Source organism: Pseudomonas kielensis (genome assembly GCF_030505375.1).
Taxonomy (GTDB): domain Bacteria; phylum Pseudomonadota; class Gammaproteobacteria; order Pseudomonadales; family Pseudomonadaceae; genus Aquipseudomonas; species Aquipseudomonas kielensis.
The window spans coordinates 1,417,501-1,472,292 of sequence record NZ_CP130043.1 but is presented as its reverse complement, the minus strand read 5'-3'; the positions used below and the strand labels follow the sequence as shown (position 1 = coordinate 1,472,292).

Here is a 54,792-nt window from a genome sequence, read left to right as displayed (position 1 = left end):
CTGGATAAACCGGCCTATGCCGATGGCGACACGGCCACGGTCACGGTGACGCCACCGGCGGCCGGCAATGGCTACCTGCTGGTGGAATCGGCCGATGGCCCGCTGTGGTGGCAGGCAATCGAGGTGCCGGCCGAGGGCAAAAGTTTTGCCGTGAAGCTTGATCCGAAATGGTCGCGGCACGATCTGTATGTCAGTGCGCTGGTGATTCGTCCCGGCGAGCGCAAGGCCAATGTCACCCCCAAACGTGCGGTCGGCGTGCTGCACCTGCCGCTGGACCGGACCCAGCGCAAGCTCGGCCTGAGCCTGAGCGCACCGGAAAAAATGCGCCCCAAACAACCGCTGAACGTGAAGATCCAGGCCAGGAATGCCGACGGCAGCGTGCCCAAACAGGTCCACGTGCTGTTGGCGGCGGTGGATGTCGGCATCCTCAATATCACCGAATACCCGACCCCGGATCCCTACTCCAGCCTGTTTGGGCGCAAGGCCTACGGTGCTGACCAACTGGACGTCTACGGGCAGTTGATCGAAGCCGGCCAAGGCCGTCTGGCCAGCCTGGCCTTTGGGGGTGATGCGGCGCTGGCCAAGGGCGGCAAGCGCCCGGACACCAGCGTGACCATCGTCGCCCTGCAGAGTGCGCCAGTCACCTTGAACGAGCAGGGCGAAGGCCAGGTCAGTGTCGATATTCCGGACTTCAACGGCGAACTGCGCTTGATGGCCCAGGCCTGGACCGACGATCGTTACGGCATGGCTGAAGCCAAGACGGTCATCGCCGCGCCACTGATCGCCGAACTCTCGGCGCCACGCTTCCTCGCCGGCGGCGACCAGACCAGCCTGGCGCTGGACCTGTCGAACCTTTCGGGCAAGGCGCAGACGCTGCAAGTACAGCTGAGCACCGAGGGGCAACTGGCCCTGGTGGATACGGCTGCCCAGAGCGTGGCGTTGACCCCGGGCCAGCGCACCACCCTGCGGATTCCCCTGCGCGCCCTCGGTGGGCTTGGCCAGGGCAAGGTCAAGGTGCTGGTCAACGGCCTGGACTTGCCGGGCGAGAACCTGCCGCCGTTCACCCGGGAATGGACCCTGGGCGTGCGGCCGGCCTATCCGGCGCTGCTCAAGCACTATCGCGCGGTACTCAAGGAGCAACCCTGGAGCTTGCCTGACAGCGAGCTGGCCCTGTTCGAACCGGCGGGGCGCGAGGCCTTGCTCAGCCTCTCGAGTCGGCCACCGCTGAACCTGGGCGAGCAGATCCGAGCACTCAAGGCTTACCCCTACGGTTGTTCCGAACAAACCACCAGCGGCCTGTACCCGTCGCTGTATGCCGACGCGGCGAGCCTCAAGCGCCTGGGCCTGGAAGGCGAGCCGGAGGCCGAGCGCAAGCGCAAGATCGAGCTGGGTATCGAGCGTTTGCTGGGCATGCAGCGCTACAACGGCAGCTTCGGCCTGTGGGGTGCCGACGGGGAGGAGGAGTACTGGCTGACAGCCTACGTCACCGACTTCCTGCTGCGCGCCCGCGACCAGGGTTTCGGCGTGCCGGCCGATGCCCTGAAAAAAGCCAACGAGCGCCTGCTGCGTTACCTGCAGGAGCGCAACCTGATCGAAGTCGACTACAGCGAAAACGCCGAACACACGCGTTTTGCGGTGCAGGCCTATGCCGGCCTGGTATTGGCTCGCAGCCAACAGGCACCTTTGGGCGCGCTGCGCAGTCTGTTCGAGCGGCGCAGCGATGCCCGTTCCGGGTTGCCACTGGTGCAGTTGTCGGTGGCCCTGCAGTTAATGGGTGATCAACCGCGCGCGGGCCAGGCACTGGTTGCGGGACTTGCCGCGACACGCAAGGCCAACGACTGGCTGGCCGACTACGGCAGCCCGTTGCGTGACCAGGCGCTTATTCTGGCGCTGCTGCAGGAATACGACCTGGACAAGGGGCAGCGGGAAGAGCGGTTGTTCGAGCTGTCCGATCAGTTGGCTGCCAGCCCGTACCTGTCGACCCAGGAGCGCAACTCGCTGTTCCTCGCCGGCCGCAGTTTGCTGGGCAAGCCTGAAGCCAGCTGGACTGCGCAATTGAGCAGTGGCACGCAAACCCGTGAGCTCAACAACGCCCAGCCCGGGCTCAAGCTGCAAGGGCCGCTGCTGGCCTCGCCGCTGACGCTGAGCAATGCCGGCAGCGAGCCGGTCTACCAACAGCTGACCATTTCCGGTTATCCACAGCAGGCGCCGGCGCCAGGGGGCGAGAACCTGAGCATTCGGCGTGAGTACCTGGGCATGAATGGTGAGCCGCTGGACCTCAAGGCATTGGCCAGCGGTGACTTGGTGCTGGTGCACATCGCCGTCAGCGCCAAGCAGCGCGTGCCGGATGCCCTGGTGGTGGACTTGTTGCCGGCCGGCCTGGAATTGGAGAACCAGAATCTGGCCCAAAGCGCTGCCAGCCTGGAAAACGCCAGCAGCAAGGTCAAGCAATGGCGGGAATCGATGCAGAACGCCAGCCTCAAGCACCAGGAGTTCCGTGACGATCGTTACGTGGCAGCGTTGAACCTGGACGGCTATGGCACCACGCACCTGCTGTACCTGGCGCGGGCGGTCACGCCCGGCACCTATCGGGTACCGCCACCGCAAGTGGAGTCGATGTACCGGCCGAACTGGCAGGCGGTGGGTGAGACGGTGCCGGAGATGGTGATCAAGGGGCGGTGAATGCAGGCTCGGCAGCGGCTACCCCTGTAGCATTTGCCGAGCCCGCGAGGCTGCGGGGGCGCGCTGCGCAACCCAACGCAGCCTTCGGCAGCGGCTACAGGGTCGGGTTCAGTGAATCACCCAACTCAACACCCACAACCCCAGTACCAGCCAGATGATCCCGCCGATGATCGAGGCGCGCATGAACGCGCGGATCGCCGAGTACAGCAACAACAGGCCGACCACCAGCGCAAGGATACTGACGATCGAAGTGTCCATGCCCAACGCCTGTGACAGCCCCTCGACAAAGTTGCCGCCAGCGTGGCTCAAGGTGTTGAACAAGCCACTGAGGAGGTCGACGATGAAGCGGATGACCGACCCCAGCGCTTGGCCGAGCCATTCGAAAAAGCTTTCTACCTGCATGTGTGCATCCTGATGAAAGAGTGGGCGTGGGTGCCAGAGTTGAAGCTTTGGCTGTTGAATCTGTGGGTGAGTTCCCTTGAAGCATAGAGGTTTGCGGGTTTGATTTTTCCAATACTAACGCGGCGCCTGAGTTCGTGGAGCAAGCGGGTGTGGCGTGGGCTGCTGGGCAGCGTGGTGCTGCTGGTGGCCCTGGTGTGGCTGGCCGACCGGCTCTGGCCGTTGCCTCTGCCCCAGGACGACCTGGCGCGGGTGGTGCTGGCCGAAGACGGCACACCGCTGTGGCGCTTCGCCGATGCCAACGGCGTGTGGCGCTACCCGGTGCAGACGAGCGAAGTCTCGCCCTATTACCTCGACGCACTGCTGACCTACGAAGACCGCTGGTTCTACCAGCATCCGGGCGTCAACCCGCTGGCGCTGGGCCGGGCGGCGTGGCAGAACCTGAGCGGGGGGCGGGTGCTGTCCGGCGGCAGCACGTTGTCGATGCAAGTGGCGCGGCTGCTCGACCCCCATCCGCGGACGCTGTTGGGCAAGTTGCGGCAACTGTGGCGCACGGCCCAGTTGGAATGGCATTTGTCCAAGGAGCAGATTCTCAACCTGTACCTCAACCGCGCGCCGTTCGGTGGCACCTTGCAAGGCGTGGCCGCCGCCAGTTGGGCTTATCTGGGCAAGTCACCGCAGCACCTGACCCACGCCGAAGCAGCGTTGCTGGCGGTGTTGCCACAAGCGCCCAGTCGCTTGCGTCCGGATCGCCATCCGGCTCGCGCGCAAGTGGCGCGGGACAAGGTGCTGCGCCGGCTCGGCGAATTTGCCGTGTGGCCGCAGTCGGCGGTCGACGAAGCCCTGGAGGAACCCTTGCTGCTGGCGCCCCGCCTGGAGCCCAGCCTGGCGCCCTTGTTGGCGCGCCGCTTGAACCGTCCGCACAGCCCGCCGTTGATTCGCACCACCCTCGACGCCAATCTGCAACGGCGTCTCGAGGACCTGTTGCTGGGTTGGCGCGCGCGCTTGCCGGAGCACACCTCGGCGGCGATCCTGGTGGTCGAGGCGCAAAGCATGGCGGTGCGCGCCTATCTGGGCTCGGTGGACATCAACGATACCCGGCGCTTTGGTCATGTCGACATGATCAGCGCCCTGCGCTCGCCGGGTTCGACACTCAAGCCGTTCCTCTATGGCATGGCCATGGACGCCGGGCTGATCCATTCCGAGTCGCTGCTGCAGGATGTGCCCCGGCGTTACGGCGATTACCGCCCGGGCAACTTCTCCATGGGCTTCAGCGGCCCGGTACCGGCCAGCAGTGCGTTGTCCACTTCACTGAACCTGCCGGCCGTGCAGTTGCTCGAAGCCTACGGCCCGAAACGGTTTGCCGCCGAAATGCGCATCGGCGGCATGCCATTGGCCTTGCCGCCCCTGGCCGAGCCCAACCTGTCGCTGATCCTCGGCGGGGCGGGGAGCCGCCTGGAAGACCTGGTCAGCGGCTACAGCGCCTTTGCCCGGGGCGGCAAGAGCGCCCCTATCCGCTTGCAGCCCGATGACGAACTGCGTGAACGGCCGCTGCTGTCGCCGGGTTCGGCGTGGATCGTGCGGCGCATTCTCAGCGGGCAGGCACGCCCCGACCGAGATCCGCGAGCCGAGTTGGTGCAGCGCCCGCTGCTGGCCTGGAAAACCGGCACCAGCTATGGCTTTCGTGATGCCTGGGCGATTGGCGTCGGCCCGCGTTACCTGATCGGCATCTGGATCGGCCGCCCGGACGGCACCCCGGTACCCGGGCAGTTTGGCCTGGCCTCGGCGGCGCCGCTGATGCTCCAGGTACACGATGTACTGATCAACCGTGACAGCCAGCGCGGCATCAGCGCCCCGGTGCAGCCGGTGCCGTTGAACGTCGGGGTGGCTGCGATCTGCTGGCCCCTGGGACAGCCCATGAGCCGCACCGACCCCAACTGCCGCCGCCAGCGCTTCGCCTGGACCCTGGACGGCACCACGCCGCCGACCCTGCAAGCCATGGATCAGCCACTGGGTGTGGGCCTGGTGGAAAAAATCTGGGTTAACGCGCGTGGGCTGCGGGTCGACGCCAAGTGTCCTGGTGCGGTGGCTCGGGACATCGCGTTGTGGCCGGCACCGCTGGAGCCTTGGTTGCCACGGGTCGAACGGCGCGAAGCACGCTTGCCGGCCAATGACCCGGATTGCCCGGGGCCGCTGCTGGCGGCATCTTCACCGTTGTCCATCGTTGGCGTGCGTGAGGGTGATCAGCTACGGCGACCGGCCGCCAGCCAGGAGCTGCTGCGCCTGAAGCTGTCGGCATTGGGGGGCAGCGGTCGGCGCTGGTGGTTCGTCAACGGCGCCCCGCTGGGCGACAGCGCCAATCAGGAGAGCATCAACGCCACCTTCGAGCAGCTTGGACCTGTTGAATTGAGCGTGCTGGATGAGGGCGGGCAGACGGCGCGGGTCGAGTTCAATGTTGTCGATTAGTCCGTCATTGCGCTCCGCTTGCTCGCGATCTGTCGCGCAGCGACAGCTTGCTTCCTGCGGTCATCCGCTTGAAGCTATACGCCTTCAGGAGAGCCCGATGAACCTTGTTGAACTGACCGAACGCCTGCACAGCATCCGCGACCGCAATGACTGGCGGCAATTCCATAGCCCGAAAAACCTCGCCATGGCCGCCAGTGTGGAAATGGCCGAACTGGTGGAAATCTTCCAGTGGCTGAGCGAAGACCAGTCGCGCCAATTGCCGCCCGACGCCCTGGCCCACGCCGGGCAGGAAGTGGGGGATATCGTGCTGTATCTTCTGCTGCTGTGCAGCGAATTGGGGTTGGACATGGAGCAGGTGGTGCGCAGCAAGCTGGCCGACAGCGAACGGCGGTTCAGCTGATGAGCGACCGTCATTTCGATCAGTTGGCGACCCGCTTCGCGGAAAAAATCTACGGCGGTGCCAAAGGCGCGATCCGCCTCGCGGTGTTGCAGGCGGACCTGGCGGAAACCTTGCCGGACCGTCCGCTGCGGGTGCTGGACATCGGCGCGGGCCTGGGCCACATGTCGCTGTGGCTGGCCGAGCGCGGCCACCAGGTGACCCTGGCCGAGCCGGCCGAACCGATGCTCGAGGGGGCGCGCCAGCGTTTCGCCGAGGCCGGACAAACCGCGACCTTTATCCAGGCGCCCTGGCAGGAACTGCTCGGCCAGCTCACCGAGCCCTATGACCTGGTGCTGTGCCATGCGGTGCTGGAGTGGCTGGCCGAACCCCATGCGATTCTCCCCGTGCTGCATCAACTGACCGTGCCGGGCGGTTGGTTGTCGCTGGCGTTCTACAACCGCGACGCGCTGATTTACCGCAACCTGCTCAAGGGTCACTTCCGCAAGATGCGCAAGAACGACATGGCGGGCGAGAAGCAGAGCCTGACCCCGCAGATGCCCCTGGATCCACGCGAACTGGCGACGCAACTGCAGGGCCTGTGGACGGTCGAAACCCAGAGTGGGGTGCGGGTTTTCCATGACTACATGCCCGTGGAGTTCCAGGCCCGTGCCGAACTGCTCGACTTGCTGGAGATGGAACTGGCGCACCGTCGCCACCCGACGTTTGCCGGGTTGGGACGTTACCTGCACTGGATCTGCCGCCCGGTCTGATCCCGATACCTGTGGAGGGCATCATGAAACGCCGTCTTGGATTGATCGCCCTGTGCCTGGGGCTTGGTGCCTGCCAGGGCAGCAACCCGTATGTCGCCAGCTCCAGGCCTTTGCCGCCGGCGCCGCCACAAGCGGCCAAGACCTTTGACCGCAGCGCCTATCCCGCGGCACCGCGAGACTTCGCGCGTTACCGCAGTTGGGCCTGGCTCGACGGCCAGATGCCCAATGGCTCGGCCTGGGCGGACTCGGCGCAGATCGCTGAAATCGTGAGCAATGCCCTCGACCAGCGAGGCCTGCGCCCCTTGCACGACCAGCAAACGGCAGACCTGCTGGTCAGTGCCGACCTGCACCAGGAAACCCGCCTGCAGCAGGTGCAGGATGATTACGGTTATGGCGCCTACGGCGGCTACAACCGTTATGGCAACGGCTATGGCAGTGGTGTCGGCATGTACAACACGGTGCCCATTGTGCGCACCTACCAGATTCAGGTGCTGGTGGTGCGGGTCGATCTGTACGACGCGGGCAGCGGCCAGCCGGTGTGGAGTGCCAGCGCCGAAACCAGCGTCAACGGCAGTGAACGCGAACGCGGTGATGCATTAAGAGAAGCTGTCGAAAAGGCCGTAGCGGCGTATCCTCCGTCTTAATGACTCCCATTCGTGTGCGGGTCTGAACCGGAGATAAACCATGTTCCGCCGTCTCGCATTCGTGGCATGCGCTGTGTTGCTCAGTGCTTGCCAGTCCAATCAGGTCAACCACGACTTTGACGCCAGCCGCGACTTCGCCGCCTACCACAGCTGGACCTGGAAAGAGCCCGCCCTGCAATACCGCCCGGATGATCCGCGGATCAAGAGCGACCTCACCGAGCAACGCATTCGCCAGGCGGTGGCCGATCAGCTCGACCAACGCGGCCTGCGCCCGGCCACCGGGAGCAGCAAGGGTGACCTCGATGTGCAGACCTACCTGATCATCGAAGAGCGCCAGCAACAGATCACCACCAACTACGGCGGCGCCTGGGGCAACCCCTGGAACGGTTACTGGGGCGCACCGATGTACAACGAAACCCGCAATGTCAGCTACAAGGTCGCAACCATCCAGATCGACCTGCTGGACGGCAAGGACGGCAAGCTGGTGTGGCGCGGCAGTGACGAACAGATGCTCAGCAGCTCTCCCAATCCCAGCGATCGCAGCAATGCGATACGCGAGACGGTGACGCGGATTTTGAGTAACTATCCGCCTAGATAAGCACGCCTGACCGACCATCTGGCAGCGGCACTGGCAACTTGCCAGCGCCGCGCGCGCGCGTTGACTACACTGCGAACACTACTGGAGGTAGCAAGGAGTGCTCGATGTCTCCTCGTTCTTGCTTTCGCGGTCGAGATCGCCAGCGTGGGGCCATTGGCCTGGTCGCGGCGATGACCCTGGGCTTGGCGCTGTTGTTTGCGCTGTTGGTGGTCGACAGCGGTCGGCTGTACCTGGAACAGCGCAAGTTGCAGCGGGTGGTCGACACCGCAGCGCTGGAAGCGGTGACTCGCGGTGGGTATTGTCAGGCTGCCAATACGGCAATGACCTACGCGACGCAAAGTGCAGCGCGCAACGGGTTCAGTACCAACGCAGAGCGAACGCTCGCGATTGAATGCGGCACCCTCGTCACTGGCAACGATAACTTGCGGCGGTTCAGCGTTGATGCCAACAAGTCTGAAGCCATTCGAGTCGTCGCCCATCATTCCGTGCCCAGGAGCATCGCTTCCGGGGTGGCGGCGCTGTTTTCCACGGAACCTCTGCCATCGCGCATTTGGCTGACCGCCACCGCTGTTGCCTCGTCACCCTCACCGCTGGCGATGCTGACTATCCGCACCACCCTGGGCATCATCGACAGCACCAAATCGGAACTGCTCAACGCGCTGGTCGGCGGCATGCTGGGTGGCAAACTGCAGCTCACCGCCGGCGGTTGGGATGGGTTGGTCAATACCAACATCAAGTTGCTCAGTTATCTGGATCAGTTGGCGGTGGATGTGCTGCTGAAAGCCGGTGACTACGAAACGCTGCTCAATACGGCGGTGTCGCCCACGCAATTGATCGACGCGGCGATCAAGGTCCTGAGCAAAGGCGGTGCAACGGCCGAGGTTGCCGTGCAGGCGCTGCAGTCCATCAGCACCATCTCCAGTGCGGCGCAGACACTAAAGCTTGGGGATGTGTTGAACGTGCAGACGGGGGCATCCACGGCAGGCCTGGATTCCACAGTGCAGGTTTTCCAGTTGGTCCAGGCGGTCGCTCAACTGGCCAACAGCAAAAGTGCCGCCGCGGTCTCGACTGAGGTGAGTATTCCGTTGATCGGCACAGTGGGTGTGAAGCTCAAGGTGATCGAGCCGCCACAGTTGTCGACGATCGGCAATCCGGCGCTGGCCAAGGCTGGCCTGGCCACCGGCAAGGATCAGATTTTTGTTCGTACGGCCCAGGTCAGGGCCCTGGTTTCCATCGAGCTGCCGATACTCAAGACCATTTCCCAGTTGGTATCGGCGCTTCCCGACCTGCTGACGCCGGTTTCGGGGGTGGTGAACAACCTGCTGCATCTTAATCTGGTGGGCGTGGTGAATTCGCTTTTATGCCTGGTCATCGCGCCTTGCGATAACACCGTTCTGTCAATTGCTTCCAAGCTGGATATCAGCCTGGAGGCCGCCAGTGCCAAAAGCTATCTTTCCGATTACAACTGCGCCAGCGATGCCAGCAAGAGCGTGACGGTCCAGGCAACCACCTCCATCGCGAATCTGGGTATCGGCAAGATTGACCCGGTCCAGGCCTTTTCCTCATCCGCGGCCATTGCCGTTGAGCCCGTGCGACTGATTGATATCGGCGTCAGAACCTGCGCTGGGATTCTGGGCTGTGGCCCGGTCACGCTGGGTAAGGGCGGAGGACTGGGGCTCAAGGCGCAATCCACGATCGGCCAGCGCACGCAAAGCCTGGTCTATCCGTTGCCCCCCAATATCGGCCTGCCTGCGCAGTATCAAGCGATAGACTCGGTCAACATCCTGACGGGGCTGGGCGATACCTTGAGCGGTCTGCAGGTGACCTCCTATGTTCCGCCCAGCGGGAATATCACCGGTAATGCATTGGCGCTGGTGGCGGGATTGTTGAATCAAATCAGCGGCATACTGGTCAACGCCGTGCGGGGATTCATCGGGCCGTTGCTGGACCCGCTCGTCAACACCTTGCTCAAGGCCCTGGGGGTCAGCCTGGGGAACGCGGAGATTGGCGCCAACCTCAGTTGTCATGCCGGCGGCAGAGCGCAATTGGCTATCTAAGGCGCCTCGGCAATCGGCAGCTCAATGCAGAAGCACGCACCCTGCTCGGCGTTGTGCACGCTCAACTGGCCGCCCATGTTCTGCACGATGCCATAGCTCACCGACAACCCCAGGCCGGTGCCGACGCCCACTGGCTTGGTGGTGAAGAACGGTTCGAAGATGCGCTCCAGCAGGCGCGGGTCGATGCCGCCGCCGTTGTCTTCGACCCACAGGCGCACCGCGCGCGTATCGGCCTCGGCGCGCAGGGTGATCCAGGGTTCAAATGCCTGCTGCACTTCACGCTTGCTCAGCAGGGCATCGCGGGCATTGACCAGCAGGTTGATCAACACTTGCTCCAGTTGATCGACATGGCCGCGGACCTGCACCTCGATGTCGAGGTGATGGATGCGCAACTCCACGCCCTTGCCACGCATGCCTTCGGCCAGCAGGGCCAGGGTGCCTTCCACTGCCTGTGTCGGATTGAACGGCTGCTGCTCGATTTCCGAACGCCGGCCAAACACCCGCATGTGATCGACCACCCGCGCCGCGCGTTGGACCTGGGTGTCGATACGGCTGAGCTTGTCCTGCAGGTAGTCGGCCGCTACATCGCCGTTGCTCAAGCGCTTGAGCATATTGGCGACGGCCATGCGCATGACGTTCAGCGGCTGGTTGATTTCATGAGCCAGGCCCGTGGCCATTTCCCCGAGGGTGGCCATCTTGGCGCTCTGCATCAACTGTTGCTGGGAGCGCCGTACTTCAGTGTTGTCGCGGCCCACCGCCTGGACTTCCAGCAGTTGCCCCTGGTCATCGAAAACGCCGCGGTCCGACCACACCCACCAGGCGTGTTCGCGCCCGGGCAGTTGCAGGCTGATTTCGGCGGTGCTGACCGGGAACTCCGGGGTCAGTTGCTGGATGCGCAGCAGGAAGGCTGCGCGCTGCTCGGCTGACAACCAACTCCCCAGGTCGACGCCCGGCAGTTGCTCCGGCGGGTACTCCAGGTACTTGGCCAGTGGACGGTTGGCGAAGGTCAGGGTCAGGTCGGGACGGTAACGGCAGATCATCGCCGGCGAATCCTCAACCAGGATCCGGTAGCGCTCCTCGCTCTGGCGGACCTGCTCGGTGGCCAGGGTGGCTTCGGTATCGTCCAGCCACAGGCCGACCGCCTCGACCGGCAAACCCAGGTCATTGCGCAGCAACCGGGCCTCATCCAGTAACCAGTGGTAATCGCCAGCCCGGTCACGCATGCGGTAGCGCGCACGAACGCTGCCCTCGCGCAGCAGCTGGCGGGTGCGGACGAAGTACAGGTCGCGATCGTCGGGGTGGATCCGCTCGATCAGGCTGGTTTCCGTCAGTTCGCTCAGTTGCCAGCCGAGCAGCGGCAGCAGGCTGTCACTGAAAAAACACGGCTGCAGAGCACCTTCCTCATAGCGTTGCACGTAGATCACCGCGGGTGAGCTGGCGATCAGATTATCCAGCCGGGCATGGGCGGCGGCGGCCTGTTGCTGCTGATTCTTGATGTCGCTGATATCGAGCATGAAACCCACTGGCCGGCGCTGCTCGCCCAACTGCAACATCTGACCTTGCAGGCGATACCAGACCGGGGCCTGGCACTCGTCGCGAGCTTGCAGGCGCACGCTGAGTAGCAGGGGGCGGTCGCATTGCAGCAGGTCCTGCAGTCGACTCTGCAGCTCGGCGCGGTCGACCGGATGAAACACCGCCAGCCATTCGCTCAGAGGCAGGTGCGCGTGTTCCAGGTGCAGGTTACGGGCCAGTTGCGGGGCCAGTTGCACCCCCTCGTGCAGTTCCCACCAGCCGCTGCCGAGCAGCCCTTGCAGGGCGTCGAGGCGTTGCAGTTGCTGCTGTTGCTGCTGTTCACGCAAGCGCCCCAGTAGCGGCCCAGCCAGCGCGGCGAGCAGCAGCAACCAGTCACGCTCGCCGAGGGCTGGCGCAGGCTGCACCGCCGGATAAAAACCACAGAGCAGCCAGGCGCCGATCCCTTGGGCGTCGCAATACGGCACCAGCAAGCCTTCGGCATGGGCGAAGATGTCCCGCAGGCGCGGATCAAGACCGGCACTCTGAACGCCATGCAAAACGTGGGGACGGCTGCCGTCCAGACTGTCCAGCCCCGTGCCCAGCGACTGATCGGTGTGCCAGAGCCGGGGAGCATCGTGGGCGTGGTAATGGCTGTGGATCCGCCAGTCCTGTTGCGCCTCATCGAGCAGGGCAATGGCCACGCAGGGGATCCGCCAGTGCTGGGCCAGGTCCTGCAATTGTTCGCGCAAAACCTGCGGCAGGCGCGTCAGGCTGCACAGGCGCAGTTGCTCACTGCAGCGTGCGGCCAGCGCCTGGCAGGTGTCCCGGGTCTGGGCCTGTTGCCGCTCCTGCAGTAAATCACCGATGTCGAGCAATTGCAGGAGCCAGCCATCCTCAGCCGGCTGTGCCCAGCCGCGCAGGTGCAGGGTGGTTGCACCCAGACCTGTGAAGTCCAGGTCCAGGCTGTGTCCGTGCCATTCGCTGGGTGGGCCTTCGACGGCTAACCGGCTGCCCGGCACGAGGTATTCGCTCAGGTGCCGGGCAGTGCTGCCCGATAATGGGAGGGCGAGCGAATGGCGCACGGGGCCGCTGATCTGTAGCACGCGTCCTTGTGAATCCAGTTGCAATTGCAGCCCCACGCTGGGCACGACCGGGCGCGCACGGGTCTCGAGTGGCAGGGTGGGAGAACGCTGTAGCAGTAGCCCGAACAGCTTGCCAGCGGGACTCAAAATTGAATGCTCGACTGTGCACTCAGGCTGGTCGGCAGGCTGGGCACCGTGCCCACTCCCGGCAACACCAGGAACGGAATCACCTGGTTGAGCTTGCTGGTGGGGTAGCTGACGCTGGCGGTCAACTGGCCTGCGCTGTAGACCGCTTTCGCATCGCCGCCGGTGCCATAGGTGAGGTTGAAGGCTTTGGGCACCCAGGACAGTTGTTGCTGTAGAACGGAGTTGGCCAGGTTGACCACGGCGTTCGGATAGTCGCTGGTATTGGGGTCCAGGGCGACGCTACGACGCACTGCCTCGGCCGTGGCCTCATTGAAGGACTGCATCAGCAACAGCGGCACGCTGTAACTGACGATGGCGTAGAACACCGCAAAAAAAATCACGAACACCAAGGCGAACTCAATGGCGACAGCGCCTTTTTGTTTGTGTGGCAGGTCTGTTTTCATGAGTGCGTCTACCCTGACTGTTACAACGTGCTTTGAGCATAGAATCATTCAGCCAACGCGGACGATTTTTCCAGATGCAAAGTCTTGTCTTGATGATCTGGCTGGCGCTGTGCGCGGCACAGGATGTTCAGCAGCGACACATTTCCAATCGCCTGACGCTTGGCGCGGGTGCCGCGGCATTGGCCTACCTGCTCTGGAGCGGCACTACCTGGCTGGGCGCACCGGCCGAGCAGGGTGGCTGGGCTTTCCTTCTGGCAGTGGCGTTCACCTTGCCGGGATATGCGTTGGGACGGATGGGCGCCGGCGACGTGAAATTAATGGCGGCCATCGGCCTGGCCACCGAGCCGGTCCATTTGCTGGGCAGTTTTGTGGGTGCCGGTGTGCTGAGTGCCCTGTGGCTGTTACTGGCGCCAACGGTGTGGCCACTTATGGCTCAAGGACTTAGGAGGCGTGTTGAGTTTCTTGCGCCTGAGCTGTCAAAAAACCCACCTTTTGCCCCCTTCGTTTTCCTCGGCATGTTTCTGACAATCGCCTGGATTCAATAGGTTCCGCGCCGCCATCTTGCTATGTACATAGTCAGGAAGTACGTCTATTTTCAGGTCACAAGTTGTACGGTTCCCGGCTATTGGTACGGCAGTCATCAGCGCTTGGCCTGAACATGGAGTGGCGAGTGAACAAGTCCACATCGGCGGTAAAAGTATTGGTGGTCGACGACGAAACGTTGATTGTTGAAGAACTCTGCGAATTCCTGGAAAGCAGCGGTTACGTCTGCATTCCCTGTGGGTCCGGCCAACAGGCCATCGAGTGCTTCAGCGAGGACGCCGACATCGGCCTGGTGCTCTGTGACCTGCACATGCCGGACCTCGATGGCATCGAGCTGGTGCATGCGCTGCAGCGGGTGGCGGGCAAGCATCGAGCGTTCGAAGCGATCATGCTCACCGGGCGAGCCGACAAGCAGGATGTGATCAAGGCGCTGCGGGCCGGGATCGCGGACTATTACCAGAAACCGATCAACCTCAACGAACTGCTCGAAGGCCTGCAGCGCCAGGAAGCAGCCCTGCAGGAGCGGCAGAAGGACTTGCAACTGGGGCATTTGAACCAGAAGCTGCAGCATCTTTCCGAAACCATCAACGACCTCTACCAGGACATCGACAAAGTCCGCCGGACACCGTCAGTGGAGGCCTCGCACAACCCCGCCACCGACGCTGACAGTCATGCGGACCAGGCCCAGATCCCGGCCCTGTTCAACCAGCTCTCGCCCCGTCAGCTGGACGTCGCGCGCCTGGTCGGCAAGGGCCAGACCAACTACCAGATCGCCTGTGAGCTGGGCATCACCGAGAACACGGTGAAGCTGTATGTGTCCCAGGTCCTGCGCTTGACCCACATGCATAACCGCACGCAATTGGCGTTGGCGCTGTCGCCGAGCAATTCGGGAATGCGCCGGCAAGTGACTGCGCATTAGTCGAGGGCGGTCCGCCGGTCAGTTGCCGGACGACATCTCGCCGGCACTGTCCTGATCGTAGAAATCCGGAATGCTGTAGTTGTACTTCTTCAGCCAGCGCTGCAGCGCCAATTCGCGCTCGGTGGCGGTTGCGGTCTGTGGCGTAGCGGAGGCGGCCTGGTTGCTGCTTTGCAGCACCAGCCACCCTTCGGTTTCCTGTTGTTGCGCCGAAGCGGGCCCCGACTCAATCGCCACGGCGCTCAGGGGCAGGCCCAGCAGGACCAGACAGCCAACAGTCGTTAGTTTCATCTGCGGTTCTCCTGCGGGTTACTTGAGGCTGATCGATGGGGTGTCGGCCGCAGCAACCCGGTCGCTGGCAGCCGTCCTGACGGTGGCCGGAACCTTGAGTCGTTCCGCGTGGGCCCGGGCGTTGGTGAATTGTTCCGGGCTCAGCCCGGCACTGCTGACCACTTCGGCGGCTTGCTTCCAATTGTCCTGATAGATCAGCAGCGTCACCAGATTGACCGCCGGCAAGGGGTCACTCTGCTTCAGTTCAATGGCGGTGAGAAATTCGAAACGCGCCTCGTCCAGGCGTAACTGGTTGAGGTAGACCACACCCAGATCATTGCGGATTTTCTCATTGGTAGGCGCCAGGCGCGCAGCCCGTTGCAGATGCGCCTGGGCCTGGCCGTTATCACCGCGAGCCGCATACAACTGGCCCAGGCCATGTTCCGCTTCAGCCGATACACAACTGCCGATCAGGCTGCGGTACAGCGGCTCGGCTTCGCTGCGTCCCAGCAGGCGATAGGCCCGGGCTTTGCGCAAGCGCACTTCGTTGAGGTTGTCGGGGAGCTTTTCCAGATTGGCCAGGCTTGCGTGCAGCTTGCCGTCGCTGGCCATGTCGTCGGCCAGGTTGACCGCCAGCTCCTGCTCGGAATTGAGCCGAGCGCAACTGCCCGATGCAGTCAGCGCCGACCAGGGGGCAGCCCCTCCCGTAGCGCAACCGCCGAGCATCAACACACTTGCTGCAAGCATCATTATTCTCATCAGCTTCTCTCTAAGAGCCAAACGCGCGGGCAATGGCGGTGAAGCCTGGGCCACCCAGAACGATCAGCAAGGCCGGAAACAGAAACACCATCATCACCACCGACATTTTCGCGGACATTTTCGAGATGTATTCCTGCTGGTGTGTGAGGCGTCGATCGTCGAGCAGTTGCTTGAGCGCCAGCAGCGATTTCATTGCGCCGCCACCTTGCTGAATCAGTTGCTGGAGGATCACGCAGGTGTCGTTGAACTCATCCACGGCCAACAGTTTTGCACTCTGGTTCAACTCCTGGCCCAGCTCCAGGCCCGAGTCGACCCGAGCCAGGACCAGGCGCAGTTCGCTGGTCAGTTCCGGCAGCAGTTTTTGCGCTTGCGTGCTCAACACCCGAAGTGCCTGTTCCACGGCCATGCCTGATTCGAAGAGGATGCGCAGCAAGGGGATAAAGGTAGAGATTTCTCTGGCAATGATCTGTTGCCGGCGTTTGGCCGCGTAGGCCAATACCCGTTTTGGCAGCAGGTAGCCAACGCCCATCAGCAGCAATGGCACTAACCAGGGATGACTGGCGGCAGGGAAAAAAATCTCGCGCAAAAACACCGCCAGCCCCAGCACCAGCAAGGGCGTACCGACCTGGATCGCGGCAAATAACGAGCGATCACTAGCTCGACGCCAACCCAGGCGAGCGAGCAAGGCCAGGGTCTCGTTGTCGGTGCTTACCGAGCGCTGGCTGAGCCTGTTGTCGCCCAGTACGCGCAGGTAATTGCTCAGGCGGCTGTCGCGCACCATCTGGCCTTGCAGGCGTTGCGCTACCTGACGCTCACGCCGTCGTTGCTGCAGCACGCTGCCCAGAGCCAGGATGGCGGCGGCGAGCAACAAAAAAGCACTGGCCAGGATCGCCATCTCAAATACTCCGCAACATGCGCCACAGCGCCAGGGAACCGCAGCTCTGCAGCACTACCGCGCTGATCAACATGTGCTGGCCGCTGGGGTCGCGCCACATACTGAGCATGTAATTGGGGTTGGTAATCAGGAAATAACACGCCAGGCAAGTTGGCAGCAGTCCCAGTACCCAAGCGGTCAAGCGAGTCTCGCCCGTCATCGCGCGCAGTTGGCGCGCCCCCTGTTCGCGTTCGCGAATCAGCTTGATCAGGTTCTCCAGCAGTTCGCTGGCATTGCCGCCATAACGATGGTTGACCTTCAACCCCAGGGCGAACATGCGCAGTACATCCCGGTCGTAGAGCTCGGCAAAGTCGTGGACGGCATCGGGTAGATTGACCCCCAGTTGCACGTTGCGTTGCACGCGAGCCAAGGCGTTTTTCAGTGGGTCGGCGCTGGCTTCGATACTGCCCATTACCGCGTCCGCCAGGGTTCTCCCGGACTTGAGGCTGCGCACGGTGTGATCGAGCAGTTGCGGCAGTTGCTCGATCATCCGCCGTACACGGCGTTGATAGCGCCAGGCGATGTACAGTCGCAGTGCCAGCGGCGGCAGCAGTAACAAAGCCAGCAGCCCCGACCAGCCGGCCACTGCAAAGCCGATCAGTATCGACAGGCTCCAGAGCAGCAACCAGAGCCCCATGCGCTCGGTTGGGCGCCCCATGCCTGCCCGCAGGAAAGCGCGGTCCAGGCCACTCCAGCGGGTCTTTTGCAACTCAAGCTGTGGTTGCCCCTGGGCCAGGCGGTCCATCACACGCTCGATGCCGGTTTGGCGCACACCGCGAAAGAACAGGTGGATCGACAAGCCGAGCAATACCAGGCAAATCAGGCTCAGCAATAGCGGTGCAAGCATGGTGGTGGCCTCGCCAGGTCAGTTGAGTGTCAGGCCTGTTTCCCGGCGCAGCTTGTCGCCAGCGGGATTGACCGCCTCGCGCAGGAAGCCGAAGCCGGTGCGACGGTCGAGGCGAAACAGGGTGTTGGTGACGTAGATGTCGTCGCGAATGCCCACCACTTCCACCACCTCGCTGACGCAGCGTCGACCGTCGGGCATGCGCGTCAACTGGATCACCACATCGAGCGCGGCGCAGATCATCTGGCGCAGCGTGCGCTCGGCGATCTGGCGGCCTGTCAGGCCCACCAGGGTCTCCAGGCGCAACAGGGCGTCCTGGGCGTTGTTGGCGTGCACGGTGCTCATCGAGCCGTCGTGGCCGGTGTTCATCGCCGTCAGCACGTCGAGCACTTCGACGCCGCGAATCTCCCCGAGGATGATGCGGTCCGGGCGCATCCGCAGGGCGTTGCGGATCAGGTCGCTGGCCTTGACCTCGCCATGGCCCTCGGCATTCGGCGGGCGGGTTTCCAGGCGCACCACATGGGGGTGGCCCAACTGCAGTTCGGCAATATCTTCGATGGTGACCAGGCGTTCGTGGGGGTTGATCAACTGGCTGAGGATGTTCAGCAAGGTGGTCTTGCCGGTGCCGGTACCGCCACTGATGAGGATGTTGCAGCGGCGGCCGACGGCTTCCTGGATGAACTCGAAAATCGCCTGGTCGATGGTCTGCATGGTCATCAGGTCGCTGCTCTTGAGCATGTCCTTGCGGAATTTTCGAATCGACAGGCAGGGGCCATCCAGGGCAATCGGCGGGATGATCGCATTGACCCGGCTGCCGTCGGGCATGCGTGCATCGACCATTGGCGAGGACTCGTCCAGACGCCGACCCAGGGGCGCGAGGATGCGTTGCATGACCCGTTCGACGTGGTGCGCGTCGATGAAACGCAGGTCACTCTGGTGCAACACCCCATCGCGCTCGATGAATACCCGGTGTGGGCCGTTGACCAGAATCTCGGTCACGGTGGGGTCGCGCAGCAGCACTTCCAGGGGGCCGAAACCGGTCAGCTCATCGACGATTTCTTCCGCCAGGCGCTCCATTTCATAGCGCGATATGGCCAGGTGCAGGCGCGCGATGTAGTCGGCGACCTTGTCGGTGACAAACTGCGCCAGCAGTTGGCGGGAGCCTTCCAGCAGGTTTTTTCCGGACTCCTCGATGGCGTCGATGATGTAGCGATGCAGGACCGGTTTCAGGCCTTCGTGATCGCCGTTGCCGACCGTCGGCCGGGCCGTGGCGCCAAACAGTTTTTCGCTGCTCATTTGCTGCCTCGCAGACGGTTCAGCCAGCTGGACTTGGGTGTGTCCGGGTGTTCGGAGCGCCGGGCCAGCCGTTCTCCCAGGGTGCGCAGGGCTTGGGTAAGGCCTTCGCGGGGGGCCAGTTCGAACAGGGTGACCCCCTGGTTTTTCGCGTTGAGCCGCACCTCGGGGCTGTAGGCCAGCGTGGCCATGACTTCCAGGCCAAAGCTTTTACCCAGGGTTTGCGAGTCGGGCGCCACATTGCGCAGGTAGCGATCCACCAGCAGTTGGGCATGTTCCAGCTTCATACCTTTTTCACGCCACACGTTGAGCACGGCCAGGTTGCGTCGACAGTCGAGCACGCTTTGGTCGGTGTACCACAGCAACTTGTCGCAGTGGCTGACGAAGGTTCGCACTGCTTCGCTGTCAGGCTGGCCGGTGAGGTTCACCACGATGTGCTGGAAGTGTTGGCGCAAGGCGCTGAGCAGCATGTAGAGCTCGGCGGCACTGGTGTGCTCCAGGGGCTCATCATTGCTGGCGTAGGCGAGGATGCGCATACCGCTTGGCGTGCAGGTAAAGGCACTGTCGATCAAGGTTGCATCGATACGCCGCAGATGACGCAGCGCGTCACCGAAGTGGAACGAGCTTTCCAGCCCGAGCAAGGCCAGGCTGTCGCCGCGGGGTAATCCCAGGTCCAGCAGCAGGGTCTGCTGGCCGCTCTTTTGCACGACCAGCGCCAGGTGACTGGAGAGCAGTGCGCCGTCGGCGTCGCTTTGGGTGCCGAACAACACGCTCAATCCTCCCATTTGGGTGTTGGGCACCACCGGCGGCAGACGCTTGCTCAAGCGGCGCACCAGCCCGGCCACCTCACTGGCGCGTGAGCCATAGGCGACAAAATCCCGCGCCCCGGCGCGCATCGCGTTGAGCACCAGTTGATTGTCCATGCCGTCGCCCAGGGCGACGATCGCCAGCATCGGCTTGGCTTCCAGGGCGCCCTCGATCAGGGCGCTCTGGGCCACCACGTGTTCCCGGTCCAGGCCGACAAACACCAGGCTGGCGAAGGTCACGTCGACCAGTGCCAGCAACTCGTCAAGGCTACCGGCGCCAGCGCTGACCACCTGGCCCAGAGGCGCCAGCGCTCCTTGCAGCCACTCAAGGTCGGTGCTGTTGCGCGTGATGGCGACAAAGGTCTGGCTCAGGCTCTGGCTTTGGCTCATTGCGATAACCCGCTGCGTTTGTCGAAATTGCCGTTTTCCAGGAAGAACATGCGGTAGAAATTCGGGTCGTAGTTGCGCAGTTTTTCACCCGGCAGGGACGGCAGCTGGGCATCGGCCGCCAGTGGTTGCACCAGGTGCGGGGTGACGATCATCAGCAGCTCGCGCTCCTCGCGATTGATGTTCGTCTCGCGAAAGAACGCGCCGAGGATCGGGATGTCCCCCAGCCCGGGAAACTTGTTGACCTGGGAGCTGTTGCGGGTGCTGATCAGGCCGCTGATGACAAAGCTTTCACCGTCCGCCAGGGAAATGCTGGTGTCGGTACGCCGGATGGTCAGGGCTGGAACCAGGGTGCCGGCGATGTTCACGGCATTGCTGAAATCCAGTTCGCTGACTTCCGGTGCCACCTTGAGGGAAATCCGATTGCGCCCGACGATGGTCGGGGTCAGGGTCAGGCGAATCCCGAACTCCTTGTACTCGATGGACACGTTGTCGCTGCCGGAACTGGGAACCGGAATCGGGACTTCGCCGCCGGCCAGGAAACTCGCGCTCTGGCCACTGAGCGCCACCAGGCTTGGGCGGGCCAGGGTGTAGGCAAACCCGCTGCCTTCCAGGGCATTGATCATCACCATGGTCTTGCCGCCGATCCAGGAGAAGTTGAACTGGTCGTTGTTCACCGGCAGACGACCCTGGACCACGCCGTCGATGGTGGGAAGTGTTCTGGGGGAGCCAAACAGAAAGTTGCCACGGGTCCCGAAAATCGAGGCCGAAGCTTCCTTGAGCTTGGTTCGGCTGACTTCCACAAATCGAATGTCGGTCTGTACCTGGCTGGGCAGCAGGGTGTCTTCGGAGGGCAGCTCGGCGGCGCGGGTCATGGCCGCCGTGGCCTTGCCCTGGACGAACACCATGCTTTGCCGCGGAGCGCTCGAGCAGGCGGTCCAGACCATCAGGCTGGTAGCCCCCGGCGCCATTCCGGTGAGCAGGAAGGCATTGCTGCCGCTGGGATGAACGTCGGCAATTTTCGGATCGCCGATGGCCAGGCGAGTAATCGCCACGGGCGATTGCAGGACCTGTTGCAATCCTTCCCCCACCTCCAGCACGGCGGGCAATGAGTCCAGCGCGCTGCAATTGCCCGAAGAGGCCAGGGCGACATCGACCGGCAGCCCCGCCAGGAGCAAGGCACAGATCACGCGATGGTAGAGCAGCATGGAACGACTATGCATAGACATGCATCCTTGCTCGATCAGGGGGTTTGTTGGGTCACCTGGTTGCCACGTATCACCTCGATCGCACGCCGAGGCATCGTCGTTTGTTTACTGCTGGCCGGGAGGTTTACAGGCGCTTCACCCAGCGCCAGTTGGTTGAACTGGAATAGCTGGCGGTTGCTGGTCTGGAGGTTGGCCGCCGAGTCGGGTTCGCCGGCCCAGTACTTGGCCAGGCGCTGTTCTTCGTTGCTGCGTACGGCCAGGCGCAGGGTGCCGGCTTGCGTCGCCAGCATCAGGCGGCTTAGCAGTTGTTCGGGGACCGCCAGCACAATTGTGCGAGCGGCAAGCCGCCGTTGATCTTGCTTGAGCTTTTCCTCGGGGCTGGCGGCAGGGGTGGCGGGCTTGCCGTCATTGGTCAGGCCGAACTGTTCGCCGACACCCAGTACGCGCATCGCCGGCACCACGATTTGTGCCGACTGTTGCGCGTTGCTCTGGTCCTGGCGCAGGTACAGCAGGACATCGACATAGTCGCCTGGCAGCAGTTGCCCGCCAGCGCCGACCACTTCGTCCACGGCGACGGCCAGTGCACGCTCATCGGGGTGGATCATGCGCGCCAACGGACCGCCGGCCTCGAAGCTTTCCTGGCTCAACCAGGTGCCAGCACTCAGGGGGCGCCATGGCGTTCGGCCAATGGCCTGGTCGAGGCTGTTCAAGCTGCCGGCGGGGGCGCTGCGCAGTTGCTCCAGGGCGAGGTCGGCGGCAGTCAGCGCAGTGAAGGGCGGTACATCGCGAACCAGCACCACCACGGGTTGGCGAGTCTGCTCTTGCGCCTGGGCGACGGAGTGTTCCATGACGCTGGGCGTGGCGAGAACCACGGCAGGACTGACCGGGGGGGCAGCGGGGGAAGATTGGCGGCTCAAGACCAGCCCCCAATATCCGACAATGATGGCGGCGACCAATAGAAGCCCAGCCAGGCCCATAGTGATACGACTGTTCATGACGGCTCTCCCTTTCCTGCTGCAATACCTGCTCGTCCAGGTCAACGAGATCACTTCGCAATCAGGCAGCTATGAACATTCAACGATTTGGCTATTTGAAGGTAGCGCAGCTAATCCAAAATGCCATTACGGATAACTAAATAGCCCATAAACTGAGGAAGTGCCTGTAAATACGGCGTTTTTTTCCAACAAACTAGTGTTAATACTTTCTGATTAGTTACTTCTTACACTTGCTGGGGAGGGGCTTGTTGACAATGCTCTGATGGCAGAGAGCAATCATGTTGCAGCCCTGCTACAGCAGCGCCCCGAGCGCCAAGGAGAGGTCTTATGTTCCTTCAGAAACTGATGGTTAAAACACGTCGTTTTTTTCGTAGAACCGAGGGTGCTTCAGCGATTGAGTACGCGCTGATTGTGGCGATGGTGGCGTTGGTGGTGATTGTGTTTGTACCGCAAATCAGTGGGCCGATTACTGGTACTTTTACTAAGGTTGCGGAGGGGCTCGCCAAAGAGCTTCCGGCAGCACCGACAACTCCTTAGTAAGCTGATTGAGCCGCTCAACTGCAGTGTGTTTTTCAGTCATCAACACTGTCACAGGAATCACCCATGAGTGCGTCTTCTTCCCCGCGTCAACAGTTGCTTCTGGTGGACGATGAAGAGGATGCGCTCCTGGAGCTTGCCGAACTGCTGGAGCTCGAGGGGTTTTGTTGTTTCACCGCAACCACGGTCAAACTGGCCTTGCAGCAGCTCACTCGCCATCCCGATATCGCGCTGGTCATCACTGACTTGCGCATGCCCGAAGAAAGCGGCCTGTCGCTGATCCGCCGCCTGCGCGAACACACTGCCCGCCAGCATCTGCCGGTGATCGTCATTTCGGGTCATGCCGACATGGCCGATGTCAGCGACTTGCTGCGCCTGCAAGTGCTGGATCTGTTCCGCAAACCCATCTATCACCAGCGCCTGCTGGATACCCTGGACAACCTGTTCCCACAAGCGGCTCCTGCCAGCGCAGTGCGCATAAGCTGAATCCGCCGCCAGAGTGCGACAGCGCCTTAACTTCCAGACACGCTCAAGCCAGCGGTTTCGGGCGCTATACTGCGCACCCATTCGAGTCCTTGGAGAACAACATGCCGGCCCCCGTCTGGTGGTTACTTTGCCTGCCATTGGTGGCAGGCGCCTTCCTGCCGTTGCAAGCCGGGATCAACGGCCAGTTGGCCAAGCAGGTTTCCAGTGTGCTGTCTGCCGCGTTGATTTCGTTTTTTGTCGGCACTATGGCGCTGTTGCTGCTGGTGCTGATCCAGCGTGAAACCCCAACCCTGGCGGCACTCAAAAGCCTGACCTGGTGGCACTGGAGCGGTGGTTTGCTGGGCGCTTTCTTTATCACCACCGCCGCGTTTGCCGGGCCACGCATTGGCGCGATGCTGTTCATGGCGCTGGTCCTGGCCGGGCAACTGGGCATGGCGCTGGCGCTGGATCATTTTGGTTGGGCGGGGTTTCGCGAAGCCCCCATCAGCGCCGGCAAGATTGCCGGGCTGGTGTTGATTCTGGCGGGGGTGTTCCTGATCCGGCGTGGTTGAGCGCTCAGGCCAGTGGTTGCCAATGGCCGTGCATATGCTGCAGTGCGCGGTGGCCCTTCAGTTGCAAGTCGCCACTTGAACCCGCCGCGCTGGCCAGCAGGATCACCTCGCTGGGCAGGCGCACCGGTTTGTTGAACTGCACCGCGATCTCCAGGTTCGAGCTGGGCAGATGGCCGCTGAGTGCGGCCAGGGTGCGCGCCTTGATCCACAAGCCGTGGGCGATCGCCTGGGGGAAGCCGAAGAGCCGGGCACTCAGTGCGCTCAGGTGAATCGGGTTGTAGTCCCCCGAGACCCTGGCGTACTGCCGGCCAATCTCGGTCGGCGCCCACCAGCGGCTGACTTCGTCGATATCCTGCGGATCCTGCACGAGGGGTTCAGGCGCCTCACCCGCAAGTTTCACGCCTTTGCACAGCATCCGGCTTTCGGCTTCCCACAGCGGACCCAGGGCATCGTCCAGGCGGGTGATCAGGTCGAACGTTGCGCCCTTGGCATGGGGTTGCAGGTTCTGCACATGGACGCTGGCCTGGACTCGGCTGAGGCCGCCCAGCGGCCGCAGCAGGCGGATGCGGTTGGCCAGGTGTACCAGTCCCAGGAGTGGGAAGGGGAAGGACTGGGCGGTGAGCAACTGCAATTGCAGACCGAACGCCAGCACATGGGGATAGGTCGGCGGCAATAAGCCGTTCTCGGTAAATCCGCAGACCTTGCGGTAGGCCGCCACTGCCTGGGCGTCGACGTTGAGCCAGGCGCGCAGGCCATCATCGGGCAGGACGCTGCCGGTGATCTTGCGTCGTGTCGCGGCTCGCCAATACAGCGGGGGCAACGTCGGTGCGCCCGCGACAACCTGCCAGTTCGTCGTCATGCTCAGGCTCCCAGGACACTTTGGCCACAGACCCGCAGCGCTTGCCCGCTGACCGCGCCACTGCCGGGTTGGGCCAGCCAGGCCACGGCTTCGGCGACATCCTGGGGCAGGCCACCCTGGCCCAGGGAACTCATGCGCCGCCCGGCTTCGCGCAGGGCGAAGGGAATGTGTGCAGTCATCTGGGTTTCGATGAACCCCGGCGCCACGGCATTGATGCTGATCCCGCGTTCGCCGAGCAGCGGCGCCCAGGCCTGGGCCAGGCCGATCAGCCCGGCCTTGCTGGCGGCGTAGTTGGTCTGGCCACGGTTACCGGCGATGCCGCTGATCGAAGCCAGCAGGATCACCCGGCCGTTGTCTTGCAGAGTGCCGCTGTCGAGCAAGGCCTGGGTCAGCACTTGCGGGGCATTGAGGTTGACGGCCAGCACGGCGTCCCAGAATTCCGGGGTCATGTTGGCCAGGGTCTTGTCGCGGGTGATGCCGGCGTTGTGCACCACGATGTCGATGCCCTGGGGCAACTGTTCGATCAGGCGTGCAGCGGCCTCTTCGGCACAGATGTCCAGGGTGATGCTGTTGCCTCCCAGGCGAGCGGCGAGGGCTTCGAGATCGCTCTTGGCCGGCGGCACATCCAGCAGCACCACTTCGGCGCCATCGCGGGCCAGGGTTTCGGCAATCGCCGCACCGATGCCGCGTGCCGCACCGGTGACCAGGGCCCGGCGTCCCGCCAGTGGCCGGGTCCAGTCCTGGACTTGAGTGGCGCAGGCGTTGAGCCGCACCACCTGGCCGCTGACGTAGGCACTTTTGGGCGAGAGGAAAAACCGCAGCGCGCCTTCGAGTTGATCTTCCGCACCGCTGCCGACGTACAGCAGTTGCAAGGTGCCGCCGCTGCGCAACTCCTTGGCCAGTGAGCGGCTGAAACCTTCCAGGGCCCGCTGCGCACTGGCGGCGAAGGGATCGCTGAGGCTTTCCGGCGCCCGCCCGAGGATCACCACGTGGGCGCTGTGGTCGAGGTTTTTCAGCAGGGGCTGGAAGAACTCGCGCAGTTGCTTGAGCTGGTCGGTGTGCAGCAGATCACTGGCATCGAACAGCACGGCCTTGAGCTTGGGGCCATGCCCGGGAATCCACGCCTGGGCCACCAGCGGTTCGGCGCCGTAGCTGTAGATCTGCTCGGTCAGTTTGTTGGCGAAGGCGTGGACCTTGCTGGCCAGCGGGCCGCCGCCGAGCAGCAGTGCACCGTCCACCGGCCGCAACCGACCGGCTTCCCAGCGTTCCAGGCGGACCGGCGACGGCAGGCCAAGGGCGCCGACCACGCGGTGGCCGAGGGACGAGTTGGCGAAGTCGATATAGCGGTCTGACATGGAACGCGCTCCAGCGGTTGGGGTTCAAAGTGTGGACCACGAATCGTCATCAGTCGTTCGATCCGCGAGATAAGGCCTACGCTTGTGGGTCATGGCTTTCACAGAATAGGAGCTTTTCATGACTGAGCTGCGCCGCGTCGCGATCATCGGTGGAAACCGCATCCCCTTCGCCCGCTCCAATGGCCCCTACGCTACCGCCAGCAACCAGGCGATGCTGACGGCCGCGCTCGAAGGCCTGATCGAGCGCTACAACCTGCACGGCTTGCGCCTGGGTGAAGTCGCGGCGGGGGCGGTGCTCAAGCACTCCCGGGACTTCAACCTGACCCGCGAGTGCGTGCTCGGCTCACGGCTGTCGCCGACCACGCCGGCCTACGACATTCAGCAGGCCTGCGGTACGGGGCTGGAAGCGGCGTTGCTGGTGGCCAACAAGATCGCCCTGGGACAGATCGACTGCGGCATTGCCGGCGGCGTCGACACCACCTCCGACGCGCCGATCGGGGTCAACGAAGGCTTGCGCAAGATTCTGCTGCAGGCCAATCGTGCCAAGACCACCGCCGACAAGCTCAAGACTTTCCTGCAGTTGCGGCCCCGGCATTTGCTGCCGGAGTTGCCGCGCAACGGTGAGCCGCGCACCGGTTTGTCCATGGGCCAGCACTGCGAGTTGATGGCGCAGACCTGGCGCATTCCCCGGGCTGAACAGGATCAACTGGCGCTGGAAAGTCATCAGAAAATGGCCGCCGCCTATGCCGAAGGCTGGCACAACGACCTGATGACACCGTTCCTCGGCCTGACCCGCGACAACAACCTGCGTGCGGACCTGACCCTGGAAAAACTCGCGGCGCTCAAGCCCGCTTTCGAGAAGGGTGGCCAAGGCACACTCACTGCGGGTAACTCGACGCCGCTGACCGATGGCGCCTCCCTGGTGCTGTTGGGCAGTGAAGCCTGGGCGCAAGCGCGTGGTCTGCCGATCCTGGCGTATTTACGCGATGGCGAAGCGGCGGCGGTGGACTTCGTCAACGGCGCAGAAGGGCTGTTGATGGCGCCGGTGTATGCCGTGCGGCGTCTGCTGGCGCGCAACGGTCTGACCTTGCAGGACTTTGACTACTACGAAATCCACGAAGCCTTCGCCGCGCAAGTGCTGTGCACGTTGAAGGCCTGGGAAGATGAGGACTATTGCAAGCGTCGCCTGGGGCTTGACGGGGCATTGGGCTCGATCGACCGCAGCCGACTCAACGTCAAGGGCAGCTCCCTGGCCGCCGGCCACCCGTTTGCCGCCACCGGCGGGCGCATCGTCGCCAACCTGGCCAAGCTGCTGGAGGTGGCGGGGCAGGGCCGAGGCCTGATCTCGATCTGCGCCGCCGGTGGTCAGGGGGTGACGGCGATTATCGAGCGTTAGGCCCAGGAGCAATGCGGCGCTGTTGAGGCCATCGCGAGCAAGCGGAGCGCCGCCCGGCTCGCGATGGCGGTATGTCAGGCACCACCGATGTTGAATGTGCCCAGGCCAGGTCCGGTGATCAGGTACGGAACCGTCGCACCAATCCATCCAGCTCGTTGGACAACCCGGCCAGGCTCTGGGAGTCCAGGCGTGCCGAGTTCGCCAGTTCCGCCACCAGTTGCGCGTCGCCATGGATCTGGCTGATGTGGCGGTTGATGTCTTCGGCGACCTGGTGTTGTTCCTCGGCGGCGGTGGCGATCTGGGTGTTCATGTCGCGGATCACATCCACCGATTCGCGGATTTGCCCAAAGCTGTTGCGTGCCTCGCCAATGCGGCTCACTGACTGCTGCGAAACCTGCAGGCTGGCGTGCATTTGCTGGGTGACCTGGCTGGTGCGTTTGGCCAGGTTGCCCAGCAGGCCGTCGATTTCCGCCGTGGAGTCGGCGGTGCGTTTGGCCAGGGCACGCACTTCGTCGGCGACCACGGCAAAGCCGCGACCTTGTTCACCGGCCCGCGCCGCTTCGATGGCCGCGTTCAGGGCTAGCAGGTTGGTCTGCTCGGCAATGGAGCGGATAGTGCCGAGGATCGACTGAATGTCATTGCTGTCGCGTTCCAGCTGTTGCATGGACAACGCCGATTGCTCGATCTCCTGGCTCAAGCGGTCAACGCTGCTCACGGCGGCGTCGATCTGTTGCTGGCCTTCGTGGGCCTGGCGCTGGCCGTTGTCCGCCGAGTCGGCGGCCTGGCTGCACGAGCGGGCGACCTCGTTGGCGGTGGCGACCATTTCATGGAACGCCGTGGACACCATGTCCACCGCTTCGCGCTGGCGCCCGGCGGCTTCGGCCATCTCGCCGGACACCTGGGTGGCGTTGTGGGAGTTGGCGAGGATCTTGGTCGCGGAGCCGCCGATGTGCTGGATCAGGCTGCGAATCGCCGCCAGGAACTGGTTGAACCAGCTGGCCAGTTGCGCGGTTTCGTCGCTGCCACGGACCTGCAGGTTCTGGGTCAGGTCGCCTTCGCCTTGCGCGATGCCTTCCAGGCCACTGGCGACACTGCGGATCGGCCGCACGATCAGGCTGGCGAAACTGGCCCCGACCACGGCGAAGACCGCCGCCAGGACTGCGGCGATGATTGCGATCAGCCAGGTCAACTGGGTCGCTTCGCTCATCACATCGGCTTGCTTGATCAGGCCGATGAACGTCCAGCCCAGTTGCTCCGACGGCCAGACGTTGGCCATGTAGCGCTCGCCGTTCAGTTCGACTTCCACCAGGCCCTTGCCGGCCTTGGCCAGTTGCGCGTAACCCTCGCCCAGGGAGTTCAACGGCTTGAAGTTGTGCTCGGGTCGTTGTGGGTCGACCAGCACGGTGCCGTTGTTTTCCATCAGCATCAGGTAGCCGGTTTCGCCGAGCTTGATCTGTTTGACCAGTTCGGTGAGCTGGGTCAGCGTCACGTCGATACTGACCACGCCGCCATTGATCCCCAGCTGGTTATCGAGGGTGCGCACGGTGCTGACGTAGGTGGTGTTGTTATCGGTCCAGTAATAGGCCGCGGTGCGCAGCGGTTTGCCCGGGTTGGCCTGGGCGGCCTTGTACCAGGGGCGCTGGCGCGGGTCGTAGTTGGACAGTTTGGCGTCATCGGGCCAGGACACGTAGCCGCCGGTGCTGGTGCCGACGATGGCGTAGGCATAGGCGGGGTGACTGTTGCCCAGGTTCTGCAGGAGGGCGAACACTTGTTTGTCCATCTCGCCTTGCGGGATGTCCGCCGCGTTGGCGGCCATGTAGGTCTTGAGGCTGGCGTCGGTGTTCTTGATCAGCGGCAGCGAGGCCAGATAGTCGACGTTCTGGCTGATGCCGTCGAAAAACATTTGCATGGCGTTGCTGACCTGGCGAATCTCGCGAGCGCTGCTGTCGACAAAGGTGTCCTTGGCATCACTGCGCAGGTTCATCACCACCAGGGTGGCAACCAGGACCACGGGCAAGCAGGCAATGATTGCAAATGCCCAGGTCAGTTTTTGTTTGATGTTCATCCGCGCTCCACACTTGTTCTTATTGGCCGATTGTCGGACAAATCCTTTTGTCATGGATGACTTCGGCCGCTGGAGAGGGAAATTGAGGGCTAATGGAAAAAAACCTACACGTGGCTGGCTTTTGGATCGCGCAATCTGTCGCAAATGCCTGCTAATCGGCCTGCTAACCTAAGTCAGAGTCTGGGCTATGATCTGCCTCGGTCCTCAGGGTTGAGTGGATAAATCTGGCACATTGAGTGCATCCACAGGGTTCATAGGTCGGCAACCCCTCCCCGCCGTGAGTGGATTGCCGTATAACGAATGACTTTCGCGTGTTTGGTAATAAAGGACCCACAATAAAAGCTGATGAAGACTCCAAAACGCATTGAACCCCTGATCGAGGACGGTCTGGTCGACGAGGTGCTGCGCCCACTCATGAGTGGCAAAGAAGCAGCTGTTTATGTGGTGCGCTGCGGCAACGAATTACGTTGCGCCAAGGTTTACAAGGAGGCGAATAAACGCAGTTTCCGCCAGGCCGCCGAATACCAGGAAGGCCGCAAGGTGCGCAACAGCCGACAGGCCCGGGCCATGGCCAAGGGCTCCAAGTTCGGTAAAAAAGAAACCGAGGATGCCTGGCAGAACGCCGAAGTGGCGGCGTTGTTCCGCCTGGCCGGTGCCGGGGTACGGGTGCCCAAGCCGTTCGACTTCCTGGAAGGCGTGCTGCTGATGGAGTTGGTGGCCGACGAGTTCGGCGATGCCGCTCCACGCCTGAACGACGTGGTGCTGGATGCCGATCAGGCCCGTGAGTATCACGCTTTCCTGATTTCCCAGATCGTGCTGATGTTGTGTACCGGTCTGGTGCACGGTGACCTGTCGGAGTTCAACGTGCTGCTGACGCCGGACGGTCCGGTGATCATCGACCTGCCGCAAGCGGTGGATGCGGCGGGCAACAACCACGCCTTCAGCATGCTCGAGCGGGATGTGGGCAACATGGCCTCGTACTTCGGGCGCTTTGCCCCGGAGCTCAAGCGCACCCGCTACGCCAAGGAGATGTGGGCCCTGTATGAAGCCGGGACCTTGCACCCGGCCAGTATCCTGACCGGCGAGTTCGACGAGCCGGAAGAACTGGCGGACGTCGGCGGCATCATGCGTGAGATCGAAGCTGCTCGCCTGGACGAGGAGCGCCGCCAGGCGATCCGCGCCGCAGACGACGCGCCACCGAGCAAAGCCGAAGAGCCGCCTCCGCCCTGGATGCAGTAATCGCTTGCAGCAAAAACCCGGCCTCGGCCGGGTTTTTTGTGGGATGCCGACAGGGTCAGCGATGAGCGGGTTTGGCGCAGCAGCCCGAGGCCAGTTCCTTGAGGATCGGGCAGTCAGGGCGGTGGTCGCCCTGGCAATGCTCCACCAGGTCCTGCAGGGTGTCGCGCAACTGGCCCAGTTCACGGATTTTCTGGTTCAACTCGTCAATGTGCTGGCGGGCCAGGGCCTTGACGTCGGCGCTGGCCCGTTGGCGATCCTGCCAGAGGGCCAGCAGCTTGCCGACTTCCTCCAACGAGAAGCCCAGGTCGCGGGAGCGCTTGATGAAGGCCAGGCTGTGCAGGTCTTGTTCGCCATACAGGCGGTAGCCACTGTCGGTGCGGTGTGCCGGCTTGAGCAGGCCGATCGACTCGTAATAACGAATCATCTTGGCGCTCAGGCCACTTTGGCGGGCGGCTTGGCCGATGTTCATTCCAGCTCCTCCAGTTTTTTCGGTTTCCAGGTCTTGAGCAGCAGGGCGTTGCTGACCACGCTGACGCTGGACAGGGCCATCGCTGCACCGGCCATGACCGGGTTGAGCAGGCCGAATGCGGCCAGCGGGATCCCGATCAGGTTATAGACGAAGGCCCAGAACAGGTTCTGGCGGATCTTCGCATAGGTCTTGCGGCTGATCTCCAGCGCAGCGGGTACCAGGCGCGGGTCGCCGCGCATCAGGGTGATGCCGGCCGCGTGCATGGCCACGTCGGTGCCGCCGCCCATGGCGATGCCGATGTCCGCCGCCGCCAGCGCCGGAGCGTCGTTGATGCCGTCGCCGACCATTGCCACCACCCCGGTTTTCTTCAGTTCGGTCACGGTCGAGGCTTTTTCCGCAGGCAGCACTTCGGCGTGCACGTTGCTGATGCCCAGGGCTTGGGCGACCACCTTGGCGCTACCCCGGTTGTCGCCTGTCAGCAAGTGGCTGCCGATGTGCTGGCTGTTCAATTCCTCGATGGCCTGCAGGGCGCCGGGCTTGAGGGTGTCGCCAAAGGCGAACAGGCCCAGTACCCGCGACTCGGGGCTTTGTTCGATCAACCAGGACAGTGTCCGGCCTTCTGCTTCCCAGGCCGTGGCCGAGTCTGCCAGGGATCCGGCGCTCAAGCCGCTTTCCTCGAGCAGGCGGCGATTGCCCAGGGCCAATCGCCGACCGTCCAGGGTGCCGGCAATGCCGCGACCGGTCAGGGACTGGCTGGCCGTGACGTCGGCCACGGCCAGGTCACGCTCGGCACAGGCATCCAGCACGGCCTTGGCCAGCGGGTGTTCGCTACCGCGTTGCAGGGCGCCGGCTTGTTGCAACAGCGTCGCTTCGTTGCCGTCGACGGCGCTGAAGTGGGCGATGCGCGGGGTGCCGGAGGTCAGTGTGCCGGTCTTGTCGAATACCACCACGCTGACTTCGTGGGCGCGCTCCAGGGCTTCGGCGTCCTTGATCAGAATGCCGTGACGGGCGGCGACGCCGGTTCCGGCCATGATCGCGGTGGGCGTGGCCAGGCCCAGTGCACAAGGACAGGCGATCACCAGCACGGCCACCGCGTTGATGACGGCGGTTTCCAGAGGGGCGCCGTACAGCCACCAACCGATCAGGGTGGCCAGGGCCAGCAGCAGCACCACCGGCACGAACACCTGGCTGACCTTGTCCACCAGCTTTTGAATCGGCGCCTTGCCCGCCTGGGCGTCTTCGACCAGGCGGATGATCCGCGCCAGCACGGTTTCTGCCCCGAGGGCCTGGGTGCGCACCAGCAGGCGGCCTTCGCCGTTGATGGCGCCACCGGTGACGCTGTCGCCGGGCTGCTTGGGCACCGGCAGACTTTCACCGCTGATCAGGGCTTCGTCGGCGTGGCTCTGGCCCTCGACCACCTCACCGTCCACCGGGAACCGTTCGCCGGGCTTGACCAGCACCAGGTCACCCAGGCGCAGGGCGCTGATGGCAACGTCCTGTTCGCGACCGTCGATCACCTGGATCGCTCGCTCCGGGCGCAAGGCTTCAAGGGCCCGAATGGCGCTGGCGGTCTGGCGTTTGGCGCGGCTCTCCAGGTACTTGCCGAGCAAGACCAGGGCGATGACCACGGCCGAGGCTTCGAAGTACAGGTGGGGTTCGGTGCCCGCGCTGGCGGTTGCCCACAGGTAGATGCTCAAGCCATACCCGGCGCTGGTGCCCAGGGCGACCAGCAAGTCCATGTTGCCGGCACCGGCGCGCACGGCTTTCCAGGCGGCGACATAAAAACGCGCACCGAAGATGAACTGCACCGGCGTGGCCAGGATGAACTGCACCCAGGCCGGGAGCATCCAGTGCAGGCCGAAGGGTTGCACCAGCATCGGCAGCACCAGTGGCAACGCCAGGAGCACGGCCAGCAGGACGCTCCAGCGTTCACGCTGCAGGCGTTGTTGCTGATCGTCGTTGGAGCGTTGCTCGGCTTGCCAGACGCTGGCGCTGTAGCCGGCCTTGGTCACGGCATTGATCAGCACGTGCGGGTCAATCTGGCCGAGCAACTCCAGGTGTGCCCGTTCGCTCGCCAGGTTGACGCTGACGCTTTTGACCCCGGCCACCTTGAGCAGCGCGCGCTCGATGCGGCCGGCGCACGAGGCGCAGGTCATGCCGCCGATGCTCAGTTCCAGGCTCTGGGCGGGGACGCTGTAGCCGGCTTGCTGAACGGCCTGTATCAGTGCCGGCAAGCTGTCGTGCGGAGCCTGGACGCGCGCCTGTTCGGTCGCCAGGTTGACGCTGACAGCGGTGGCGCCCTCGACTTTAGTCAGCGCCCGCTCGACGCGCCCGGCGCAACTGGCGCAGGTCATGCCGGCAATCGGCAGATCGAAGGTGGTGGAATCGGACATCGGTCTTACTCCCTGTAGAAATGACCTACAGGTTCAACCTTGCCATGCTGGCAAGGTCAAGCGCCATGTGCAAAACGCCACACCCCTTGTGGGGGCGGGGTTCAGTAACCCAATGGCTCCTGCTTCAGGTACATGCCCTGGGCGTTCATGGCGATGCGGTATTTGTGGAGATCACCGGCGCGCAGGGTGATGTTCTGTGAGCCGGGGGCAAGCATCCCGGGGTTGCAGCCGGGCACCTGGCCGGGCAGCAGTTTCAGGCGCAGGGAGAAGTTGCCGGGCGGCAGGTTGAACGAGGTGCTCTGCTCCTGGAACAGCCGCGCGGACAGCTGGTCCTGGATGTACACCCCGATTTCGCACGGGGTCGCGACTTCCAGGCGCTCGCGCGAAATGATCAGTACTGCGTAGTCTTCTGCACTGGCCGGCGAGGCGGCGGCGCAAAGACTGAGCATGCCCAGTAGGCTGAAAGCGTGCCAGCGCATGGCTGAGTCTCCTGCTTATATGTCATGGATGGCCAAGCTTGACCGAGCAAGCGGTGCAATGCCAGCCCGGCCGTTTATCGCGGAACTTGACCTTGCCATGGTGGCAAGCTCAAGACTGCTGCCAACCCCATCAAAGGAGATGCCCCATGCAAGTATTCAACGTTCAAGGTATGTCGTGCGGTCACTGCGTCCGGACCATTACCCAGGCCCTGCAGGCCAAGGATCCGGCGGCCAGTGTGCGGATCGACCTGGCGGCGAAGGAAGTGGGTGTGGAAAGCAGCTTGTCGGCCGAGCAGGTGATCAGTGCGATCAGCGAGGAAGGGTATGCGGTCAAGTTGGCTGGATGAAACTTGTTAGTTAGCGAGCTATCGGAATGTTCAAGGCGTCCAAGCGCGGCTAGACTGTCGGGCTGCCGACTGATGTGAGCTGGACGCCTGATGAATTTCCGTACCATTCTGATTCTTGGCGCCTTGAGCGCTTTTGGGCCGCTGGCCATCGATTTCTACCTGCCCGCGTTCCCGGCCATGGCTGCTGCGTTCGGCACCGACGAAAAACACGTGCAGATGACCCTGGCCTCGTACTTCCTCGGTTTGTCGCTGGGACAGTTGGCCTATGGGCCGGTGGCTGATCGTTTCGGTCGGCGCATTCCGCTGCTGGTGGGCGTGACGCTGTTCACCCTGGCTTCGCTGGCGTGTGCCTTCGCCCCGAGCCTGGATGGGTTGATCGCCGCGCGTTTTGTGCAGGCCCTCGGCGGTTGCGCCGGGATGGTGATTTCCCGCGCGGTGGTCAGCGACAAGTGTGATGCGGTGGGCTCGGCCAAAGTCTTTTCACAATTGATGCTGGTGATGGGCCTGGCCCCGATCCTCGCCCCGATGCTGGGTGGGTTGCTGGTTAACTTGCATGGCTGGCAGTCGATCTTCATTGCCTTGACCGCGTTCAGCGCCCTGTCTGCCCTGGCCGTTGCCCTGGGCCTGCCGGAAAGTCTGCCGGCCAACCAGCCACGCCAGCCATTGTCCGGCGCGCTGCGTCAGTACGGTCGGTTGCTTGCGGACAAGGTCTTCCTCGGACACGCCCTGACCGGGGGCATTGCGATCGCCGGGATGTTTGCCTACATCGCCGGTTCACCCTTCGTGTTTATCAAGCTGTACGGCGTGCCGCCGGAGCATTTCGGCTGGCTGTTCGGCATCAACGCGGCAGGTTTCATTCTGGTGGCGCAACTCAATGCGCGCTTGCTGTCCAAGCGCGGGCCGGCGTTCCTGCTGGCGCGCGCGGTGTGGGTCTATCTGGCGGCGGGCCTGACCCTGCTGGCGGTCAGCACGCTGCACACCGAACAACTCTGGCCCTTGCTGATTCCGCTGTTCATCTGCATCGCCAGCCTGGGCTGCATCATCCCCAACGCCGCAGCCTGCGCGATGAGCGGGCAGGGCGCGCGCGCCGGCAGTGCCTCGGCCATGCTTGGCTGCCTGCAGTTCAGTGTCGCCGCCGGGGCAGCGGCATTGGTGGGGGTGTTGCACGATGGCACGGCCATGCCGATGGCGATGGTCATCAGCCTGTGCGGGATATTGGTGGTGAGCGTCGCGATGCTCACCCGTCGCCTGCAAGTCGCCCGTGCGGCGCAGGTGCCAGTGTGAGTCAGCCGGCCGCGCGTTGCTGGGGTTCGGGAAGGTAATGGGGGGCGTGCAAGCGGGCCTCGAGGGTCGAGGTAAAAGCCCGGGCTTCGGCTTCGGAGCGGAAGTTTACGGCTTGATTATCCAGGCGCACTTGCCACCGGGATTTTGCCAGTTCTTTTATCAGGATCTTCATTGCTGACCTCCGTGCGTAAAAGAAAGCACTGCATGAGCTGTCGATTGTAGTCTCGAACCCACGCAAAGTTGTGACACGGATCAACTCTCTGACTGACGGTGCCTTGTGCGCAATTCCCCTTGCGCACAGGGTCCGTCCCTTCACATTCAGAAGCCTTCGAGGACAATCTTGCCCTTGGCGGTGCCGCTCTCCAGCAGCTCATGGGCCCGTCGCAGATTGACCGCATTGATGGTGCCAAAGTGCTCGCCGACGGTGGTCTGCAAGGTGCCGTCATCGATCAGCGCGGCGACCCGGTTGAGCAGCTTGTGCTGCTCCAGCATGTCGGCGGTCTCGAACAGCGAGCGGGTGTACATGAACTCCCAATGCAGCGACAGGCTCTTGCGTTTGAGCTGGGTGATGTCCAGCGCCTTGGGATCGTCGATCAGTGCAAGTTTGCCTTGGGGCGCCAGGGCCTCCACCAGTTGGGCGAAGTGCTGGTCGGTCTGGGTCAGGCTCGCCACATGGGTGACCTGGGGCTGACCGACGCGCTTGAGCTCTTCGCTCAGCGGCAGGCGGTGATCGATGACCAGGTCGGCGCCCAGGGTTTCTACCCAGGCGTGGGTTTCTGGGCGCGAGGCGGTGCCAATGACCTTCAGGGCCGTGAGCCGGCTGGCCAGTTGGGTGAGGATCGAGCCGACGCCACCGGCAGCGCCGACGATCAGCAGGCTTTGCCCTTCGTCAGTGTTGCCTTCGCGCACCTGCAGGCGTTCGAACAGCAGTTCCCAGGCGGTAATCGCCGTCAGCGGCAGCGCTGCGGCCTCGGCAAAACCCAGGGACTTGGGCATGTGGCCGACAATCCGTTCGTCGACCACGTGCAACTCGCTGTTGCCCCCGGCGCGGGCGATGGAACCGGCGTAGTAGACCTTGTCACCGGGCTTGAACAGGCTCACGTCGGTGCCGACTGCCTTGACCACGCCGGCCACATCCCAGCCCAGGACTTTGGCGGCGCCACCTTCAGGGGCGACGTTCTGGCGGACCTTGGTGTCCACCGGGTTGACGGAGATGGCTTTGACTTCCACCAGCACGTCACGGGGACCGGCGACGGGTGCTGGCAGCTCGATGTCCTGCAGGGCGTTCGGGTCGCTGATGGGCAAGCTGTGGTAGTAGGCGATGGCTTTCATGGGCGGTTGGGCTCGGTGGTCATGGGATGCAGCAGATGATTGGCTATTTATCTGCAAGATAAAACCCGCTAAAAGCACAGTCTCTTTCAATTGTTTTTTGATAATGCGAGGGCGCCGATGCTGCGTTTCGATGACTTGTTGCTGTTTGTGCGGGCGGCTGACCTGGGTAGCCTGTCGGCGGCGGCACGGGGCATGGACATGTCGCCGGCGGTGGCCAGCGCGGCGCTGAAGCGGATCGAGCAGCAACTGGGGGCGCGGTTGTTGGCGCGTTCCACCCGTAGCCTGCGCCTGACTGCGGAAGGCGAGGGGTTCCTGGTGTATGCCCGCGCGGCATTGGGCCAGCTGGATGAAGGACGGCGGTTGCTGGCGCGCGGCCAGGACCAGGTCAGCGGGGTCCTGCAACTGTCGGCGCCTTCGGACTTCGGACGCAATCTGTTGTTGCCCTGGCTGGACGAGTTCCAGCGTGAGCATCCCCTGCTCACGGTGCGCCTGCTGCTGGGCGACCGGATCGCCGATCTGTTCCGCCAGCCGGTGGACGTCGCCCTGCGGTATGGCGAGCCGGAAGACTCAAGCCTCGTGGCGCTGCCCATTGCCCCGGACAATCGCCGGGTGTTGTGTGCCGCCCCGCAATACCTGGCGAGGTGTGGCGTACCGCGCCAACTGGAACAACTGGCCCAGCACAATTGCCTGCTGTACATGCTGGGCAGTCGGGTTCACGACCATTGGCGCTTTCACGATGGCAAGCGGGACGTGAGCCTGACGGTCAGCGGTGATCGTTTCAGTGATGACGCCGATGTGGTGCGCCTGTGGGCGGTGGCGGGGGCCGGGATTGCCTACAAGTCCTGGCTGGACGTGGCCGCCGACGTGCAGGCCGGGCGCTTGACGGTGCTGCTGCCGGAGTTGCAGGGCGAGCGTGCACCGCTGAATTTGTTGTGCGCCCATCGCGCCCAATTGAGTAAGCCGGTGAACCTGCTAAGGGAAATGCTCAAGCGTCGGTGTGAGCATTTGAGTGGTCAATTTTCGACAAGATTTGTCATGAGCCATTAATCGCCCTTACATAGCGAAATTTCACTCAGCACCTATCAGCTTTGGCGGTTTCCCCAGGGCAGGAACCGTCGTTCATCACGCTTATACTAGCGCCCGCCTGAGTTCGCGACCTGGTTCGCGACCCCGTGCAGCCTTGCTCGATCCCCCGGTTTGCGCAGCGGAAAATCACTGGGCTGGCTTGAGGATTTCGAAGAAGTTTGTCGCTTAAATTAGTTGTTTAGCCCGGTTTTTGGCGGTTATCACGCCTTGGCCGGCATCATATTACTGGTCAAGATGTCCCCCGAGCAGTAGACAAATGATTCAACAGGGAGTGAATACATGGAACATGCACCTTGCATCAGTCAGATCGCCACACTACTGGCTGACCCGAAGCGTAGCGCGATGATGTGGGCCTTGATGGATGGGATTGCCCGGCAATCGGAGGAGCTGGCATTGTTGGCCGGTTTGTCGCCGTCCTCGGCCAACGCCCATCTCGGGCGTTTGTTCAGCGGTGGACTGTTGAAGATCGAGGAGCGCGGACGCAAGCGGTTCTACCGGCTGGCCGCGCCCGAAGTCGGGGCGGCGGTCGAGGCATTGGCCAGTGCCACCCTGGCCAGTTCGCCGGGCAACATTGCCCAGGTATTCAAGCGCACCAGCGCGCTGGCCAAGGTCCAGGCAGCCCCGTCGTCGCTGCTGCGCGCCCGCCTCTGCGAAGAACATTTTGGCGGCACCCTGGCGGCTGATCTGTTTCAGCGTCTACTGGATTCCGGCTGGATCGAACAGTTGGACAAACGCATCCTGGTGACCCACAAAGGTGCCAATCAACTGGCCAGCCATGGGGTTTTCGTTCAGGCATTGGCCCACAGCAGCACGCAGGTGGCCTGCGCCTGCCCCGACTGGAGCGAGCGTCGGCCGCACCTGGGGGGCACGTTGGGGGCCGCGTTGTTGCAGTTGTTCATCCAGTCCGGTTGGCTGAGTGTGTCCGGTGATTCACGGGCCTTGCAGGTGACCCCGACTGGTGTCCGGGAGCTGGATCTGTTCGGCAAGGCGCCTGAGCTGGAAATGGCCCTTTAATCGCCGTTGTGATCGACGTCTGGCGCCTCAGGTTCAGACGTCGCTCAGGGCTGTTGCCAGGTCGTATCCAGCAATCCTCCATCCCGGCGTTCGCGCACACTCGATCCGGGGACTTTCGGATTGGGGAGCAGGGCATGGATACACAAGGCTACAGTGCGGCGGAACGGCTGGAACGGTTACCCATCAGCGGGTATCACCGAGTCATCTTCATCATCATTGCCCTGGCGTTTTTCTTCGACTCCATGGACCTGGCCATGATGACTTTCCTTTTGGGCTCGATCAAAGCCGAGTTCGGCTTGAGCACGGCACAGGCCGGGTTACTGGCCAGCTCGAGCTTCTTCGGTATGGTCCTGGGAGCATCGTTGTCCGGCATGCTGGCCGACCGTTTCGGACGCAAGCCGGTGTTCCAGTGGAGCATCGTGTTGTGGGGGATCGCCAGCTACCTGTGTTCCACGGCGCAAACCGTCGAGACCCTGACCTTGTTCCGTATTCTGCTGGGGATTGGCATGGGCATGGAGTTTCCGATTGCCCAGTCGATGTTGTCCGAGCTGATTCCGGCCAAGCGTCGCGGACGTTACATCGCCCTGATGGATGGCTTCTGGCCGCTGGGGTTTGTCGCGGCGGGGGTGTTGTCGTATTTCCTGTTGCCCGTGATCGGTTGGCGCGACATCTTCCTGGTGCTGGCGGTACCGGCGGTGTTTGTGTTGGCGATCCGCTTCTTCATCCCCGAATCACCGCGCTGGCTGGAGCAGGCGGGGCACGTTGATGCCGCCGACAAGGTGCTGTTGCGGATCGAGGATAAAGTCCGGGCCTCCCTGGGACGCGCCGATCTGCCGACACCGATTCGCCTGCCCAGGGCCGAGCACCGTCCCGGCAACTTCTTCAGCGCCTTGGGGCAGATCTGGTCGCCGCTGTATCGCCAGCGCACCCTGATGATCTGGAGTGTCTGGTTCTTTGCCCTGCTTGGCTTTTACGGCCTCACGTCCTGGCTCAGTGCACTGCTGCAACAGTCCGGTTTTGCCGTGACCCAGTCGGTGTATTACACGGTGCTGATTTCCCTCGGCGGGATTCCCGGGTTCCTCATGGCGGCCTGGCTGGTGGAGCGCTGGGGGCGCAAGCCGGTGTGCGTCATCACGTTGCTGGGCGGTGGGGTGATGGCGTTTTTGTATGGGCAAAGCGCGGTGTTTGGCGGCAACGTCAGCCTGCTGATCGGCACGGGGCTGTTGATGCAGTTCTTCCTGTTCGGCATGTGGGCGGTGCTCTACACCTACACCCCGGAGCTGTACCCGACTTCAGCGCGGGCCACGGGGTCCGGATTTGCCTCGGCGATTGGCCGCGTGGGTTCGTTGCTGGGGCCGTTGGTGACGGGGCTGGTGTTTCCTGTCACCGGGCAGGGCGGGGTCTTTGCGTTGGGCGCGATGTGCTTCGCGATTGCCGCGGTGGTGGTCTGGGTGTTCGGGATGGAGACGCGGGGCAAGACCCTGGAGGAGTTGACCGAAGCCGTCTGAAAAGATCGCAGCCGGGCAGGCTGCGATCTTTTGCATTCAGGGTTTTACCAGGCGCGCATCCAGGCTGTTCTGCGCCAGGCGTTTGGCCTGGTCCTGGGTCATGCCCAGGTCGGTGTACAGCGCGTGGAAGTTCTCGGTCACATAACCGCCAAAGTACGCCGGGTCATCGGAGTTCACCGTGACCTTCACCCCACGCTCGAGCATGTCGAGAATGTTGTGCTGGGACATGTGGTCGAACACACAGAGCTTGGTGTTGGACAGCGGGCAGACGGTCAGCGGGATCTGCTCGTCGATGATCCGCTGCATCAGGCGCTCGTCTTCGATGGCGCGCACGCCATGGTCGATGCGCTGGATTTTCAGCAGGTCGATGGCTTCCCAGATGTATTCCGGCGGGCCTTCTTCGCCGGCATGGGCGACGGTCAGGAAACCTTCGTGACGGGCACGGTCGAACACTCGCTGGAACTTGCTCGGCGGGTGGCCCATTTCGGAACTGTCGAGGCCGACAGCGACAAAGGCGTCACGGAACGGCAGTGCCTGGGTCAGGGTCTTCTCGGCTTCTTCTTCGCTCAGGTGGCGCAGGAAGCTGAGGATCAGGCCGCTGGTGATGCCCAGTTGCTGCTCGCCGTCTTTAAGCGCGCTGGCGATCCCGTTCAGTACCACTTCAAAGGGTACGCCGCGGTCGGTATGGGTCTGTGGGTCGAAGAAGGGTTCGGTGTGAATCACGTTCTGCGCCTTGCAGCGCAGCAGGTAGGCCCAGGTGAGGTCGTAGAAGTCCTGCGAGGTGCGCAGCACATCGGCGCCCTGGTAATAGAGGTCGAGGAACTCTTGCAGGTTGTTGAAGGCATAGGCCTTGCGCAGGGTCTCGACGTCGCTCCAGGGCAGGGCGATTTTGTTGCGTTCGGCCAGGGCGAACAGCAGCTCGGGCTCCAGCGAGCCCTCCAGGTGCAGGTGCAGTTCAGCCTTGGGCAGGGCGTTCAGCCAATCGTACATGTGCGGTTCTCATCAGGTGCTTATGGCGGGCATTCTACAGATGCCCGTGCAAACATTGAGTAAAACCTGACCAAGCGGTTCAGCCTGGGGGCTGTGGGAGCCAGCCTGCTCCCACAGGGGGCGGGGGGTTACTTTGGCATTTCGGCCTGCATGCCTTCGACGTAGTAGTTCATCGACGCCAGTTCGGCATTGCTCGCGCTTGAGCCCGCCGGGATTTTTTCGCTGCCGGCCTGGTCCTTGATCGGGCCGCTGAACGGATGGAACGCGCCGCTCTTGATGTCGGCGATGATCTGCTCGGCTTCGCTTTTCACTGCGGCGGGCACCAGCTCGCTGATCGGCAGTTCAACGGTGCCCTCTTTCAGTCCACCCCAGTAATCCTGGGACTTCCAGCTGTGATCGATGACGCTTTGCGTGGCCTGGATGTAGTGCGGGCCCCAGTCGTTGACGATCGAGGTCAGCACTGCCTTGGGGCCGAAGTGGGCCATGTCCGAGGCGTAGCCCACGGCATACACGCCGCGGCGTTCGGCGGCCTGGATCGGCGCCGGGCTGTCGGTGTGCTGGAACACCACGTCGACGCCCTGGTCGATCAGCGCGTTGGCGGCATCGGCTTCCTTGCCCGGGTCGAACCAGGAGTTGACCCACACGACTTTGATCTCGGTACCGGGGTTGTACTTGTTCAGGGCCAGTTGGATGGCGTTGATGTCGCGGATGACCTCGGGGATCGGGAAGGAGGCGACGTAGCCGATCTTTTTGCTCTTGGTCATTTTCGCGGCGAGAAAACCGCCGACGTAACGTCCCTCATAAGTACGGGCCAGGTAGGTGCCCAGGTTCTTGTCCTGCTTGTAGCCGGTGGCGTGTTCGAAGGTCACCTGGGGAAACTGCCGGGCGACTTTCAGGGTCGGGTTCATGTAGCCGAAGGAGGTGGTGAAGATCAGGTCGTATTGCTCCTTGGCCATGTTGCGGATCACCCGCTCGGCGTCCGCCCCTTCGGCGACGTTCTCCACATAGTGGCTGCTGATCTGCTCGCCGAATTTCTCCACCAGCGCCTTGCGCCCCTGCTCATGCTGATAGGTCCAGCCGTGATCGCCGATCGGGCCGATGTAGACGAAGCCGACTTTCAGCGGATCGGCCGCACTGGCGGTCAGGCTGGCGCTGAGGCCAAGGGCGGTGACGACGGCGCAAAGCAGCGTATGCAACGGACGTTTGTGCATGAAGGGAACTCCGGGATGTTTTGGGGTTGACCAGGTCAATGCAAATTACTGACCAACAGGACAACTAATGCCGTCGACCCCGGCACAATCCATCGCGGGCAAGCCTTGCTCTTACAGGTTCATGATCGTCCTGGCGGAGCAAGGCCTGCCCGCCAAGGTGCCGGAAAGACCAATAAAGTGCACCCCGCGCACCAACTGCCATGCAACGGTGCGCTAAGGTTCAACGGAACATGGGCGTGACATCGCAGTCAGTCACTCATCGCCAAGGCGTCGCTGGCTTCGGTACAAGGGACCGTTATGCTCACCTTCCTCAAGCAAGAAAAGCTTCTCCTGCTGGCGCTGCTGGCAGCATTGGTCGTCTTTCCCCTCGAGCACTGGTTGCTGCACAGCGGGCAGGTGATTGCGCTGGCCGGCGGCATGGCGCTGATCGCCTTTATCGTGATGGCCTCGATGAGCGTCGCCCATCATGCCGAGCTGCTGGCGGAAAAGGTCGGTGATCCCTACGGCACCATGATCCTGACCCTGGCTGCGGTGCTGGTGGAGGTGGTGATCCTGGCGATCATGATGAGCAACGAAGCCTCGCCGACCCTGGTGCGCGATACCATCTACTCGGCGGTGATGCTCGACATCAACGGCATCCTCGGCCTGGCCGCGTTGATGGGCGGGATCAAGCATGGCGAGCAGTCCTACAACGATGACTCGGCGCGCACTTACAGCGTGATGATCCTCACGGCGATGGGCGTGTCCATGGTGGTGCCGGAGTTCATTCCCGAGGCTGACTGGAAGATCTACTCGGCCTTCACCATCGGCGCGATGGTGGTGCTCTACACCCTGTTCCTGCGGATGCAGGTCGGTCCCCACAGTTACTTTTTCAGCTACAGCTACCCGCAAAAACGCCGTAGAAACGAGGCCGAGCAGGAGGCGCCGGCGATCAGTCTTGGGCTGTCCATTGGCACCCTGGTGTTTGGCGTGGTGGTGATCGGCGCCTTGGCCGAGGTGATGTCCAAGACCCTCGACCTGGGGCTGGAAGGGACGGGCGCACCGCCGGTGTTGACGGCGATCGTGGTCGCGGCGATTTCCGCGGCCCCGGAGATCCTTACGGCCTTGCGCGCAGCCTTGGCCAACCGTATGCAGTCGGTGGTCAACATTGCGTTGGGGGCGTCGTTGTCGACGGTGATTCTGACGGTGCCGGTGATGGAAGCCATGGCGCTGTACACCGGCCAGCCGTTTCAGATGGCCATGACGCCGGTGCAGACCGTGATGGTGTTCATCACCTTGATCGTCAGTGCGATCAACCTCAACGATGGCGAAACCAACGCCATCGAAGGGATGACTCACTTTGTGCTGTTTGCGACCTTCATTATGTTGTCGCTGCTGGGGCTTTAGCGGCTGCGCTGGCGAGCCAGCGCAGCGCTCAGGTCAGATCCCGCTGATCAACTGCCGAGCCGCCTGGCTGTGGTCGGCAATCAAGCCTTTGAGGTCCAGCCCTTCGACCTGGCCGTCGATCACCCGCCACTGGCCGCCGACCATCACCCGATCCGCCCGATCGGCACCGCACAGCAGCAACGCCGAGATTGGGTCATGGCTGCCGGAGAAGCGCAGTTCATCGAGTTTGAACAGGGCCAGGTCGGCCTGTTTGCCCACGGCCAGTTCGCCAATGTCACTGCGTCCCAACAGTTTTGCCGAGCCCTGGGTCGCCCAGCCCAGCACGCCCTCTGGGGTGATCTTCTCGGCGCCATAGCGCAGGCGCTGGATGTACAGCGCCTGGCGGGTTTCGAGGATCATGTTCGAGGCATCGTTGGACGCCGAACCGTCGACCCCCAGGCCCACCGGTGCGCCGGCGGCGATCAGGTCCAGGGTCGGGCAGATGCCCGAGGCCAGGCGCATGTTCGAGCTTGGGCAATGGCAGATGCCGGTACCGGCCGCGCCGAGGCGGGCGATTTCATCGGGGTTGAAGTGAATGCCGTGGGCCAGCCACGTGCGCGGGCCGAGCCAGCCGACGCTGTCCAGGTAGTCCACGGTGCGCAGGCCGAAGCGCTGCAGGCAGAAGTCTTCTTCGTCGAGGGTTTCGGCCAGGTGGGTGTGCAGGCGCACGTCCAGTTGGTCGGCCAGGGCGGCGCTGGCGGACATGATCTCTGGGGTTACCGAGAATGGCGAGCAGGGCGCCAGGGCGATCTGGATCTGTGCGCCGGCACCGCGCTCGTGGTATTCGGCGATCAGTCGCTGGCTGTCGGCGAGGATCACTTCGCCTTCCTGCACCGTCTGCTGCGGCGGCAAGCCACCGTCTTTTTCGCCAAGGCTCATCGAGCCCCGAGTAAGCATGGCGCGCATGCCCAGCTCACGGACGCTCTCGACCTGCACGTCAATGGCGTTTTCCAGGCCGTCGGGAAACAGGTAGTGGTGGTCGGCGGCCGTGGTGCAACCCGACAGCAGCAATTCAGCCAGGGCGACCTTGGTGGCCAGCGCGAGTTTTTCCGGGGTCAGGCGGGCCCAGACCGGGTACAGGGTTTTCAGCCACGGGAACAACGGCTGGTTGACCACTGGGGCCCAGGCACGGGTCAGGGTCTGATAGAAGTGATGGTGGGTGTTGATCAGCCCCGGCAGGATCACATGCTCGCGAGCGTCGAAAACCTGTCCACAGGGTGTTGCTGGCTGCTGCCCTTGCTTGAGCACTTCGACGATAACGCCGTCTTGCAGCACCAGGCCGCCACGGGCGTCGAGCTCGTTGGCCGTGAAGATGGCGAGAGGGTTTTTTAACCAGGTACGGGTCGCAGGCATTTGCCGGCTCCTCTGAAAGTTGGGTTCAGGTTCGCCAGCTCAGTGTTGCCCTGTCTGCTGATCCAGGTTCGTCGCGGGGACGAGGTGCCGAGTTTACTCAGGTTGTGCCGCGGTAGCAAAAGATCGCCGCCTGCGGCAGTTACGACGCGATAGGCGGCGATCTTCATGGCCTTACCAGGGAATGGTTTCGCCCTTGTAGTTGATGAAGTGATGCCCGCCCTGGCCGGCGTAGGCATTGACCTGGTCCACCAGGCCGCGGGTGCTGGTCTCGACATCCAGGTCGGCGCCTTCACCGCCCATGTCGGTTTTCACCCAGCCCGGGTGCAGGGACAGCACGGTGGGACGCTGTTCGCCCAATTGGCTGACAAAGCTGTTGGTCATGGAGTTCAGCGCCGCCTTGCTGGCCTTGTACAGGGCCAGCTCCGGCGCGTCCGGCATGGTCACGCTGCCGAGCACCGAACTCATGAACGCCAGCACCCCGGTGCCGGGACGGATCTGCCCGACAAAACGCTGGGCCAGGTTGATCGGTGCCACGGCATTGGTGAAGAACAATTGGCCGACCTCGGCCAGGGTCGCGCCGCCGGGTGTCTGCACGTCCGGGCCCTTGACCCCGGCGTTGACGAACAGCAGGTCGAACACCTGAGCCTTGAGCCGCTGGCTGAGGGCGAGTACGGCGGGCTGATCGTCCATGTCCAGTTGTTCGATCTGCACCTTGCCCAGGGCCTGCAGTGCCTGGGCGTTCTGTGGGTTGCGTACGGTGGCGGTGACCTGCCAGCCGTCGGCCAGCAGGGTTTTCACCAGGCCGAGGCCCAAGCCCCGGGAGGCGCCGATGATCAACGCGGTTTTTGCCGTAGACATGAGTGGCTTCCTGAAAAAGAGGGTTATGGGTTCAGCGGACTGCGTGGTCCGAGCCGTTGGCTGGGGGCTTGACCCTTGAGCATACTCCAGGGTTTAGCCTTGGGGCTCCCTGAATAATAAACGGAGTATTCGCCATGTGGACCCCTCAACAGTATCGCCGACTGGTGCGCAGAAGTGCCTGGTATGACCTGATTGTGATGGCGGCGTTTGTCACGCCCTGGAGTTTTACCGCGTTGCACGGCCTGCTGTCTGGCTTGAGTCAGGTGCTCGACTTGCCCGGTGAGTTGCCGGTCTTTGCACCGGCGCACATGCTGATGGCCAATCTGCTGGGCTCGATTGTCTGCGTCTGGTCGGTGCTGCGGATCCGCGATCCGCAGGCGGTGTACGGCCGCTATGACGCGGCCGGGCGGTTTCTCTTTGCTACCTGGCAGGCTTATGCCTTGTTGCACGGGGCGACCGGGTTGCTGGCGCTGTTCCTGGTCGTTGAGCTGGCATGGGGCATTGCCCAGGTGTTGCCGGTCAGGCAGCCAGCGCCAGCCGGCCCGCTGACGTCGGCACCTGTGGCCTGAGCGCTAATGCCCGGCCTGCCACGGCTGCCCCAGCGACATCGGCGCATACAGGCGTGTGCGCACGGCGTCGCGTGACAGCAGTACCAGTACCAGGATGGTTGCCACATAGGGCAGCATCGCCAGCAAGCTGGAGGGGATGGCCAGGCCCAGCCCCTGGGCGACCAGATGCACGATGCTCGCCAGCCCGAACAGGTAGGCCCCCAGCAACAGGCGCCAGACACGCCAGCTGGCGAACACCACCAGCGCCAGGGCAATCCAGCCCCGTCCGGCACTCATGTTTTCTGCCCACATCGGCGTGTAGGCCAGCGACAGGTAAGCCCCGGCCAACCCGGCCATGGCGCCGCCGAACAACACCGCCAGGGTCCGTACCCGCAGCACCGGGATGCCCATGGCACTGGCGGCGTCGGGGTTTTCGCCGACGGCCTGGATGATCAGTCCCACCCGGCTTTTGAGCAGCACCCAGGCCACCACGGCAAACAGGGCAAACGACAGGTACACCAGCAGGTCCTGGGTAAACAGCATGCGCCCGATCAACGGGATTTCGCTGAGCCAGGCAATGGCTACCGGCTCGAACCCGGCCAGGGGTTTGCCGACCCACGCCGCGCCGACGAATGTCGAGAGGCCGACGCCAAAGATCGTCAGGGCCAACCCCGTCGCCACCTGGTTGGCATTGAACAGCAGTGCCACCACGGCAAACAGTGCCGACAGCAGCATGCCGGCGACCATCGCCAGCAGGACGCCGAGCCACAGATGGCCGCTGTTCAGGGCGACGATGAAACCGATCACCGCGCCAAACAGCATCATGCCTTCCTGGCCCAGATTGAGGACTCCGGTTTTTTCACAGATCAGTTCACCCAGCGCCACCAGCAACAGCGGTGTGCCGCAGCGGACCATGGCATAGAGAATGTTGCCCAGCAGATCGATATCCATCACAGCGCTCCTGCTTGCACGTGGGTCGCCGGTGCACGCCGCGCCCAGCGCAGGTTCAGCCGGGGGCGGTAGAGGATCAACACATCACAGGCCAGGAGGAAAAACAGCATCATCCCCTGGAACAGTTGGGTGATGGCGGGGGGCAGGTTCATGCTCATCTGCGCGCTTTCGCCGCCGAGGTACAGCAGCGCCATCAGCAGGCTGGCAAACAGGATGCCGAGGGGGTTGAGCCGGCCGAGAAAGGCCACCGTGATCGCGGCATAGCCATAGCCCGGCGACACTTGCGGCACCAGTTGGCCGATCGGGCCGCTGACTTCGCAGACCCCGGCCAACCCGGCCAGCCCTCCACTGATCAGCAGCGCCAGCCAGACCAGGCGCTTGTGGCGAAAACCGACGAAGGCTGCCGCACGTTTATCCAGGCCCAGGACCTTGATCTGAAAACCGATAAAACTTTTCTGCAGCAGCACCCACACCGCTACCAGTGCCAGCAGGGCGAAATACACCCCGGCGTGCACCCGGCCCTCTGCAGTGAGCAGTGGCAAGCGGCTGGCCTCGCCGAACATCGCAGACTCGGGAAAGTTGAAGCCCGCCGGGTCCTTCAAGGGGCCGTGCACGCAGAACAGCAACAGGTTCAGGGCGATGTAATTGAGCATGATGCTGGTGAGGATTTCGTTGGCGTTGAAGCGCGTGCGCAGCCAGGCGGTGAGCCCCGCCCACAGCGCGCCGGCGAGGGTGCCGGTGCCCAGGATCAGGACCAGCGCCCAGCGGCTTTGCCAGTCGATCAGGTGCACCGCTGCGGCGCTGCCCGCCAGGGCGCCGAGCAGCAATTGGCCTTCGGCGCCGATGTTCCAGATGCGCGCTTGATAAGCCACCGCCAGGCCCAGCGCGCAGAGCAGGATGGGCAAGGCCTTGACCAACAGTTCGCTGACGCCATACCCGTCGCTGATTGGCGCGATCAGCAGGGTGTGCAGGGTCAACAGCGGGTCATGACCCAGGGCGATGAACAGTAGCGAACCACACGCCAGGGTCAGGGCGGCGGCCAGCAAGGGCGAGCACCAGAGCATCAGGCGCGAATGCTGGCCACGGGGTTCTAGGGAAAGCAGCATGGGAAACTCCGTCAAGCCAGTGCAGGTGCGGGTGAGTGAGGGCGGTCGAACTGGCCGGCCATCCAGGCGCCGACTTCGCTCAGGGTGGTGCTCGCCGTCGGTTGTTGTGCCGACAAGCGCCCGCCACACAGGGCGGCCAGGCGGTCGCTGATGTGCAGCAGTTCGTCGAGGTCTTCGGAGATCACCAGGATGGCCGCCCCGGCATCGCGCAGGGTAATCAGTGCGCGGTGAATGGTCGCCGCCGCGCCGACATCCACACCCCAGGTCGGGTGGGCGGCGACCAGCAGGCGGGGCTGCTGGAGGATCTCGCGACCGAGGATGAATTTCTGCAGGTTACCGCCGGACAGGCTGCGGGCCGGGGCCTGGGCACCCGCTGCCTTGACCGCGAAGCGCTGGATGATGGTCTCGGCCAGCGCCACGACCTTGGCGCGCTGGATCAGCCCATGGCTCACCAGGCCCTGTTGGAACGCTGTGAGCAGGGCATTGTCGGCCAGGCTCAACTCCGGCACCGCCGCATGCCCGAGGCGTTCGGCCGGGACGAAGGCCAGGCCCAGCCGGCGCCGCGCATCCGGTGGCAAGTCGGCCACCGCTTGGTCGGCGAAGGCGATGCGCGAGGCGTCCTGGCGCGGCAGGCGCTGCTCGCCACTGAGCAGGGCCAGCAACTCGTCCTGGCCATTGCCCGCCACCCCGGCAATGCCGACCACCTCACCGCTGCGTACCTGCAGGTCGATGTCGTGCAGCGAGCAGCCGAACGGGTCCGGGTTGGCCCACGATAGGCCGCTGACCGTGAGGAACGTCGCGCCGCCACTGGCCTTGGGGTAGTCGACGAGCCACTGGGCGGCGTCGCCGACCATCAGTTGCGCCAGTTGTTGATCGGAGCATTCAGCGGGTCGGCAATGCCCGGCCACGCGCCCGCCGCGCAGGACGGTGGCGCTGTGGCACAGGGCGCGCACTTCTGCGAGTTTGTGGCTGATGAACAGAATGCTGCAGCCCTCGCTGGCCAGGCGGCGCAGGGTGACGAACAGTTCGTCGGCCTCCTGCGGGGTCAGCACCGAGGTTGGCTCGTCGAGGATCAATAGGCGAATGTCCTGCATCAGGCAGCGCACGATCTCGACCCGCTGGCGCTCGCCGATCGACAGGCTGTGGACCAGGCGTTGTGGCTCCAGCACCAGGCCGTAGCGCTGCGCCACCTCGCGGATTTTCGGCGCCAGGGCCTGTGGTGCACCGGCGGTCGCGCCCATGGCCAAGGCGATGTTCTGCGCCACCGTGAGGGTTTCAAACAGGGAAAAATGCTGGAACACCATGCCAATGCCCAGGCTGCGGGCCTGGGCCGGATTGCGCAGGCTAACGGGCTGGCCTTGCCAGTGCATGTCCCCCGAGTCGGCGTGGGTGACCCCGTAGATGATCTTCATCAGGGTGCTTTTGCCGGCGCCGTTTTCACCGAGCAGGGCGTGGATTTCGCCGGGTTGAATACACAGGTCGATGCCATCGTTGGCCAGGCAGCCGGGGTATCGCTTGCTGATGCCGTGCAGTTGCAGGCGTGGCGTTGGAGTGGGAATCGGGATGGGGTTTGGCATCACAGGCTCGGGTCGTTGAACGAGAGGCCTGTGGCAAAGCAATTTCCTGGCCATTGAGTCAGGAAAGTGCTGAAAGGCGCAGCGCGCCGGGCTCAGTGGATAACGTTGGGCGGGTGCCGCTGGCGCAGCAGGCACCACTTCGGGGCGGCCCTGGAGACCATGGTGCAGGAACGCTTGGGAGTTAATTGGTTAAAAAATGATCATTGTCCTGCGACCTATGCCAGCTCTGCCACTGCGCCAGCCATGAACGGGTTATCCACAGGTTGCTCCACAGTATTTGTGCGCAAGCCAAAGACTTGGGCATAAGCACGGCGGGCCTTTGTTCTAAAGCGGCTAAACCGCTCTAAGCAATTGTTTTGCGGTGCAAATGACCTGCAGAACAGGCAATTGGATGAAAACTGATCAATGCCCGCAAAGCCACGTGACAGAAGGGTTACAGCGCGATGTACTCAGGTTATCCACAGTCGGGTGCACAGCGCTTGTGGGCAAGTGTCAGGCTGCAGGGCATGCCCCAAAGCATTGCAGCCTGGCTGTGCATAAAGTGACCAGTGTTCAGCGTTGCAGCAGAATCCGCCCACGGCTCAGGCCCGCCAGTTGCGCCTGCAAGGTGTCGATCTGTGGTTCGGCCACGGCCAACTGCAAATGCACGCCATTGGCCGTGAACTGTTCATCCACCACCAGCCCACCGGACTCGGCCACCCGCAACTTGACGAGCGCCAGCTCACTGAAGGCGCAGTCGCAGCCCAGCGGCACCCGGCTGATCAGTTCTATCTTTGCAGCGCCCTGCAGGCATTTGTTGGCGCTGCCACCGTAGGCGCGGGCCAGGCCGCCCGTGCCCAACTGGATGCCGCCGTACCAACGAATCACCAGTACCGCCACCTGGTCGCAGTCCTGGGCTTCGATCGCCGCCAGTATCGGCCGACCTGCGGTGCCGCCGGGCTCGCCGTCGTCGCTGCTGCGGTATTGGTCGGCGAATTTCCAGGCCCAGCAGTTGTGTGACGCATTCAGGTCGCTGTGCTGTTCAAGAAAGGCTTGCGCCTCGGCGCTGCTGGTGATCGGCGCTGCGAGGGCGATGAAGCGGCTTTTGCGAATCTCTTCGCGATACTCGCAAAGGCCGGCGAGGGTAAAAGGCATGGTGACTGTCTTAGATGGCGGGAGTGAGGCCGCAGCCCTTGAGGATGATGCGGATCAGGTTGTTGCCGGCGTCATCGATGTCCTGGCGGGTCAGCTTGCTGCGGCCGGTGACGCGGCAGATCTGGGTGGCGAAGTCGGCATAGTGCTGGGTGCTGCCCCACAGCAGGAAGATCAGGTGCACCGGATCGACGGGGTCCATCTTGCCTGCGTCGATCCAGGCCTGGAACACGCTGGCGCGCCCCTGGAACCAGGCGCGGTAGTCCTGGTTGAAATACTCGCTCAGGCATTCGCCGCCGCTGATCACTTCCATGGCGAACACCCGTGAAGCCTGGGGATGGCGACGGGAGAACTCCATCTTGGCGCGGATGTAGCGGGTCAGCGCTTCGGCGGGGTCGTCCTCGGCGGTGAGGGTATTGAAGGTGCTGTCCCACAATTCGATGATGTTGCTCAGCACCCCGATGTACAGGCCGAGCTTGTTGGTGAAGTAGTAGTGCAGGTTGGCTTTGGGCAGGCCGGCATTCTGCGCAATGGTGTTCATGCTGGTGCCTTTGAAGCCGTGCCGGGCGAATTCCACTTCGGCGGCCTTGAGGATGGTCTCCTCGTTTTTCTGACGAATACGGCTGGCTGGTTTACCGCTGTGGGCTGGGACTTCAAAGGTCATGGACGTTTCCGGGCAAGTCAGTGGGGGCGCCAGTGCGTTGATAACGCACCCGCGGGCATCCGACAAGCCTTGGTGAGGCAAATGCCTGGTTTGCAGGGGCTCAACGCGTCGCCGCCAGGCTCTCGAGAAAGCTTTCCAGTACCAAGTGCGGGCGCCGGCCCTTGCGTGTGACCGATGCCAGGCTCAGGTCATAAAAGCGTGAGTCTGGCTTGAGTGTCCGCAGGCGACCTTGCTGGACCCACAGGCTGGCGTAGTGATCGGGCAGGTAGCCGATGTAGCGCCCGGTCAGGATGAGGAACGCCATGCCTTCGCGATCGGAGGCGCTGGCGGTGCAATTGAGCGCCTGGTAGTGGGCCTGGATGTCGGCGGGCAAGCGGAAGGTCGGGGCAATCGCGTCCTGGCTGTTGAGGCGCGCATCGTCCAGTTGTTTATCGTCGACGTAGAACAGTGGGTGGCCGACCGCGCAGTAGAGCAATGAGCGCTCGCTGTACAGTGGCTGGTACTCCAGGCCCGACAAGGCGCTGGCCTGGGGCACCACGCCGACGTGCAGGCGGCCGTCGAGCACCCCCTGTTCGACTTCGTTGGGCGCGATCATGCGGATCTGGATCTGCACATCCGGCCCGCGCTCCTTCAACTGCGCCAGGGCGTGGGTAATGCGCATGTGGGGCAGGGTGACCAGGTTATCGGTCAGGCCGATGGTCAACTCGCCGCGCAGGTGCTGGTGCAGGCCATTGACCTCGGTGCGAAAGCTTTCCAGGGCACTTAACAGCTGCAGGGCCGACTGGTAGACCTCGCGACCCTCTTCCGTCAGGGAGAACCCGGCGCGGCCGCGTTGGCACAGGCGCAGGCCGAGGCGTTGTTCCAGATCGCTCATTTGCTGGCTGATGGCCGAGCGACCGATTCCCAGCACGCTTTCCGCCGCCGAGAAGCCACCGCACTCGACCACGCTGCGAAAGATCCGCAACAGGCGGATATCAAAGTCGCTGACTTGTGCCAGCGGATCGGGGCGACGGCTGCTCATAGTTTAGTAACGGCCTGACTGAAGGTTAGAAAAGTTGGATTTCACCGACTTTATCGCCGTGGCAACTTAGCTGCAACAACGCTTTTTAATCCCTACGCCGCTTATTGCCTTGCGAGGTTTTGCCGATGAACCTGCCTGAAAACGCCCCGACGTCCCTGGCCAGCCAGCTCAAGCTTGATGCCCACTGGATGCCGTACACCGCCAACCGCAATTTCCAGCGTGACCCACGCCTGATCGTGGGGGCTGAAGGCAGCTGGCTGATCGATGATAAGGGCCGCAGGGTCTATGACTCGCTGTCGGGCCTGTGGACCTGCGGCGCCGGGCACACTCGCAAGGAAATCCAGGAGGCGGTGGCCAAACAGTTGGGCACCCTCGACTATTCGCCGGGCTTCCAGTACGGGCATCCGCTGTCTTTCCAACTGGCCGAAAAAATCACTGACCTGACCCCGGGCAACCTGAACCACGTGTTCTTCACTGACTCGGGTTCCGAGTGTGCCGACACCGCGGTGAAAATGGTGCGTGCCTACTGGCGTCTGAAAGGCCAGGCGACCAAGACCAAAATGATCGGCCGGGCCCGTGGTTACCACGGGGTGAATATCGCCGGCACCAGCCTGGGCGGCGTCAACGGTAACCGTAAGCTGTTCGGCCAGGCGATGATGGACGTCGATCACCTGCCGCACACCTTGCTGGCGAGCAACGCGTATTCCCGTGGCATGCCCAAGGAGGGCGGTATTGCCCTGGCCGATGAACTGCTCAAGTTGATCGAGCTGCATGACGCTTCGAACATCGCAGCGGTGTTCGTCGAGCCCATGGCTGGTTCCGCCGGGGTGCTGGTGCCGCCAGAGGGCTACCTCAAGCGCCTGCGGGAAATCTGCGATCAGCACAATATCCTGCTGGTGTTCGACGAAGTGATCACCGGCTTTGGTCGTACCGGTTCGATGTTCGGTGCTGACAGCTTTGGCGTGACCCCGGACCTGATGTGCATTGCCAAGCAAGTCACCAACGGTGCGATTCCCATGGGGGCGGTGATTGCCAGCTCCGAGATCTACCAGACCTTCATGAACCAGGCGACCCCGGAATACGCGGTGGAATTCCCCCACGGCTATACCTACTCGGCCCACCCGGTGGCGTGCGCCGCGGGTCTGGCGGCACTCGACCTGCTGCAGAAGGAAAACCTGGTGCAGAGCGTGGCCGAAGTCGCACCGCATTTCGAAAATGCGCTGCATGGTCTCAAGGGCTCGAAGAACATCATCGACATTCGTAACTACGGCCTGGCCGGTGCAATCCAGATTGCCCCGCGCGACGGCGATGCCATCGTGCGTCCGTTCGAAGCCGGCATGGCCCTGTGGAAAGCCGGGTTCTACGTGCGCTTCGGCGGCGATACCCTGCAGTTCGGGCCAACGTTCAACAGCCAGCCAAAAGA

Annotated in this window: 51 protein-coding genes and 1 pseudogene (2 of these 52 cut by a window edge); 22 read left to right on the top strand and 30 right to left on the bottom strand. The window is 63.2% G+C overall.

All coding sequences use genetic code 11. From position 1 onward, the window contains the following. Window positions 1-2,682: the 3' portion of an alpha-2-macroglobulin family protein gene (locus tag Q1W70_RS07100; protein WP_302098712.1), read on the top strand. The gene continues 2,220 nt to the left of window position 1, outside the view; only the last 2,682 of its 4,902 coding nucleotides appear in the window; its start codon lies off the left edge, out of view; the stop codon is at window positions 2,680-2,682. A gap of 108 nt (window positions 2,683-2,790) precedes the next feature. On the opposite strand, the gene Q1W70_RS07095 is transcribed toward Q1W70_RS07100, so the two are convergent. Next, window positions 2,791-3,084 (bottom strand): hypothetical protein, encoded by a 294-nt coding sequence (locus Q1W70_RS07095; protein WP_166590938.1) that lies wholly within the window; start codon window positions 3,082-3,084, stop codon window positions 2,791-2,793. 147 nt (window positions 3,085-3,231) lie between these two features. Between Q1W70_RS07095 and pbpC the strand changes: the two genes are divergently transcribed. From pbpC to Q1W70_RS07065, 6 genes are all read left to right on the top strand, one after another. Next, window positions 3,232-5,547, top strand: a complete 2,316-nt coding sequence (gene pbpC, locus Q1W70_RS07090) for a peptidoglycan glycosyltransferase PbpC (RefSeq protein ID WP_302098711.1) — start codon at window positions 3,232-3,234, stop codon at window positions 5,545-5,547. 97 nt (window positions 5,548-5,644) lie between these two features. Then, window positions 5,645-5,947, top strand: a complete 303-nt coding sequence (locus Q1W70_RS07085) for a MazG-like family protein (protein ID WP_166590936.1) — start codon at window positions 5,645-5,647, stop codon at window positions 5,945-5,947. Continuing rightward, window positions 5,947-6,696, top strand: a complete 750-nt coding sequence (locus tag Q1W70_RS07080; RefSeq protein WP_166590935.1) for a methyltransferase domain-containing protein — start codon at window positions 5,947-5,949, stop codon at window positions 6,694-6,696. The genes Q1W70_RS07085 and Q1W70_RS07080 overlap by 1 nt, the downstream gene beginning before the upstream one ends. Before the next feature lie 23 nt (window positions 6,697-6,719). After that, window positions 6,720-7,340, top strand: a complete 621-nt coding sequence (locus Q1W70_RS07075; RefSeq protein ID WP_166590934.1) for a DUF4136 domain-containing protein — start codon at window positions 6,720-6,722, stop codon at window positions 7,338-7,340. Between the two features lie 40 nt (window positions 7,341-7,380). Next, window positions 7,381-7,938 (top strand): DUF4136 domain-containing protein, encoded by a 558-nt coding sequence (locus Q1W70_RS07070; RefSeq protein WP_166590933.1) that lies wholly within the window; start codon window positions 7,381-7,383, stop codon window positions 7,936-7,938. Between the two features lie 104 nt (window positions 7,939-8,042). Then, on the top strand, window positions 8,043-9,995 hold the full coding sequence (locus tag Q1W70_RS07065) for a TadG family pilus assembly protein (RefSeq protein ID WP_302098710.1): 1,953 nt from the start codon (window positions 8,043-8,045) through the stop codon (window positions 9,993-9,995). Here the strand turns inward: Q1W70_RS07065 and Q1W70_RS07060 are convergent. Next, window positions 9,992-12,736 carry an ATP-binding protein gene (locus Q1W70_RS07060; protein ID WP_436799880.1) on the bottom strand — a complete coding sequence of 915 codons (2,745 nt, stop codon included), beginning with the start codon at window positions 12,734-12,736 and terminating at the stop codon, window positions 9,992-9,994. The two genes, Q1W70_RS07065 and Q1W70_RS07060, sit on opposite strands and share 4 nt — an antisense overlap. Further along, complete coding sequence (locus Q1W70_RS07055; protein WP_166590931.1) at window positions 12,733-13,179, bottom strand: TadE/TadG family type IV pilus assembly protein; 447 nt, start codon at window positions 13,177-13,179, stop codon at window positions 12,733-12,735. Before Q1W70_RS07055 ends, Q1W70_RS07060 begins: the two co-directional genes overlap by 4 nt. Window positions 13,180-13,253: 74 nt before the next feature. Between Q1W70_RS07055 and Q1W70_RS07050 the strand changes: the two genes are divergently transcribed. Further along, entirely contained in the window at window positions 13,254-13,724 is a 471-nt protein-coding gene (locus Q1W70_RS07050; RefSeq protein WP_182343340.1) for a prepilin peptidase, read from the top strand. Window positions 13,725-13,849: 125 nt separating this feature from the next. Beyond that, window positions 13,850-14,641: a response regulator transcription factor gene (locus tag Q1W70_RS07045; RefSeq protein ID WP_166590929.1), complete on the top strand. Its 792-nt coding sequence runs from the start codon at window positions 13,850-13,852 to the stop codon at window positions 14,639-14,641. A gap of 18 nt (window positions 14,642-14,659) precedes the next feature. Here the strand turns inward: Q1W70_RS07045 and Q1W70_RS07040 are convergent, their stop codons facing one another. From Q1W70_RS07040 to cpaB, 8 genes are read right to left on the bottom strand one after another with little or no spacing between them, the layout of a single operon-like run. Beyond that, window positions 14,660-14,929, bottom strand: coding sequence for a DUF3613 domain-containing protein (locus Q1W70_RS07040; protein WP_302098709.1), 270 nt, complete (start codon window positions 14,927-14,929; stop codon window positions 14,660-14,662). Between the two features lie 18 nt (window positions 14,930-14,947). Further along, window positions 14,948-15,667 (bottom strand): tetratricopeptide repeat protein, encoded by a 720-nt coding sequence (locus tag Q1W70_RS07035; RefSeq protein ID WP_302098708.1) that lies wholly within the window; start codon window positions 15,665-15,667, stop codon window positions 14,948-14,950. 10 nt (window positions 15,668-15,677) lie between these two features. Continuing rightward, window positions 15,678-16,562 (bottom strand): type II secretion system F family protein, encoded by an 885-nt coding sequence (locus Q1W70_RS07030; protein WP_166590926.1) that lies wholly within the window; start codon window positions 16,560-16,562, stop codon window positions 15,678-15,680. Between the two features lies 1 nt (window position 16,563). After that, the gene (locus Q1W70_RS07025) at window positions 16,564-17,448 is read right to left on the bottom strand and encodes a type II secretion system F family protein (protein WP_166590925.1); all 885 of its coding nucleotides are present in this window, start codon (window positions 17,446-17,448) and stop codon (window positions 16,564-16,566) included. A gap of 18 nt (window positions 17,449-17,466) precedes the next feature. Then, entirely contained in the window at window positions 17,467-18,741 is a 1,275-nt protein-coding gene (locus Q1W70_RS07020) for a TadA family conjugal transfer-associated ATPase (protein WP_166590924.1), read from the bottom strand. After that, window positions 18,738-19,934: a CpaE/TadZ family protein gene (locus tag Q1W70_RS07015; protein ID WP_182343345.1), complete on the bottom strand. Its 1,197-nt coding sequence runs from the start codon at window positions 19,932-19,934 to the stop codon at window positions 18,738-18,740. Before Q1W70_RS07015 ends, Q1W70_RS07020 begins: the two co-directional genes overlap by 4 nt. Beyond that, on the bottom strand, window positions 19,931-21,154 hold the full coding sequence (locus Q1W70_RS07010) for a type II and III secretion system protein family protein (protein ID WP_166590922.1): 1,224 nt from the start codon (window positions 21,152-21,154) through the stop codon (window positions 19,931-19,933). The genes Q1W70_RS07015 and Q1W70_RS07010 overlap by 4 nt, the downstream gene beginning before the upstream one ends. Before the next feature lie 20 nt (window positions 21,155-21,174). Beyond that, window positions 21,175-22,134: a Flp pilus assembly protein CpaB gene (gene cpaB, locus Q1W70_RS07005; protein ID WP_166590921.1), complete on the bottom strand. Its 960-nt coding sequence runs from the start codon at window positions 22,132-22,134 to the stop codon at window positions 21,175-21,177. A 327-nt stretch (window positions 22,135-22,461) separates the two neighbouring features. On the opposite strand from cpaB, the gene Q1W70_RS07000 reads away from it, so the two are divergent. The 3 genes from Q1W70_RS07000 to Q1W70_RS06990 all read left to right on the top strand — a co-directional run bounded on the left by Q1W70_RS07000 (window position 22,462) and on the right by Q1W70_RS06990 (window position 23,708). Beyond that, a complete protein-coding gene (locus Q1W70_RS07000; RefSeq protein ID WP_166590920.1) occupies window positions 22,462-22,671 on the top strand; it encodes a Flp family type IVb pilin in 210 nt (69 codons plus the stop codon). A gap of 66 nt (window positions 22,672-22,737) precedes the next feature. Next, a complete protein-coding gene (locus Q1W70_RS06995) occupies window positions 22,738-23,157 on the top strand; it encodes a response regulator (RefSeq protein ID WP_166590919.1) in 420 nt (139 codons plus the stop codon). A 101-nt stretch (window positions 23,158-23,258) separates the two neighbouring features. Then, window positions 23,259-23,708, top strand: coding sequence for a DMT family transporter (locus Q1W70_RS06990; protein ID WP_166590918.1), 450 nt, complete (start codon window positions 23,259-23,261; stop codon window positions 23,706-23,708). A 4-nt stretch (window positions 23,709-23,712) separates the two neighbouring features. Here Q1W70_RS06990 and Q1W70_RS06985 read toward each other — a convergent pair whose 3' ends face one another. Together Q1W70_RS06985 and Q1W70_RS06980 are read right to left on the bottom strand one after the other, a co-directional pair. After that, window positions 23,713-24,567: a MaoC family dehydratase gene (locus Q1W70_RS06985; RefSeq protein ID WP_166590917.1), complete on the bottom strand. Its 855-nt coding sequence runs from the start codon at window positions 24,565-24,567 to the stop codon at window positions 23,713-23,715. 2 nt (window positions 24,568-24,569) lie between these two features. Further along, window positions 24,570-25,922 carry a 3-oxoacyl-ACP reductase gene (locus Q1W70_RS06980; RefSeq protein WP_166590916.1) on the bottom strand — a complete coding sequence of 451 codons (1,353 nt, stop codon included), beginning with the start codon at window positions 25,920-25,922 and terminating at the stop codon, window positions 24,570-24,572. 118 nt (window positions 25,923-26,040) lie between these two features. Here Q1W70_RS06980 and Q1W70_RS06975 point away from each other — a divergent pair, with 118 nt between their 5' ends. Next, window positions 26,041-27,318: an acetyl-CoA C-acetyltransferase gene (locus tag Q1W70_RS06975; RefSeq protein ID WP_302098707.1), complete on the top strand. Its 1,278-nt coding sequence runs from the start codon at window positions 26,041-26,043 to the stop codon at window positions 27,316-27,318. Between the two features lie 118 nt (window positions 27,319-27,436). Here Q1W70_RS06975 and Q1W70_RS27245 read toward each other — a convergent pair whose 3' ends face one another. Then, window positions 27,437-28,165, bottom strand: a complete 729-nt coding sequence (locus Q1W70_RS27245; protein WP_371927859.1) for a methyl-accepting chemotaxis protein — start codon at window positions 28,163-28,165, stop codon at window positions 27,437-27,439. Window positions 28,166-28,294: 129 nt separating this feature from the next. Then, a pseudogene (locus Q1W70_RS27240) lies at window positions 28,295-29,221 on the bottom strand (HAMP domain-containing protein); the annotation flags it as partial. 507 nt (window positions 29,222-29,728) lie between these two features. On the opposite strand from Q1W70_RS27240, the gene Q1W70_RS06965 reads away from it, so the two are divergent. After that, window positions 29,729-30,622 carry a PA4780 family RIO1-like protein kinase gene (locus Q1W70_RS06965; protein WP_095170209.1) on the top strand — a complete coding sequence of 298 codons (894 nt, stop codon included), beginning with the start codon at window positions 29,729-29,731 and terminating at the stop codon, window positions 30,620-30,622. Window positions 30,623-30,677: 55 nt separating this feature from the next. Here Q1W70_RS06965 and cueR read toward each other — a convergent pair whose 3' ends face one another. The 3 genes from cueR to Q1W70_RS06950 all read right to left on the bottom strand — a co-directional run bounded on the left by cueR (window position 30,678) and on the right by Q1W70_RS06950 (window position 33,963). After that, the gene (cueR, locus tag Q1W70_RS06960) at window positions 30,678-31,091 is read right to left on the bottom strand and encodes a Cu(I)-responsive transcriptional regulator (protein ID WP_166590913.1); all 414 of its coding nucleotides are present in this window, start codon (window positions 31,089-31,091) and stop codon (window positions 30,678-30,680) included. Next, window positions 31,088-33,484, bottom strand: a complete 2,397-nt coding sequence (locus Q1W70_RS06955) for a heavy metal translocating P-type ATPase (protein WP_182343357.1) — start codon at window positions 33,482-33,484, stop codon at window positions 31,088-31,090. The genes cueR and Q1W70_RS06955 overlap by 4 nt, the downstream gene beginning before the upstream one ends. A 101-nt stretch (window positions 33,485-33,585) precedes the next feature. Then, the gene (locus tag Q1W70_RS06950) at window positions 33,586-33,963 is read right to left on the bottom strand and encodes a hypothetical protein (protein ID WP_166590911.1); all 378 of its coding nucleotides are present in this window, start codon (window positions 33,961-33,963) and stop codon (window positions 33,586-33,588) included. Window positions 33,964-34,109: 146 nt separating this feature from the next. Between Q1W70_RS06950 and Q1W70_RS06945 the strand changes: the two genes are divergently transcribed. Both Q1W70_RS06945 and Q1W70_RS06940 read left to right on the top strand, forming a co-directional pair. After that, on the top strand, window positions 34,110-34,310 hold the full coding sequence (locus Q1W70_RS06945) for a heavy-metal-associated domain-containing protein (RefSeq protein WP_166590910.1): 201 nt from the start codon (window positions 34,110-34,112) through the stop codon (window positions 34,308-34,310). Between the two features lie 90 nt (window positions 34,311-34,400). Beyond that, window positions 34,401-35,594 (top strand): multidrug effflux MFS transporter, encoded by a 1,194-nt coding sequence (locus tag Q1W70_RS06940; protein WP_166590909.1) that lies wholly within the window; start codon window positions 34,401-34,403, stop codon window positions 35,592-35,594. A 1-nt stretch (window position 35,595) separates the two neighbouring features. Here Q1W70_RS06940 and Q1W70_RS06935 read toward each other — a convergent pair whose 3' ends face one another. Both Q1W70_RS06935 and Q1W70_RS06930 read right to left on the bottom strand, forming a co-directional pair. Next, complete coding sequence (locus Q1W70_RS06935; protein ID WP_166590908.1) at window positions 35,596-35,766, bottom strand: hypothetical protein; 171 nt, start codon at window positions 35,764-35,766, stop codon at window positions 35,596-35,598. Between the two features lie 146 nt (window positions 35,767-35,912). After that, window positions 35,913-36,926, bottom strand: a complete 1,014-nt coding sequence (locus tag Q1W70_RS06930) for a zinc-binding alcohol dehydrogenase family protein (protein WP_166590907.1) — start codon at window positions 36,924-36,926, stop codon at window positions 35,913-35,915. A 117-nt stretch (window positions 36,927-37,043) separates the two neighbouring features. Between Q1W70_RS06930 and vimR the strand changes: the two genes are divergently transcribed. The 3 genes from vimR to Q1W70_RS06915 all read left to right on the top strand — a co-directional run bounded on the left by vimR (window position 37,044) and on the right by Q1W70_RS06915 (window position 40,534). Then, window positions 37,044-37,973 (top strand): transcription regulator VimR, encoded by a 930-nt coding sequence (gene vimR, locus Q1W70_RS06925; RefSeq protein WP_166590906.1) that lies wholly within the window; start codon window positions 37,044-37,046, stop codon window positions 37,971-37,973. Between the two features lie 318 nt (window positions 37,974-38,291). Beyond that, window positions 38,292-39,026 carry an ArsR/SmtB family transcription factor gene (locus tag Q1W70_RS06920; RefSeq protein ID WP_166590905.1) on the top strand — a complete coding sequence of 245 codons (735 nt, stop codon included), beginning with the start codon at window positions 38,292-38,294 and terminating at the stop codon, window positions 39,024-39,026. A gap of 134 nt (window positions 39,027-39,160) precedes the next feature. After that, window positions 39,161-40,534 carry an MFS transporter gene (locus tag Q1W70_RS06915; protein ID WP_166590904.1) on the top strand — a complete coding sequence of 458 codons (1,374 nt, stop codon included), beginning with the start codon at window positions 39,161-39,163 and terminating at the stop codon, window positions 40,532-40,534. Between the two features lie 36 nt (window positions 40,535-40,570). On the opposite strand, the gene Q1W70_RS06910 is transcribed toward Q1W70_RS06915, so the two are convergent. Both Q1W70_RS06910 and Q1W70_RS06905 read right to left on the bottom strand, forming a co-directional pair. Then, window positions 40,571-41,524 (bottom strand): adenosine deaminase, encoded by a 954-nt coding sequence (locus tag Q1W70_RS06910; RefSeq protein WP_166590903.1) that lies wholly within the window; start codon window positions 41,522-41,524, stop codon window positions 40,571-40,573. A 128-nt stretch (window positions 41,525-41,652) separates the two neighbouring features. Continuing rightward, window positions 41,653-42,735: a BMP family ABC transporter substrate-binding protein gene (locus Q1W70_RS06905; RefSeq protein WP_166590902.1), complete on the bottom strand. Its 1,083-nt coding sequence runs from the start codon at window positions 42,733-42,735 to the stop codon at window positions 41,653-41,655. Window positions 42,736-43,032: 297 nt separating this feature from the next. Here Q1W70_RS06905 and Q1W70_RS06900 point away from each other — a divergent pair, with 297 nt between their 5' ends. Further along, on the top strand, window positions 43,033-44,121 hold the full coding sequence (locus Q1W70_RS06900) for a calcium:cation antiporter (RefSeq protein WP_166590901.1): 1,089 nt from the start codon (window positions 43,033-43,035) through the stop codon (window positions 44,119-44,121). Between the two features lie 33 nt (window positions 44,122-44,154). Here Q1W70_RS06900 and Q1W70_RS06895 read toward each other — a convergent pair whose 3' ends face one another. Both Q1W70_RS06895 and Q1W70_RS06890 read right to left on the bottom strand, forming a co-directional pair. Further along, window positions 44,155-45,513, bottom strand: coding sequence for an 8-oxoguanine deaminase (locus Q1W70_RS06895; protein ID WP_166590900.1), 1,359 nt, complete (start codon window positions 45,511-45,513; stop codon window positions 44,155-44,157). A 171-nt stretch (window positions 45,514-45,684) separates the two neighbouring features. Beyond that, the gene (locus Q1W70_RS06890; RefSeq protein WP_166590899.1) at window positions 45,685-46,371 is read right to left on the bottom strand and encodes an SDR family oxidoreductase; all 687 of its coding nucleotides are present in this window, start codon (window positions 46,369-46,371) and stop codon (window positions 45,685-45,687) included. Window positions 46,372-46,505: 134 nt separating this feature from the next. Here Q1W70_RS06890 and Q1W70_RS06885 point away from each other — a divergent pair, with 134 nt between their 5' ends. Further along, window positions 46,506-46,940: a hypothetical protein gene (locus Q1W70_RS06885; protein WP_182343368.1), complete on the top strand. Its 435-nt coding sequence runs from the start codon at window positions 46,506-46,508 to the stop codon at window positions 46,938-46,940. Window positions 46,941-46,943: 3 nt separating this feature from the next. Here the strand turns inward: Q1W70_RS06885 and Q1W70_RS06880 are convergent, their stop codons facing one another. From Q1W70_RS06880 to Q1W70_RS06855, 6 genes are all read right to left on the bottom strand, one after another. After that, window positions 46,944-47,870 carry an ABC transporter permease gene (locus Q1W70_RS06880; protein ID WP_166590897.1) on the bottom strand — a complete coding sequence of 309 codons (927 nt, stop codon included), beginning with the start codon at window positions 47,868-47,870 and terminating at the stop codon, window positions 46,944-46,946. Continuing rightward, window positions 47,870-48,976 carry an ABC transporter permease gene (locus tag Q1W70_RS06875; RefSeq protein ID WP_302098706.1) on the bottom strand — a complete coding sequence of 369 codons (1,107 nt, stop codon included), beginning with the start codon at window positions 48,974-48,976 and terminating at the stop codon, window positions 47,870-47,872. The genes Q1W70_RS06880 and Q1W70_RS06875 overlap by 1 nt, the downstream gene beginning before the upstream one ends. 11 nt (window positions 48,977-48,987) lie before the next feature. Continuing rightward, on the bottom strand, window positions 48,988-50,553 hold the full coding sequence (locus Q1W70_RS06870) for an ABC transporter ATP-binding protein (RefSeq protein WP_302098705.1): 1,566 nt from the start codon (window positions 50,551-50,553) through the stop codon (window positions 48,988-48,990). Window positions 50,554-51,105: 552 nt separating this feature from the next. After that, entirely contained in the window at window positions 51,106-51,687 is a 582-nt protein-coding gene (locus Q1W70_RS06865) for an IMPACT family protein (protein ID WP_166590894.1), read from the bottom strand. Between the two features lie 10 nt (window positions 51,688-51,697). Further along, the gene (locus Q1W70_RS06860) at window positions 51,698-52,348 is read right to left on the bottom strand and encodes a TetR/AcrR family transcriptional regulator (RefSeq protein WP_166590893.1); all 651 of its coding nucleotides are present in this window, start codon (window positions 52,346-52,348) and stop codon (window positions 51,698-51,700) included. 100 nt (window positions 52,349-52,448) lie between these two features. Next, window positions 52,449-53,369, bottom strand: a complete 921-nt coding sequence (locus Q1W70_RS06855; protein WP_166590892.1) for a LysR family transcriptional regulator — start codon at window positions 53,367-53,369, stop codon at window positions 52,449-52,451. Between the two features lie 125 nt (window positions 53,370-53,494). On the opposite strand from Q1W70_RS06855, the gene aptA reads away from it, so the two are divergent. Then, window positions 53,495-54,792, top strand: partial view of an omega-aminotransferase AptA gene (aptA, locus tag Q1W70_RS06850; RefSeq protein WP_095170231.1) — the 5' portion only. Its footprint extends 52 nt past the window's final position; only the first 1,298 of its 1,350 coding nucleotides appear in the window; its start codon is at window positions 53,495-53,497; its stop codon lies off the right edge, out of view.

What these genes read in the sequence shown, in the direction of transcription:
- Q1W70_RS07095 (WP_166590938.1), bottom strand. Translation starts at nt 3,084, where the DNA reads ATGCAGGTAGAAAGCTTTTTCGAATGGCTCGGCCAAGCGCTGGGGTCG.
- Q1W70_RS07085 (WP_166590936.1), top strand. Translation starts at nt 5,645, where the DNA reads ATGAACCTTGTTGAACTGACCGAACGCCTGCACAGCATCCGCGACCGC.
- Q1W70_RS07080 (WP_166590935.1), top strand. Translation starts at nt 5,947, where the DNA reads ATGAGCGACCGTCATTTCGATCAGTTGGCGACCCGCTTCGCGGAAAAA.
- Q1W70_RS07075 (WP_166590934.1), top strand. Translation starts at nt 6,720, where the DNA reads ATGAAACGCCGTCTTGGATTGATCGCCCTGTGCCTGGGGCTTGGTGCC.
- Q1W70_RS07070 (WP_166590933.1), top strand. Translation starts at nt 7,381, where the DNA reads ATGTTCCGCCGTCTCGCATTCGTGGCATGCGCTGTGTTGCTCAGTGCT.
- Q1W70_RS07065 (WP_302098710.1), top strand. Translation starts at nt 8,043, where the DNA reads ATGTCTCCTCGTTCTTGCTTTCGCGGTCGAGATCGCCAGCGTGGGGCC.
- Q1W70_RS07055 (WP_166590931.1), bottom strand. Translation starts at nt 13,179, where the DNA reads ATGAAAACAGACCTGCCACACAAACAAAAAGGCGCTGTCGCCATTGAG.
- Q1W70_RS07050 (WP_182343340.1), top strand. Translation starts at nt 13,254, where the DNA reads ATGCAAAGTCTTGTCTTGATGATCTGGCTGGCGCTGTGCGCGGCACAG.
- Q1W70_RS07040 (WP_302098709.1), bottom strand. Translation starts at nt 14,929, where the DNA reads ATGAAACTAACGACTGTTGGCTGTCTGGTCCTGCTGGGCCTGCCCCTG.
- Q1W70_RS07035 (WP_302098708.1), bottom strand. Translation starts at nt 15,667, where the DNA reads ATGAGAATAATGATGCTTGCAGCAAGTGTGTTGATGCTCGGCGGTTGC.
- Q1W70_RS07030 (WP_166590926.1), bottom strand. Translation starts at nt 16,562, where the DNA reads ATGGCGATCCTGGCCAGTGCTTTTTTGTTGCTCGCCGCCGCCATCCTG.
- Q1W70_RS07025 (WP_166590925.1), bottom strand. Translation starts at nt 17,448, where the DNA reads ATGCTTGCACCGCTATTGCTGAGCCTGATTTGCCTGGTATTGCTCGGC.
- Q1W70_RS07020 (WP_166590924.1), bottom strand. Translation starts at nt 18,741, where the DNA reads ATGAGCAGCGAAAAACTGTTTGGCGCCACGGCCCGGCCGACGGTCGGC.
- Q1W70_RS07015 (WP_182343345.1), bottom strand. Translation starts at nt 19,934, where the DNA reads ATGAGCCAAAGCCAGAGCCTGAGCCAGACCTTTGTCGCCATCACGCGC.
- Q1W70_RS07010 (WP_166590922.1), bottom strand. Translation starts at nt 21,154, where the DNA reads ATGCATAGTCGTTCCATGCTGCTCTACCATCGCGTGATCTGTGCCTTG.
- cpaB (WP_166590921.1), bottom strand. Translation starts at nt 22,134, where the DNA reads ATGAACAGTCGTATCACTATGGGCCTGGCTGGGCTTCTATTGGTCGCC.
- Q1W70_RS07000 (WP_166590920.1), top strand. Translation starts at nt 22,462, where the DNA reads ATGTTCCTTCAGAAACTGATGGTTAAAACACGTCGTTTTTTTCGTAGA.
- Q1W70_RS06995 (WP_166590919.1), top strand. Translation starts at nt 22,738, where the DNA reads ATGAGTGCGTCTTCTTCCCCGCGTCAACAGTTGCTTCTGGTGGACGAT.
- Q1W70_RS06990 (WP_166590918.1), top strand. Translation starts at nt 23,259, where the DNA reads ATGCCGGCCCCCGTCTGGTGGTTACTTTGCCTGCCATTGGTGGCAGGC.
- Q1W70_RS06985 (WP_166590917.1), bottom strand. Translation starts at nt 24,567, where the DNA reads ATGACGACGAACTGGCAGGTTGTCGCGGGCGCACCGACGTTGCCCCCG.
- Q1W70_RS06980 (WP_166590916.1), bottom strand. Translation starts at nt 25,922, where the DNA reads ATGTCAGACCGCTATATCGACTTCGCCAACTCGTCCCTCGGCCACCGC.
- Q1W70_RS06975 (WP_302098707.1), top strand. Translation starts at nt 26,041, where the DNA reads ATGACTGAGCTGCGCCGCGTCGCGATCATCGGTGGAAACCGCATCCCC.
- Q1W70_RS27245 (WP_371927859.1), bottom strand. Translation starts at nt 28,165, where the DNA reads ATGGTGTCCACGGCGTTCCATGAAATGGTCGCCACCGCCAACGAGGTC.
- Q1W70_RS06965 (WP_095170209.1), top strand. Translation starts at nt 29,729, where the DNA reads ATGAAGACTCCAAAACGCATTGAACCCCTGATCGAGGACGGTCTGGTC.
- cueR (WP_166590913.1), bottom strand. Translation starts at nt 31,091, where the DNA reads ATGAACATCGGCCAAGCCGCCCGCCAAAGTGGCCTGAGCGCCAAGATG.
- Q1W70_RS06955 (WP_182343357.1), bottom strand. Translation starts at nt 33,484, where the DNA reads ATGTCCGATTCCACCACCTTCGATCTGCCGATTGCCGGCATGACCTGC.
- Q1W70_RS06950 (WP_166590911.1), bottom strand. Translation starts at nt 33,963, where the DNA reads ATGCGCTGGCACGCTTTCAGCCTACTGGGCATGCTCAGTCTTTGCGCC.
- Q1W70_RS06945 (WP_166590910.1), top strand. Translation starts at nt 34,110, where the DNA reads ATGCAAGTATTCAACGTTCAAGGTATGTCGTGCGGTCACTGCGTCCGG.
- Q1W70_RS06940 (WP_166590909.1), top strand. Translation starts at nt 34,401, where the DNA reads ATGAATTTCCGTACCATTCTGATTCTTGGCGCCTTGAGCGCTTTTGGG.
- Q1W70_RS06935 (WP_166590908.1), bottom strand. Translation starts at nt 35,766, where the DNA reads ATGAAGATCCTGATAAAAGAACTGGCAAAATCCCGGTGGCAAGTGCGC.
- Q1W70_RS06930 (WP_166590907.1), bottom strand. Translation starts at nt 36,926, where the DNA reads ATGAAAGCCATCGCCTACTACCACAGCTTGCCCATCAGCGACCCGAAC.
- vimR (WP_166590906.1), top strand. Translation starts at nt 37,044, where the DNA reads ATGCTGCGTTTCGATGACTTGTTGCTGTTTGTGCGGGCGGCTGACCTG.
- Q1W70_RS06920 (WP_166590905.1), top strand. Translation starts at nt 38,292, where the DNA reads ATGGAACATGCACCTTGCATCAGTCAGATCGCCACACTACTGGCTGAC.
- Q1W70_RS06915 (WP_166590904.1), top strand. Translation starts at nt 39,161, where the DNA reads ATGGATACACAAGGCTACAGTGCGGCGGAACGGCTGGAACGGTTACCC.
- Q1W70_RS06910 (WP_166590903.1), bottom strand. Translation starts at nt 41,524, where the DNA reads ATGTACGATTGGCTGAACGCCCTGCCCAAGGCTGAACTGCACCTGCAC.
- Q1W70_RS06905 (WP_166590902.1), bottom strand. Translation starts at nt 42,735, where the DNA reads ATGCACAAACGTCCGTTGCATACGCTGCTTTGCGCCGTCGTCACCGCC.
- Q1W70_RS06900 (WP_166590901.1), top strand. Translation starts at nt 43,033, where the DNA reads ATGCTCACCTTCCTCAAGCAAGAAAAGCTTCTCCTGCTGGCGCTGCTG.
- Q1W70_RS06895 (WP_166590900.1), bottom strand. Translation starts at nt 45,513, where the DNA reads ATGCCTGCGACCCGTACCTGGTTAAAAAACCCTCTCGCCATCTTCACG.
- Q1W70_RS06890 (WP_166590899.1), bottom strand. Translation starts at nt 46,371, where the DNA reads ATGTCTACGGCAAAAACCGCGTTGATCATCGGCGCCTCCCGGGGCTTG.
- Q1W70_RS06885 (WP_182343368.1), top strand. Translation starts at nt 46,506, where the DNA reads ATGTGGACCCCTCAACAGTATCGCCGACTGGTGCGCAGAAGTGCCTGG.
- Q1W70_RS06880 (WP_166590897.1), bottom strand. Translation starts at nt 47,870, where the DNA reads ATGGATATCGATCTGCTGGGCAACATTCTCTATGCCATGGTCCGCTGC.
- Q1W70_RS06875 (WP_302098706.1), bottom strand. Translation starts at nt 48,976, where the DNA reads ATGCTGCTTTCCCTAGAACCCCGTGGCCAGCATTCGCGCCTGATGCTC.
- Q1W70_RS06870 (WP_302098705.1), bottom strand. Translation starts at nt 50,553, where the DNA reads ATGCCAAACCCCATCCCGATTCCCACTCCAACGCCACGCCTGCAACTG.
- Q1W70_RS06865 (WP_166590894.1), bottom strand. Translation starts at nt 51,687, where the DNA reads ATGCCTTTTACCCTCGCCGGCCTTTGCGAGTATCGCGAAGAGATTCGC.
- Q1W70_RS06860 (WP_166590893.1), bottom strand. Translation starts at nt 52,348, where the DNA reads ATGACCTTTGAAGTCCCAGCCCACAGCGGTAAACCAGCCAGCCGTATT.
- Q1W70_RS06855 (WP_166590892.1), bottom strand. Translation starts at nt 53,369, where the DNA reads ATGAGCAGCCGTCGCCCCGATCCGCTGGCACAAGTCAGCGACTTTGAT.